The sequence below is a fragment of the Limosilactobacillus mucosae DSM 13345 genome, from assembly GCF_001436025.1.
Taxonomy (GTDB): domain Bacteria; phylum Bacillota; class Bacilli; order Lactobacillales; family Lactobacillaceae; genus Limosilactobacillus; species Limosilactobacillus mucosae.
In genome coordinates this window covers 1-57,671 of sequence record NZ_AZEQ01000008.1, presented here as the reverse complement: position 1 = coordinate 57,671, position 57,671 = coordinate 1, and the positions used below count along the sequence as shown (strand labels likewise).

At 46.3% G+C, this 57,671-nt stretch carries 45 protein-coding genes, 5 pseudogenes and 2 riboswitches (1 of these 52 running past the window's edge); of the genes and pseudogenes, 17 read left to right on the top strand and 33 right to left on the bottom strand.

Annotated features, from left to right (window positions below; genetic code table 11):
- On the bottom strand, positions 1-366 hold the 5' end (the start) of the coding sequence (gene scrK, locus FC47_RS04790) for a fructokinase ScrK (RefSeq protein WP_056968189.1). It extends 510 nt beyond the left edge of the window; only the first 366 of its 876 coding nucleotides appear in the window; the start codon lies at positions 364-366; its stop codon lies off the left edge, out of view.
- Between the two features lie 215 nt (positions 367-581).
- Between scrK and FC47_RS04785 the strand changes: the two genes are divergently transcribed.
- Entirely contained in the window at positions 582-1,568 is a 987-nt protein-coding gene (locus tag FC47_RS04785; RefSeq protein WP_033935429.1) for a LacI family DNA-binding transcriptional regulator, read from the top strand.
- Positions 1,569-1,691: 123 nt separating this feature from the next.
- Positions 1,692-3,206, top strand: coding sequence for a hypothetical protein (locus tag FC47_RS04780; RefSeq protein WP_033935428.1), 1,515 nt, complete (start codon positions 1,692-1,694; stop codon positions 3,204-3,206).
- Between the two features lie 57 nt (positions 3,207-3,263).
- Here FC47_RS04780 and FC47_RS04775 read toward each other — a convergent pair whose 3' ends face one another.
- On the bottom strand, positions 3,264-3,710 hold the full coding sequence (locus FC47_RS04775) for a shikimate kinase (RefSeq protein ID WP_056968186.1): 447 nt from the start codon (positions 3,708-3,710) through the stop codon (positions 3,264-3,266).
- Between the two features lie 414 nt (positions 3,711-4,124).
- Between FC47_RS04775 and FC47_RS04770 the strand changes: the two genes are divergently transcribed.
- Positions 4,125-5,123: a D-2-hydroxyacid dehydrogenase gene (locus tag FC47_RS04770; protein ID WP_039945705.1), complete on the top strand. Its 999-nt coding sequence runs from the start codon at positions 4,125-4,127 to the stop codon at positions 5,121-5,123.
- A 534-nt stretch (positions 5,124-5,657) separates the two neighbouring features.
- Here FC47_RS04770 and icd read toward each other — a convergent pair.
- From icd to FC47_RS04750, 4 genes and pseudogenes are all read right to left on the bottom strand, one after another.
- Positions 5,658-6,899, bottom strand: a pseudogene (gene icd, locus FC47_RS04765) (NADP-dependent isocitrate dehydrogenase).
- A gap of 490 nt (positions 6,900-7,389) precedes the next feature.
- On the bottom strand, positions 7,390-8,301 hold the full coding sequence (locus FC47_RS04760; protein ID WP_006499853.1) for an AEC family transporter: 912 nt from the start codon (positions 8,299-8,301) through the stop codon (positions 7,390-7,392).
- 327 nt (positions 8,302-8,628) lie between these two features.
- On the bottom strand, positions 8,629-11,199 hold the full coding sequence (locus tag FC47_RS04755; RefSeq protein ID WP_056968207.1) for an ABC transporter permease: 2,571 nt from the start codon (positions 11,197-11,199) through the stop codon (positions 8,629-8,631).
- A 9-nt stretch (positions 11,200-11,208) separates the two neighbouring features.
- Positions 11,209-11,910 (bottom strand): annotated as a pseudogene (locus FC47_RS04750) (ABC transporter ATP-binding protein).
- 121 nt (positions 11,911-12,031) lie between these two features.
- Between FC47_RS04750 and FC47_RS04745 the strand changes: the two are divergent.
- Positions 12,032-12,595, top strand: coding sequence for a TetR/AcrR family transcriptional regulator (locus FC47_RS04745; protein WP_006499860.1), 564 nt, complete (start codon positions 12,032-12,034; stop codon positions 12,593-12,595).
- Positions 12,596-12,669: 74 nt separating this feature from the next.
- Here FC47_RS04745 and FC47_RS04740 read toward each other — a convergent pair whose 3' ends face one another.
- From FC47_RS04740 to FC47_RS04730, 3 genes are all read right to left on the bottom strand, one after another.
- Positions 12,670-13,677 carry a LacI family DNA-binding transcriptional regulator gene (locus FC47_RS04740; RefSeq protein WP_056968184.1) on the bottom strand — a complete coding sequence of 336 codons (1,008 nt, stop codon included), beginning with the start codon at positions 13,675-13,677 and terminating at the stop codon, positions 12,670-12,672.
- A 140-nt stretch (positions 13,678-13,817) separates the two neighbouring features.
- Positions 13,818-15,158, bottom strand: coding sequence for a gluconate:H+ symporter (locus tag FC47_RS04735; protein WP_006499862.1), 1,341 nt, complete (start codon positions 15,156-15,158; stop codon positions 13,818-13,820).
- A gap of 17 nt (positions 15,159-15,175) precedes the next feature.
- Positions 15,176-16,699, bottom strand: coding sequence for a gluconokinase (locus tag FC47_RS04730; protein WP_006499863.1), 1,524 nt, complete (start codon positions 16,697-16,699; stop codon positions 15,176-15,178).
- A 231-nt stretch (positions 16,700-16,930) separates the two neighbouring features.
- Between FC47_RS04730 and FC47_RS04725 the strand changes: the two genes are divergently transcribed.
- The gene (locus FC47_RS04725) at positions 16,931-18,091 is read left to right on the top strand and encodes an ArgE/DapE family deacylase (protein WP_006499864.1); all 1,161 of its coding nucleotides are present in this window, start codon (positions 16,931-16,933) and stop codon (positions 18,089-18,091) included.
- Between the two features lie 203 nt (positions 18,092-18,294).
- Here FC47_RS04725 and FC47_RS04720 read toward each other — a convergent pair whose 3' ends face one another.
- Complete coding sequence (locus FC47_RS04720) at positions 18,295-19,395, bottom strand: iron-containing alcohol dehydrogenase family protein (RefSeq protein ID WP_006499865.1); 1,101 nt, start codon at positions 19,393-19,395, stop codon at positions 18,295-18,297.
- Between the two features lie 613 nt (positions 19,396-20,008).
- On the opposite strand from FC47_RS04720, the gene FC47_RS04715 reads away from it, so the two are divergent.
- Positions 20,009-21,055: a helix-turn-helix transcriptional regulator gene (locus FC47_RS04715; protein ID WP_056968182.1), complete on the top strand. Its 1,047-nt coding sequence runs from the start codon at positions 20,009-20,011 to the stop codon at positions 21,053-21,055.
- Positions 21,056-21,179: 124 nt separating this feature from the next.
- Here FC47_RS04715 and FC47_RS04710 read toward each other — a convergent pair whose 3' ends face one another.
- The 3 genes from FC47_RS04710 to FC47_RS04700 all read right to left on the bottom strand — a co-directional run bounded on the left by FC47_RS04710 (position 21,180) and on the right by FC47_RS04700 (position 24,260).
- Positions 21,180-21,830, bottom strand: coding sequence for a DUF7679 family protein (locus FC47_RS04710; RefSeq protein ID WP_006499867.1), 651 nt, complete (start codon positions 21,828-21,830; stop codon positions 21,180-21,182).
- 150 nt (positions 21,831-21,980) lie between these two features.
- Positions 21,981-22,889, bottom strand: coding sequence for an alpha/beta hydrolase (locus FC47_RS04705; protein WP_056968181.1), 909 nt, complete (start codon positions 22,887-22,889; stop codon positions 21,981-21,983).
- Positions 22,890-22,955: 66 nt separating this feature from the next.
- Positions 22,956-24,260: an APC family permease gene (locus tag FC47_RS04700; RefSeq protein ID WP_045025324.1), complete on the bottom strand. Its 1,305-nt coding sequence runs from the start codon at positions 24,258-24,260 to the stop codon at positions 22,956-22,958.
- A 188-nt stretch (positions 24,261-24,448) separates the two neighbouring features.
- Positions 24,449-24,557: riboswitch (TPP riboswitch) on the top strand.
- A 77-nt stretch (positions 24,558-24,634) separates the two neighbouring features.
- On the opposite strand from FC47_RS04700, the gene thiM reads away from it, so the two are divergent.
- The 4 genes from thiM to FC47_RS04680 are packed head-to-tail and all read left to right on the top strand — an operon-like array spanning position 24,635 to position 27,575.
- The gene (thiM, locus tag FC47_RS04695; protein ID WP_006499871.1) at positions 24,635-25,423 is read left to right on the top strand and encodes a hydroxyethylthiazole kinase; all 789 of its coding nucleotides are present in this window, start codon (positions 24,635-24,637) and stop codon (positions 25,421-25,423) included.
- Positions 25,424-25,425: 2 nt separating this feature from the next.
- Positions 25,426-26,223 carry a bifunctional hydroxymethylpyrimidine kinase/phosphomethylpyrimidine kinase gene (gene thiD / locus FC47_RS04690; RefSeq protein ID WP_006499872.1) on the top strand — a complete coding sequence of 266 codons (798 nt, stop codon included), beginning with the start codon at positions 25,426-25,428 and terminating at the stop codon, positions 26,221-26,223.
- Positions 26,224-26,232: 9 nt separating this feature from the next.
- Positions 26,233-26,874 carry a thiamine phosphate synthase gene (gene thiE, locus FC47_RS04685; RefSeq protein WP_039945725.1) on the top strand — a complete coding sequence of 214 codons (642 nt, stop codon included), beginning with the start codon at positions 26,233-26,235 and terminating at the stop codon, positions 26,872-26,874.
- 20 nt (positions 26,875-26,894) lie between these two features.
- The gene (locus tag FC47_RS04680; protein ID WP_056968178.1) at positions 26,895-27,575 is read left to right on the top strand and encodes a TenA family protein; all 681 of its coding nucleotides are present in this window, start codon (positions 26,895-26,897) and stop codon (positions 27,573-27,575) included.
- A 49-nt stretch (positions 27,576-27,624) separates the two neighbouring features.
- Here FC47_RS04680 and FC47_RS04675 read toward each other — a convergent pair whose 3' ends face one another.
- The 9 genes from FC47_RS04675 to FC47_RS04635 all read right to left on the bottom strand — a co-directional run bounded on the left by FC47_RS04675 (position 27,625) and on the right by FC47_RS04635 (position 37,785).
- A complete protein-coding gene (locus tag FC47_RS04675; protein ID WP_056968176.1) occupies positions 27,625-28,800 on the bottom strand; it encodes an MFS transporter in 1,176 nt (391 codons plus the stop codon).
- A 99-nt stretch (positions 28,801-28,899) separates the two neighbouring features.
- Positions 28,900-29,340: a hypothetical protein gene (locus tag FC47_RS04670; RefSeq protein ID WP_039945727.1), complete on the bottom strand. Its 441-nt coding sequence runs from the start codon at positions 29,338-29,340 to the stop codon at positions 28,900-28,902.
- 171 nt (positions 29,341-29,511) lie between these two features.
- Positions 29,512-30,747, bottom strand: coding sequence for an NRAMP family divalent metal transporter (locus FC47_RS04665; RefSeq protein WP_006499877.1), 1,236 nt, complete (start codon positions 30,745-30,747; stop codon positions 29,512-29,514).
- A 42-nt stretch (positions 30,748-30,789) separates the two neighbouring features.
- Complete coding sequence (locus tag FC47_RS04660) at positions 30,790-31,551, bottom strand: LamB/YcsF family protein (RefSeq protein WP_033935080.1); 762 nt, start codon at positions 31,549-31,551, stop codon at positions 30,790-30,792.
- Between the two features lie 28 nt (positions 31,552-31,579).
- Complete coding sequence (locus FC47_RS04655; protein WP_033935079.1) at positions 31,580-32,944, bottom strand: acetyl-CoA carboxylase biotin carboxylase subunit; 1,365 nt, start codon at positions 32,942-32,944, stop codon at positions 31,580-31,582.
- Complete coding sequence (locus FC47_RS04650; RefSeq protein WP_225364244.1) at positions 32,916-33,356, bottom strand: acetyl-CoA carboxylase biotin carboxyl carrier protein; 441 nt, start codon at positions 33,354-33,356, stop codon at positions 32,916-32,918. The genes FC47_RS04655 and FC47_RS04650 overlap by 29 nt, the downstream gene beginning before the upstream one ends.
- The gene (locus tag FC47_RS04645; RefSeq protein WP_033935078.1) at positions 33,353-34,369 is read right to left on the bottom strand and encodes a 5-oxoprolinase subunit C family protein; all 1,017 of its coding nucleotides are present in this window, start codon (positions 34,367-34,369) and stop codon (positions 33,353-33,355) included. The genes FC47_RS04650 and FC47_RS04645 overlap by 4 nt, the downstream gene beginning before the upstream one ends.
- Positions 34,356-35,087, bottom strand: coding sequence for a 5-oxoprolinase subunit PxpB (gene pxpB, locus FC47_RS04640; protein ID WP_006499883.1), 732 nt, complete (start codon positions 35,085-35,087; stop codon positions 34,356-34,358). Before pxpB ends, FC47_RS04645 begins: the two co-directional genes overlap by 14 nt.
- A 481-nt stretch (positions 35,088-35,568) precedes the next feature.
- Positions 35,569-37,785, bottom strand: a complete 2,217-nt coding sequence (locus tag FC47_RS04635) for a bifunctional metallophosphatase/5'-nucleotidase (RefSeq protein WP_056968174.1) — start codon at positions 37,783-37,785, stop codon at positions 35,569-35,571.
- 274 nt (positions 37,786-38,059) lie between these two features.
- Between FC47_RS04635 and FC47_RS04630 the strand changes: the two genes are divergently transcribed.
- Entirely contained in the window at positions 38,060-38,545 is a 486-nt protein-coding gene (locus tag FC47_RS04630; RefSeq protein WP_034539484.1) for a DUF7679 family protein, read from the top strand.
- Between the two features lie 524 nt (positions 38,546-39,069).
- On the opposite strand, the pseudogene FC47_RS04625 reads toward FC47_RS04630, so the two are convergent.
- Positions 39,070-39,991: pseudogene (locus FC47_RS04625) on the bottom strand (IS30 family transposase).
- A gap of 184 nt (positions 39,992-40,175) precedes the next feature.
- On the bottom strand, positions 40,176-41,348 hold the full coding sequence (locus tag FC47_RS04620) for an iron-containing alcohol dehydrogenase (RefSeq protein WP_039945284.1): 1,173 nt from the start codon (positions 41,346-41,348) through the stop codon (positions 40,176-40,178).
- 338 nt (positions 41,349-41,686) lie between these two features.
- Between FC47_RS04620 and FC47_RS11110 the strand changes: the two genes are divergently transcribed.
- Both FC47_RS11110 and FC47_RS04610 read left to right on the top strand, forming a co-directional pair.
- Positions 41,687-43,711 carry a mucin-binding protein gene (locus FC47_RS11110; RefSeq protein ID WP_420896567.1) on the top strand — a complete coding sequence of 675 codons (2,025 nt, stop codon included), beginning with the start codon at positions 41,687-41,689 and terminating at the stop codon, positions 43,709-43,711.
- 198 nt (positions 43,712-43,909) lie between these two features.
- On the top strand, positions 43,910-44,209 hold the full coding sequence (locus FC47_RS04610) for a hypothetical protein (RefSeq protein ID WP_155519139.1): 300 nt from the start codon (positions 43,910-43,912) through the stop codon (positions 44,207-44,209).
- Between the two features lie 239 nt (positions 44,210-44,448).
- On the opposite strand, the gene FC47_RS10570 is transcribed toward FC47_RS04610, so the two are convergent.
- The 4 genes and pseudogenes from FC47_RS10570 to FC47_RS04595 form a co-directional block, all read right to left on the bottom strand.
- Positions 44,449-44,622, bottom strand: a complete 174-nt coding sequence (locus FC47_RS10570) for a hypothetical protein (protein WP_155519138.1) — start codon at positions 44,620-44,622, stop codon at positions 44,449-44,451.
- Between the two features lie 294 nt (positions 44,623-44,916).
- Positions 44,917-46,000, bottom strand: a pseudogene (locus FC47_RS04600) (Y-family DNA polymerase); the annotation flags it as partial.
- A gap of 1 nt (position 46,001) precedes the next feature.
- Positions 46,002-46,285 (bottom strand): annotated as a pseudogene (locus FC47_RS10895) (Y-family DNA polymerase); the annotation flags it as partial.
- A 264-nt stretch (positions 46,286-46,549) separates the two neighbouring features.
- Positions 46,550-47,545, bottom strand: a complete 996-nt coding sequence (locus tag FC47_RS04595) for a hypothetical protein (protein WP_056968164.1) — start codon at positions 47,543-47,545, stop codon at positions 46,550-46,552.
- Positions 47,546-48,345: 800 nt separating this feature from the next.
- On the opposite strand from FC47_RS04595, the gene FC47_RS04590 reads away from it, so the two are divergent.
- The 4 genes from FC47_RS04590 (at position 48,346) to FC47_RS04570 (ending at position 53,441) form a co-directional block, all read left to right on the top strand.
- The gene (locus tag FC47_RS04590; protein ID WP_056968162.1) at positions 48,346-49,161 is read left to right on the top strand and encodes a DUF5067 domain-containing protein; all 816 of its coding nucleotides are present in this window, start codon (positions 48,346-48,348) and stop codon (positions 49,159-49,161) included.
- A gap of 21 nt (positions 49,162-49,182) precedes the next feature.
- Positions 49,183-49,614 (top strand): hypothetical protein, encoded by a 432-nt coding sequence (locus FC47_RS04585; protein WP_056968160.1) that lies wholly within the window; start codon positions 49,183-49,185, stop codon positions 49,612-49,614.
- A gap of 1,014 nt (positions 49,615-50,628) precedes the next feature.
- Positions 50,629-50,702: riboswitch (cyclic di-GMP riboswitch) on the top strand.
- Positions 50,703-50,737: 35 nt separating this feature from the next.
- Positions 50,738-52,156 carry a hypothetical protein gene (locus FC47_RS04580; protein WP_056968158.1) on the top strand — a complete coding sequence of 473 codons (1,419 nt, stop codon included), beginning with the start codon at positions 50,738-50,740 and terminating at the stop codon, positions 52,154-52,156.
- A gap of 256 nt (positions 52,157-52,412) precedes the next feature.
- Positions 52,413-53,441: a hypothetical protein gene (locus tag FC47_RS04570; RefSeq protein WP_056968156.1), complete on the top strand. Its 1,029-nt coding sequence runs from the start codon at positions 52,413-52,415 to the stop codon at positions 53,439-53,441.
- Positions 53,442-53,490: 49 nt separating this feature from the next.
- Here the strand turns inward: FC47_RS04570 and FC47_RS10565 are convergent, their stop codons facing one another.
- From FC47_RS10565 to FC47_RS04550, 5 genes are all read right to left on the bottom strand, one after another.
- Positions 53,491-53,658 carry a hypothetical protein gene (locus tag FC47_RS10565; RefSeq protein WP_191978673.1) on the bottom strand — a complete coding sequence of 56 codons (168 nt, stop codon included), beginning with the start codon at positions 53,656-53,658 and terminating at the stop codon, positions 53,491-53,493.
- Positions 53,659-53,792: 134 nt separating this feature from the next.
- Positions 53,793-54,107, bottom strand: a complete 315-nt coding sequence (locus FC47_RS04565; protein WP_056968154.1) for a type II toxin-antitoxin system Phd/YefM family antitoxin — start codon at positions 54,105-54,107, stop codon at positions 53,793-53,795.
- Between the two features lie 172 nt (positions 54,108-54,279).
- The gene (locus tag FC47_RS04560) at positions 54,280-56,466 is read right to left on the bottom strand and encodes a hypothetical protein (RefSeq protein ID WP_056968152.1); all 2,187 of its coding nucleotides are present in this window, start codon (positions 56,464-56,466) and stop codon (positions 54,280-54,282) included.
- A gap of 112 nt (positions 56,467-56,578) precedes the next feature.
- On the bottom strand, positions 56,579-57,172 hold the full coding sequence (locus FC47_RS04555; protein WP_056968150.1) for a site-specific integrase: 594 nt from the start codon (positions 57,170-57,172) through the stop codon (positions 56,579-56,581).
- Between the two features lie 4 nt (positions 57,173-57,176).
- A partial coding sequence (locus FC47_RS04550; protein WP_056968148.1) for an MmcQ/YjbR family DNA-binding protein occupies positions 57,177-57,671 on the bottom strand: 495 nt, incomplete at its 5' end.

The window sequence follows — 57,671 nt, the reverse complement described above, 5'->3', positions numbered from 1 at the left end:
CTGGTTGAACAGCGTTGATAAGACGTATTCGCCATATGCCGACCCGTTAACGTCAGTCGTCCAGGCAATCGGTACGTTAATGGCTTTTTTCAGTGTCCCGACAAAATCAGTATCAGCCCAGCCTGGTTTGGGCGTGTTGGTAATGTAGCCGTACTTTGGCGAGTTGCGCCGAATCTCGATTGGGCCAAACGAAGCAATCGAAATCGCCTGCAGATCGTTAAATTGCTTAAAGTAGTCAATGCATTTTTGCAAGGTTTCCGCGGGTGTCGTCGTTGGAAACTTGGTACTGTCCATGATGCGATAGTCTTCGTTCCCTACTGCACATACAAACTTTGTCCCACCGGCCTCAATGCTTCCTAACAACATAAATGTCACCTCTGAATCCTTATTTGAGCGTCATTTTAAAACGCTTTCATTTCTCTACAGCTATAATGTTAACGCTTACCAGTAGGACTGTCAACCGGTTGTCAGTAATTATTTCATCGGTCGACAGCAAATATCCGCTCCCGAATGGCTTTTATTCATGAAAACGTGTAACATGAAGATTAAGCAATTTTACGAATAATGGAGGAATGCCTAATATGGAAGCCAATCATCGGCCTAAATTAGAAGACGTAGCTGCCGCGGCCGGCGTTTCCAAGACCACTGTCTCGCGCGTCTTGAACCATCGCGGCTACCTAAGCGAAAAAACCATTGCCAAGGTCCAAAAAGCAATGCAGGAACTTGATTATCGCCCCAACATCATCGCTCGGCAGCTGTATAAGCAGCGGACGGATCTGGTCGGCATGATCTTTCCTACCGTTGATAATCCGTTTTTCAGTCAGCTGGAAGCCGAGATGGAACGTCAGCTTTATCGCAATGGCTATAAGGTTTTGATCGGCAACAGTCAAAACGATCCTGCCAAAGAAGAAAACTATCTCCAGCAGCTGTTAACGCACCAAGTCGATGGTTTGATCGTTGGAACTCAAAATCGTGGTCTGATCGGCTATCAGCATGCCAATCTGCCAGTCGTGGCCATTGATCAGGTTGTTGGTAAAAATATTCCGGTGGTTTCTTCAGACAACTACCAGGGTGGTCTGCTGGCAACCCAGCGCTTGTTGGATGACGGTTGTCGCCACATCATCCACACCAATGGCCCGCTTGGATTAGACACGCCAACGCAAAAACGGCGCGAGGCCTATGAGCATCTGATGACCAAAAACAATCTGCCGGCCATTACCTACCATTTGGACTTTAACATCAGTACCATTGATAAAGAGCGGGTTTTCCGCCGCATCTTTGAAGAACACCCCGAAGTCGATGGTATTTTTGCCGCTAACGATACGGATGCCAGCACGATCATCAATCTGGCCAGCGAATATGGCAAGCGAATCCCAGAAGACCTCAAGATTGTCGGCTATGACGGAAGCAACGTTACCCGCCTGCTTTTGCCGGGACTGACTACGATTCAGCAGCCCATTGATGAAATGGCTGATCTGGCAGTGCAGCTGCTGCAGGCACGCATCAACGGCCAAAATGTTAAATCCGTCGTTCTGCCCGTCACTATCTGGAATGGCAAGACGGCTTAGTTTTTTTGGTCATAACGGCAGCTGACCAGCTTCTTTAAAATAAAATGAGTAAATAATTAGACAAAATTGGTTTTTTCGTTATAATATCTCCGAACATCCATTTATCGATATGGGGGAAGCATTATGAGCAAGTTAAGTCAAATCATCGCCGAAAATGAGCTAAGCAGCCTATTGACAAAAAACTACATGGGACTAGAGCTTGAGGAACACCGCTTGCTAAAGGACGGTCGCATCAGCCGCTACCCATACCCAGCCGAATTTTTGTCACGCCGGCATAATCCGTATCTAAAAACCGATTTTGCCGACAACATGCTGGAGATTTCCGGTACGCCAACGCTGGGTACCGATGCCAATCTGGCCAATCTTGAAATGCTCCAACAGCTGGTGACCGATCATCTGCAGGCTGACGAGATCATCTGGCCGCTAAGCATCGCGCCTGCTTTTTCAAAAGATGATTTAGACTTTGCCGGTTCATTCAACACTCGCTTTTGGATGGCCGAATATCACGACTATCTGCAGCAAAAATATGGCACGGCTCGGGAGATCTTTACCGGCGTCCATGTCAACTACAGCATCAATCAAACCCTGGTGCAATCACTGTGGGACTTCGGTTTTAATGAGGACTTCGCCACGCTGGCCGACTTTAAGAATGCTTTAAACTTCAAGCTGGCCCAGAGTTTTGTATTGTGGCGCTGGCTGTTTACCTACTTTTTTGGGGCCAGTCCAATTGCCGGCAATCTGCCAAGCAATCTACCGCGTGATCTGCGTTTTCCGGTTCGCAGTCTTCGCAGCAGCTCATATGGCTATGCCAACCAAAAAGGCGAGGAGATTACCTATGACTCATTTGAAGAACAGCTTGCTCAGCTCAAGGAACGGATTGATCAGCATCAGTTCTTCTCGATGCACGAATTTTATGGTCCCGTTCGCTTAAAAGGTCGTGGCGACAGTCTGGCCGACCTGCAGAAAAACGGTACCGAACGGCTGGAATTTCGTTCGTTCGACCTGGATCCATTTGCGCCGGCACGGGTCAGCCCAGCCGCATTAAACTTCTTGGAATTATTCTTGATCAATGCTCTGCTGCAACCGCTTCCTGAAAAACCAGCGGAACAGCTAAAACTGGCTGTCCAACGCAATGAGCAGATTGCCCTGCAGCACCCGGCCGAAGTCTTTGCCTGGGTCAAGCCGCTTGCTGCCCCACTGATTAAACAGCTGCGCGCTACTGCTGCCCAGCTGGACTTGCCAGATAAATATGCCAAGAGCCTGGACCTGGCTGAACAGCGCTTGGAAAATCCCAAATTGACGCTGAGTGGCCAATTGCTCGATCACATCAGTCCTCAAGGCGATCTTTTGGAATTTGGGCTCACAACCGCTTTGGCAGATCGCAAGCGCATTGCTGAATATACCGAGCCATTAGCGGCGTTGAAAGGCAAATGCTCTGCCAGTCTGCAATCGCTCATTCGCCAAGCCGTGGAGCTGGGGATCAAGGTGCGGCTTGATCAGCGTCATTTGCATCTGCAGCTTAAAGAACATGAGGAGATTTTCCCAATCCACGTAACGTTTGACTACCAGATCGGGCCGCGCGAGTATCTGCTCTCGCTTTTTCCCGAAGTTTTAAAAATAAATAATGATCAACAATAACCAAAAAGACTGACCAGCATTTTGCCGATCAGTCTTTTTTGAAATCGAATTATCTGGCTAGGCAGCCTTTTGAGTACCCCAACAAGCAGCAACGCGTCGGGCGGCTTCTTTAGTTGAAAGCTCAGCCGCGTCAATCACGCGATCATGTCCAAAGCTTTCTTCCAGCATCGCCTCAAACGCTTTGTCCGCGGCTTTTTGATCTTTCAATACGACAACGAATGCTCCAGTTTCCTGCAGCATCTTCAGGTTTTCATAGCGAGTGAGAACATGGCTTGGCGCGGTTAAAACGACATTTCGTTCCGCCAGCTTGGCACCGAAAACGTCATGTTCGATTTGACGGAGGTTTTCTTCACCACGGCTCATCGTTAGTTCGTCCATCGTCTGCCCGCTTAGATTGACGATTTCCTGGTTCAGATCCGTAACGGGACGATGCAGAAACTCGCTAATCAGTCGGCTGACACCTGCTTGGTTATCTTCCATGAAATTTACAACGACTAAATCCATAATGAATGCCTCCATTCCTCTAATATTTTTCTAATTGAATTGCCATTATATTAATTTAGTCGCCTTAAAATGTCAATCATTTAAAACTAATATTTGTAAAATTAAACAAACAATAATTATTGAGCATCAGCCCTTGATCAACGATTAATAAAATTAAGCAGGGTGCTTTAGCCGACTCAAGCTGTTAATCCGCAATATGTTCCAGCCGATCGCTCGGACTTAATCTGCTTTGTTTTTTTCTTTGACAAATCGTTTATCAATTCGGCACACGACTTTAACATTAAAGATTATTAAGTAAAATCCCATTTGCAAATGTTTTCATCACATTTTTCAATTCGTTTTATTTATTCGATGCAACTCGTGATATGATAATATTAGTCGTTTTATAGATAAATTCAGGAGGGAATCGTTAAAATGAAAGTGCTAATGTATGGTACGCACCCATATGAAAAGCCCTACGCTGAAAAATGGGCCCAACAGACGCAAACCGAACTCAAGATGGTTGATGAGCCGCTCAATGACGAAACGGTTGATCTGGCAAAAGGCTTCGACGCCATCACGGTTCTGCAGACTGCTTCAATGGGCAGTACCGCGGTTTACGAAAAACTGGCCAGCTTCGGCATCAAGCAGATCAGCTGCCGCATGGTCGGCGTCGACATGGTGGATCTGGATGCCGCCAAGGCCAACCATCTGACCGTTACCAACGTTGCCAGCTATTCGCCACGTGCAATTGCCGAGATGGGAGTCGCCCAGGCAATGTATCTGCTGCGCCGCATTGGGATTTTTGATGCCCGCATGAATCAAAACCACGATTTCAGCTGGAACGAAACGCTCATCAGCAATGAAATCTACAACTGCACGGTCGGCTTGATTGGTGCCGGCCACATCGGTACGGCTACGGCGCAGATCTACAAAGCCTTAGGAGCCCGCGTTCTGGTCAATGACATCGCCTATGACCCTGCCCTGGAACCATTTGCCGAATACGTTGATCGGGAAACCATCTTCAAGGAAGCCGACATTATCTCCCTGCATACGCCACTATTGCCAAGCACGCGGGGTATGATTGGCGAAAAAGAACTAAAGAAGATGAAAAAGACTGCCTACCTGATCAACATGGCGCGGGGTGCTTTAATCGACACATCTGCTTTGATCAAGGCTCTAAAAGATGGCGAGATTGCCGGTGCCGGTCTGGATACGCTGGCTGACGAAACGACTTTCTTTGGTCAAACCAACGTGGCCGAAAAAGACGTTCCTGCCGACTACAAAGAGCTGGCAGCCATGCCAAACGTGGTCATTACTCCTCACGTCGCTTTCTTTACTCAGACCGCGGCTCGCAATATGGTGCAGATTGCCTCCAATGATGCCATTACAATTGCCAATGGCGGCCGCTCCCGCAACGAGATTCGCTACTAAAGGTCGTTAATTCAAAACGCTGCTTGTCAGAGACGTCTGGCAGGCAGCGTTTTATTATTGTAAATCGTCGGACGGCTACGTAAGAACTAGGCAGTGATTTAATCATTATGAAAACAAAAATGCCAGTGACTGAAAAGCCACTGGCGTTTTTTCGTACGCGATCTTAAAGATTATGCGCAGTTTTAATGAAGAATTAAAATCTGATAAGATGGACTCTTAATGCTTACAGGATTGCAGTTCTAAGCGAATCTTTTCCGTTAAGAATGCTTTGTTTCTTATCAACTTTTAATTTACGATTATTATAATAGTCCCTGTTCAAGATAATGTCAACCTTATTTTTTAAATTTGCGAATTTATTTTCAAATTTAAAATCAGTAAAATTATTACGTTATTTTTTAAATTTTTAAAAACATTTGATTTTAGCAAGAATAATCAACCTTAATCAAATCTAAATGTTCGGCTTTCGATTTACTGTTCGGTGTCTTGCTGACCGTCCCTTTCATCAAAAGCAACTTTTGCCAACTAGGCTTTTGATTAAGAATTGATGAGTTCAACCAAAAGCTGACCATACTGACTGGTGGAAAGCGCTGCAGGTGCCGGTACTAGATCCGATGTGGCCTTCTGCATGGCAATAGCCTGCGCGACCGCTTTTCTGATCATTTCGGCTGCTTTCCCCCATCCCAGATACTCCATCATCATGGCACCTGATAAGATCAGCGACGTTGGATTGGCGCAGTTTTTTCCGGCTAGCTGCGGTGCCGTACCATGTGTAGCCTCAAAAATCGCGCAGCCAGTCTGGAAGTTAATGTTGCTGCCCGGCGCAATTCCCAAGCCGCCCACTTGCGCCGCCAATGCATCAGATAGATAGTCGCCGTTGAGGTTCATCGTGGCAACAACATCAAAGTGCTCTGGAAATAACAATGCCTGCTGAAAGAAATTGTCGCAGATGATGTCATTGACGATCAGCATTCCTTGTGCCTGGGCTTGTTGGAGGACCTGTTGCGCCACCGCTTCTCCCTGCTCTTTTTTTATTTTCTCAAGTCGCGGCATCGGCAAGACTCGGTTGGCATATTTTTGCTCAATCAGCTGATATCCCCATTTTTTAAAGCCACCCTCTGTTTCTTTCATAATATTGCCTTTATGCACCAAGGTTAGATAATGACGATGATTTTTCAGCGCGTAGTCAACTGCTGATTAAATCAGCCGCTGTGAGCCTTCTTTTGAGATCGGCTTGATGCCAAACGCGGCCGTATCGGGAAAACGTACGCGCTGCAGCTGATCGGTTTCTTGCAGCCACTTTTTTAGAGACTGAGCGGCCTTGGAATCAGCTGATGCCTCAATCCCAGCGTAGATGTCTTCCGTATTTTCTCTAAACAGATCGATGCAAACGCGCTCCGGATGCCTAACTGGCGACGGCACCCCTGCAAAATAGCGAATTGGCCGCCAACAGGCATACAGATCAAGTGTTTGTCGCAGGGCAACGTTGATTGAGCGATGACCAGTACCAACCGGCGTCGTCATGGGGCCTTTAATTGCAACCAGATGCCGTTTTAATTCCATAATGGTTTGCTGCGGCAGCCATTCATCAACCAGCTCATGCGCTCGTTCGCCAGCTAAAAGCGGCAGCCAGTCAATCTTACGCCGTCCTTGATAGGCGCGTTTAACGGCTGCATCCAGCACTGGCTGCGTGGCCTGCCAAATTTCTGGACCAATTCCATCACCCTGCAGGTAGGGAATTTGCGGATTGTCAGGAACCTGCAGCTGCCCATTTTTCATTTCAATTAATTCACTCAAAGCAATCACTCCTTTTTGCTGATAAGCTATTTTATCAGAATCGGTCGTTAGCTATTTTAATTAAAATATACTGAGTTTCCATTCAAGCTTAACACAAAAAAGCACGCCGCTTCTTTGTGAAACAGGCGTGCTTAAGGTTAAGAGTATGGTACGTTTTGTCTAATTCTAGGAACTTTCTTGACTTGCCTCGGAAGCAGCAAAACGAGCAGATTTCAAATCGGTACCTTGCCAATTACAATCCAATTAAAGAGTCACCCCGACCCCTCAAGACGACTCAAAAATAGGCGAGGAATCACACGAAACGGATCTTAATTGACGCAATGGATCAATTTGAGGTGTTTTTCTGTTTCCATGGTTAAGACTAACGGATCATTGTAAAGAATTTATTGCAGCGCTGTTTCTCTATTGTAAATTTTTAAATTAATCATACTCAATTTGACTATTCGCTGATTTTAAAACGTCCAACCAAATGCTAGGCCAACGCCAGCACGAATGCCGACAGCGTAACCAAAGAAAATGCCGTACTCCAGAATTGAGTTGAGGCCAGCTCTTTTTCATTGACGCCAAAGCGGATGGCTAAAGTCGATGGCATCGTTGCTGTTGGGATCGCCAATGCAATCACGACCAGGCGTCTTAAAACGGCCGGCGTTCCCGCGATCCACATAATCAGCAAGACAATCAGCGGAAAGACGATATTTTTCAACAATACGGTTCCTAAAATCGTTTGATTGAACGATAGATGCCGCGTGCCTAAAACGATGCCAGCCGCAAAAATCGCGACCCCGCCTGCGCCTTTGCCAAGCAGATCAAACGTGCTGGTCAGCTGACTTGGCATCTGAGTTCCGCATAACGTCAAGAAGAATCCTAAAACAGCTGCGATCACCAACGGCTTTTTAAACGTAGCTGCCAGCCGTTTCCAGGGTGAGCGGTCACTGCTCAAGGCATCAAAGGCAATCGGCAGCATAATGATATTGACCGTCAATGAACAGATACCAATCGTAATCGCGCTGTTGCTGGTACTGAACAATAATGGCAAAACGGCCGAGCCAATAAATGGTACCGATGGATTGGCAACCGACATGGCTCTAAGCGTGGCCAGCTGCCTTGAATTATGCAGACCAAACCGATAGATCAGGATCATAATCAAATAGCAGCCAGTCATCGAAAGCATCAGCCAGCCCATCAGCGGCACGTTGGCAATCAAAATCTTGCGCGAGGTGCTCCATAGCCCGCCAAACACGTGCAGCGGCAGCATGAAGGTCAAAACCAGCTTAACGAATTTTTTGCTGTCCTGGTCATTAAAAATACCACGTCTGGCTGCCAGATAGCCCAGACCAATCGTAACGAAAATGGGAATCAAAGCAAAGATCAGCGTACTTAACATAATTATCAAACCCCCTCATCTTTAGTTGGTGCTGATAATCATAACGCAGATCAGCCGGTTTTTAATAATATTCTAAGAATTGCTTGATATCTTAATCAATAATGGTCTACACCATTAACTTTTATGTTTTTAGACCGCGCTGCTTTCTATAAATTAATCTGTAAAAGCATTTGCAAATTTAAAATTAGTATTTTGATAGGCCGTATTTACTTTAATAAGTGATTGACAGTTTGGCAATTCGTTTCAGCAGATAGTCGCCTATTTCCTGCTTTTCGCATTTTTCAATAAAAAAACAGCCCATAAAGAAACGGTTTTCGTTAATCACATCTAGTCAACTGAACTCAATGCGTCAAGCATGTCAACGCTTCTGATCTTGCGGTGCATGGCCATTGCCACCCCAGCTGTAATAACCGCCGGAATCAGTGCCGAAACGATAAAGTTGGTCAGCGTCATCGTTGGATCAAACATCGCGTTGGCAGGCGGCAGACTTAAGATGATAAAGCGATGCAGACCGATCCCGACCAGATAGCCCAGCAAGATGCCAATCACGGATAAAATGACCGTTTCGCGATAGATATAGAGTGTTACTTCTTGATCATAGAAGCCGAGCACCTTGATCGTGGACAGCTCGCGCATCCGTTCTTCAATATTGATATTGGACAGGTTGTAGATGACCACGAGTGCCAGCAGGGCTGCTAAACCGATCAAGATAATCATGACCCGGTTTAGACTGCCCATAATGTTGTCAATCGTCCGCTGATTATTAACGTTTTGATTGATTCCTTTCACGGCGCCGGTTGCCATTAGGCGTTGCGACTCCGGCTGCAGCTTAGCGCCTTTTTTAAGCGTTATTAATTGCGCATTGGTCTGGTATGACTGATGGAAAATCTTTTGGTATGCCTGTGGACTCATCAGGACATAGTGGCCGATATACATCTCCATGATACCGGCAACCTTCATCGTCCGCCATTTTCCACTCGCGTCCTTAAGCTTGATTGAGCTGCCCTTTTTGACGTTGAGCAGCCGCGCCAGCTTTTCGGAGATTATCACGCCATCTTGCGGCAGCTTAAGCGATTTTTTAGTCTGCCGGTTCTTGACCGCGAAATACTGCTTAAAGTTTTTTTCATTGTTCGGAACGATTAAAGAGATCGACTGTGTGGCATCATCATCACCGGCCTTCTTGGTCAGCTGCTCAAAATAGATACCGGTATGTCCCTTCACTGCTTTGCCGTTCAACTCATCTTTCAGTTGTCGCTGCTGTTTGGCAGAGCTGTTCGAATCTTGAACGGCGATCAGATCGTACTTGATGGTCCGGCTGTATTCAATGTTGCTGATGCCACTGAGCGAGTCGCGAATACCAAAGCCCATTACCAAAAGTCCCGTACAGCCCGCAACGCCAAAGATCGTCATCAGCGCCCGACTCTTATACCGAAAGAGATTGCGCATCGTTACCTTATAGTTGAAGCTGAGCCGATTCCACAGCCAATGCCAACGCTCCAATAAGATGCGTGATCCTCCCTTAGGCGGCTTAGGCAGCAGCAATGCGGCCGGTTTGGCTTGCAAGTCACGATGCAATGCCCACAGCGCGGCTCCCGTCGTACAGAGAATGGCAATCAGCCAGGTCGTTAAAAGCAGTGCCCAAGAGAAGTGGATCTGAAAGCCGCTGAGCGTAGAGTTGGCAGCATAGGCCTTAAAGATGATCTTTGGCAGTACCATAAAACCACCCCAAGCTCCCAGCGCCACCCCAGCTGAACTGGCCAGCAGACTAAACAGCGCAAACTTTTTGGCCACATCGGCATTTGAATATCCTAAGGCCTTGAGCGTGCCAATCTGGATCCGCTCTTCTTCCACAAACCGCGTCATCGTCGTCAGACTGACCAGGGCCGCGATTGCAAACAACAGCACCGGAAAGACGTTTGCCAGGATATCGACTCGTTCAGCGTTGGAACGGTAAATGGCATAGCCGGGATTTTCCGTTCGATCACTCAGCGTATAGGTTGGCGTGCCCAGCTGCTTGAGCTTGGCCTGCTGTTTTTTTAGAGCAGCAGCCTGCTGAATAAGAGCCGAATTGCCTGCTGCATTCGTCTGCTGAAATACAGCGGCCTGCTGCGTTGCCTGGGTAAGCTGCTGTTGAGCGGTCTTCAGCTGACGTTCCAGTTTTTGCTGCTTGGTTTTGCCATGCCAATTCAAGGCCTTCTTTAACTGCTGCTGCTGTTTTTCAACATAATTGGTATAGCGCGAGGAATAGGGATTCATTTTCGCCGTCTGGTTATACGTGACCCGTGCGATTGCATAGGCAGTACCGGTCTTGAAAGCTGATTTTTTAACGACGGCCACCCCGCTCAATTGGCCGGTACCTACCGTTGTCTGACCAATGTCGCTGCGATCCAGATACTCGCTGGAACGCGCAAAGCCGACGATCTTAAACTGACGATGCTTCAACGAGCCTGCTTGCTTGAGCGTGATCCACTGGCCAATATGATACTTGCCCTTCAGCAGGTAGCTGACGGCAATCTCATCATCATGATGCGGCAGATGTCCACTGACCGTCTGCCAGCTTGAGACGCCATTAGTTTGGGAAAAGATTCGCAGCGCTCGGTTCGTCTGATCAATCGTACTGTCCTGCAGATAGCCAAAATCAACCTGCTTGACGCTCTTTTGCTGTCGAATAATCTGACGGTCGCGGCTGTCCAGGCCATAGTTCGACGTAATCGTAGTATCGGCCAGATGATGCTGGGCAAAAAAGCTGGTTGCCGTCTGCCGCATATCCGGTCCCGTAATTTTTAAACCAATCAAGGCAAACGCGCTTACGGCCATTAAGAGAAAGATCGCGATAAATCGGCCCAGCGAGTGCGTAATGGCTTGCCAGGCATCTTTCCATAGTATTCGCTTGCTCAAGATGCTCACCTAACATTCAATCGTCTTGATGTCGGCTGGATGCTCATTACGTTCTTGATTTACCAGCTGACCATCGTGAATATGCAGCACCTGATCACCAATTGGAGCCAAAGCCGCGTTATGCGTAACGATGATGACCGTCGAACCATGCTTGCGACTCATATCTTGTAGAATCTAGAGCACCTGCTTGCCCGTTTCATAGTCCAGCGCACCAGTCGGCTCATCACACAAAAGCAGCTGTGGGTTCTTGGCAACGGCGCGTGCAATTGCCACTCGCTGCTGCTCACCACCGGAAAGCTGGGCAGGAAAGTTGTTGATGCGATTGGCCAGTCCCACCGCTTTCAGTGCTTCAACGGTATCCAGCGCCTGGGGAACGATTTCTGAAGCCAATTCAACGTTTTCCTTAGCTGTCAGGTTGGGAATCAGATTATAAAACTGAAAGACAAAGCCCACGCTCAGCCGGCGATAGGTCGTCAGCTCGCGACGATCATATTTGGCAATGTCTTGACCAGCAACGATAACCTCGCCACTCATATTCGTGTCCATCCCGCCCAAGATATTAAGCAGCGTTGACTTGCCAGCACCTGATGCACCCAAGATGATCACGAGCTCACCTTTTTCAATTGAAAAGCTGATGTCTTTGTTGGCATAAAGCTTTTCATCGCCGGTCTGGTATATTTTTGTATTGTTGCGTACCTCGATTAAGGCCATTATTTTCCCTTCTTTACTGTCAGCAGTTTGCTTTTTTGATTTCTTTACGCTACATTTTAATGGATTCAGACTATTTTGTGATGGCCAAAAATAAATAAGTTGTTGATTTAAGGAGAAAAAAATGGGAATGATCCGCAAAACAGCCTCGAAAGAAAAAATCAAGCAGGCGTTTATCGTGCTTCTAGAGACAGAAGGGTTTCAAAAAATGACAATTAGCAGTCTGGTCAAGCAGGCCGGTATCAATCGCGGAACCTTTTATTTGAACTATCTTGACAAAGACGATCTGGCCCAGCAGCTGGTCAACGATTTCTTCACTGACATTGCCGCGATCCTAAAACAGGACAACGGGGATCGCAACGACTGGTTTTCACCCGCTGCCATCAGTCAAATTATTGAATATGTGCAGAACAATTTTGCTTTTGCCCATGCCCTTTTAAACAGCGATCTAAAGGGACAAGTCAAAGAGCTGCTTTCCCAAATCCTGGCGCAGGCTTTTCTTCATCAGCATGCCAACCTGCAGCAGCCCAAGATCAAGCAGCCCTATGCATCCGAAATCGTTTTTGGCGGCATCGCCTCACTGTTTACGCTTTGGATTCAGCGCAACATGCAGGAGTCTCCCGCCGCGCTTTTACAGATCATCGAAGCCTATCGTGCTACGCCGCCCTATCAAATCTTAAGACCATAAGACAGATGACCAGCTTGGTGTCTGATAATATAAAACCCGATTGATCGCAGCCATTGATCAATCGGGTTTTTAGCTTAAATTGATGAATGGATCTCAACAGTAACTGGCAGAATTGACGTGTCACTGATCAGTGAGTGCCCCTCGATTTGCGTCAGCAGTTTTTGAGCTGCCAGATTGCCCATCAACTCCATGTCCTGCCGCAGCAAAAAGATACCGTCTTCGCCAACGTACTGCGACCAGCTCCAGTCATCAACGCTGATCAGGCCCAGATCCTTAGGAAACGTTACTTTTTCATGCTTAAAGATCTTAAGCAGCGTAAACAGGGTCGGTCCCATCAACGAGATCACGACCGTTCTGCCATCAAGCTGGCCCATTACGCGCGTCAGCTCTCTTGCCAGCCAGTCATCATCATGACCCTTAATCTCAATATTATGATAGGTCAGCCCCGTCTCGCTGGCTGCCAGCTGAAAGCCCTTGATCCGGGGATGCTGGCCAGAAGCTTCGGCAAATCGCGAGCTGACCGTGATCACATTGGCATAGCCCTTTTTGCCCAGCTGCCGTCCCAATCGATAGCTGGCATCGAAGTTGGCGCTGGTTACCTTGCCCACTGTCAGCGGCTGGTCATCGACTTCCCGGTCAACCAAAACCAGCGGCGTCTGATTGCGCAGAATTGATTGATACTGATCAAAGTGCCGCGAGTTTGGCTGCACGATAATGCCGTCAACGCGCTGCTGATATAGATCATCTAAGGCCTTTTTCTCCATTTCTTGCGAGTTGTTGGTGTTCATCAACAATACATCATAACCTGCTGGCTGCAAGATATCATAGATTCCCTTGCTGAGCAGTGATGAGAAATGGTTGGCAATATCCCCGACCAATACCCCCACTAAATGGCTCTGCGTCTGGCGCAGTCGTCTAGCCGAAGCAGCCGGCACGTAATGCAGTTGATTGATCGTGGCGTCAATACGCTCTTTGGTCTGCGCGCTCATTTTTTGATAATGGCCGTTGAGATAGCGCGAGATGGTCGTTACCGAAACCCCCGCCGCTTTGGCAACGTCGCTGATTGTTACATGCTGTGACATAATCCTCTTCCTTTAGCCTGTTTGCTTAGTAAGACTTATTTTATCATAACCGGGCACTAATTAAAAAAGTGCGTAACCACAACTGGGTCCACGCACTTTTATAGGTATTTTAAGAGTGAATCTTTAGCTAAGAAAATCAGTTAGGCAATGATCAACGACAGGACCCAAACGCTTGCCAGACCAGCCAGCGACAATACTGAGGTCAGCGTCGACCAGGAAAGCAGCGTTTCTTTAAGTGACAGACCGAAGTATTCCTTGATCATCCAGAAACCGGCATCGTTGACATGGTCACAGAAGACGGAACCGGCACCGATCGAAAGTACCATCAAAGCACTCATCGTTGGCGACATGTGAGCAGTCATTGGCGCAATCAAGCCAGCTGCCGTCATTGAAGAAACGGTCGAGGAGCCAAGCGAAACCCGCAGCAGTGCCGTGATCAGCCAGGCAGCCAGGATTGGTGAGATGCTGGTACCAGAGAACAGCGTGGAGACGTACTTGGAGATGCCGCCTTCTACCAGCACTTCCTTAAAGGCACCGCCACCACCGATAATCAGCAGCATCATGGCAATCTGTTTAACAGAAGTCGTCATTGACTTGGAGATCTCGCTCATCTTTTCGCTGCGGGCCAGGCCCATCGTCCAGATCGCAAACAGCAGCGACAGTAGCATGGCCGCATCCGGAGCACCGACGAATTGAATGAACTGGTTGACTGGGTTGGTCTTGGAGAGTACAAATGAGCAGATCGTAGCAACGGCAATCAGGATAACCGGCATCATGGCCGTCAACACGGAGATGCCAAAGCCAGGCGTTTCTTCCAGCTTGAATTCCTTGTATTCGCCAAGAACGGAGATATCAACGTCTTTACGGTAAACAGAAGGGTAGATTTTGTGCAGGAAGTAGTTGAAAACTGGACCAGAAATAATGATCGTTGGAATTGCGACGATGATCCCCAAAAGCAGCACGTGACCCAAAGTAGCACCAAGAATGTCGGTAATGGCGGTTGGTGCCGGGTGTGGCGGCAAGAAGGCGTGGCAGACGTTCAAAGTAGCTGCCATCGGAATCCCCAGGTACATCAGCGGCATGTCCAGCTCACGAGCGATGATGAAGATGATTGGCAAAACGACAACCAGACCAACTTCAAAGAACAGTGCCAGACCAATGATAAACGATGCCAGAATTACGGCAACCTGAATCCAGCGCCGCCCGAACTTATTAATCAAAGTCGTGGCAATCCGGTAGCCGCCACCAGCATCAGAAACCAGTTGCCCCAGCATGGACCCAAATCCGAAAATAATTGCTAAGTGGCCCAGCTGACCGCCAATCCCAGTTTCAATCGCGGTTGGTATCTTGGCAACCGGAATCTGCAGACAAAGCGCAATGATAAATGAAGTAACGACCAATGAAACGAACGTGTTGAGCTTCAACTTAACGATCAAGAAGATCAGAATCAAAACCCCTAATAAAACAATGAGCAGTGGCATAATGTTTCCCCCTCAATTTAATTTTCCTGCTGCAGCCGCGCAATCGTTGAATAGGCCGGCTTGAGCAATCCTTCAACCTGTTTGAACAATGGCAGGTACTTTTGATAGACCCGCACTGTAGCCTGCTCCGGCTGATAAGCGCCAACGCTGCCGATCAAGTCTTGTACCGCGTCCAGATCATCAATCATTCCCAGACTCTTCATCGCCATCGTAACCGCACCCAGACATCCTGATTCATAGGATTCCGGAATGTTGACCGCGACGTCCAAGACATCCGCCAGCATCTGCTTCCAGACCTCAGAACGGGCAAATCCACCTGTTGCCGTTACGCTGGCAGGCTTACCAACCAGATCGCATACCGCATCATAGACCGTGGCAATGTTCATGCAGATGCCTTCCATTACTGCCCGCAGCATGTCGGCTCGGGTATGCAGCGGATTCAGGCCGAAGAAGCTGCCGCGCGCGTTGGCATCCCAAAGCGGCGCCCGCTCACCACCCAGAAACGGATGGAACAACAAGCCATGGGCACCGGCTGGAACGCTGGCAATTACTTCATTGGCAACGTCATAAACCGATTTGTCCTCACTCTTGGCAGCCGAACTGTCGACCAGATGATTGGCCGCCCATTGAAAAACATCACCGCCGTTGTTCAAAGGACCGCCGACCACCCAGCGCTGCCGATCAATTGAGTAGCAGAACAGGCGCTGTTCGGGATCGACCACTGGATGATCAGTAGCTACGCGCACTGCCGCTGAAGTCCCAATCGTAATGGCAACCGTATCCTGCCGCGTGGCCCCAACGCCAAGATTGGAAAGCGCGCCGTCAAACGCACCATAGACAAACGGCGTCTCATCATCAAGTCCCGTTGCCTGCTTGGCTGCCGGCGTCAATCCAGTTTCTTTGGTCGTACCGTCAACGATCTCTGGCAGCTGTGAGCGCGTAATGCCAGTCAGCTTCAGAATCTCATCATCCCAATCCTGCGTGTGCATATTGAAAAATCCAGTGCAGCTGGCCGTTGAGATGTCGACTCTAAACTTGCCAAACAGCTTCCAGAACAAATACGACTTAATGTCGGCAACATATGCGGCAGCTGCCATTTTTTCAGGCTGCGTCTGTTTTAGCCACATCAGTTTGGTCAATGGCGACATTGGATGAATCGGCGTCCCGGTTTGCGCGTAGATGTCGGCTCCATCCGGGGTGGCCTTCAGCTTAGCCGCAACCTCACGTGCCCGCGTATCAGCCCAAGTCATCGCCCGCGTCAGCCGCTGATGATTCTTATCCAGTAAGATCACGCTCTGGTTGGCATTGGAAAACGAGACTGCCAATACCTGGCCGCCTAATGACTTGGCCCGCTCAGCCGCATCATGAATCACTTTTTCAACGGCCGCGGTCAGGTCATCCGGATTCTGCTCCGCCATCCCATTACCGTCACGATAAAGCTGATACAGTTCTTTATAAGAATCCAGTACCTGAGCTTTCTCATCGAACAGGACCGCTTTTGTGCTGGTCGTGCCGACATCCACACCAATTAGATAGTTCATCTTCAACTCTCCCCTATCTTCAACAATTCTTGAAAACGCTTTAGGTTATCGATACACCTAGTATAATAAATGCGCTTTCACGTTTTGTCAACGCTTCCAGTTAAATTTGGGAAATCGATAAACCGAAACACGTTGGCGCTGTTGCCTTTTGCTTTTTTAAAAAATTTTTTAGACAGCTGGTGATCAGCGCGCTATGATGGTGTTTAAAAATGATTTAAAGGAGTCTTTTCCATGGATAACCAGGCACGTATCGACTTTTTAAAACAGCTGATTGAAATCGACACGGCTGGCGGTTTTGAGGATCGCTTAGCCGTTGTTCTGCAGTCATTCATGCAGGAACATGGCGTCAACTGCCGGCTATTGCCAGTCATGAAAGGCCGCAGCAATTTCTATGCTGAGCTGGGTGATGGAAACAATAACAAGGTCTTGGCGTTCTGCGGTCATCAAGACGTGGTAAAGACTGAGGATCCCGCCAAATGGCAGTTTCCGCCATTCAGTGCTCATATTGAAAACAATCGCATGTATGGACGCGGGACGGCTGATATGAAAGGCGGTCTGGCGGCGATGGCGATTGCAATGGCCGAATTAAAAGATGAAAGCGCGGGTTTAAACGGTAAGCTGGAACTACTGGGTACCGTAGCCGAAGAAAGCTCCAAGATCAATCACATGCAAGGGGCACAGCGGTTTGCAAAAGACGGCTATGTTGACGATCTGACCGCCGCAATCTTTGCCGAACCGACTAATGCCGACATTGCCTACGCGCATAAAGGATCAATCACCTACCGCATCGACTCGATTGGCAAAGCCGCGCACAGCTCACGGCCGGATCTGGGCTTTAACGCCATTACGCCCTTGATTCATTTTTACCAGGAACAGGAACGATATTTTGGCGAACTGGTTGCTAAATACGAAAATCCAGTCTTAGGACGCGCCGTGCCGGTAGTTACCAAGATTGATGGCGGTGAGCAGCTGAATGCCGTGCCTGATCATGCGGAACTTTTCGTCAAGCTTAGAACCATCCCCGAAACGGACAATGACGAAATCATCGCTCATTTAAGCCGCATCATCGCCAATATCAATGATCAGGATCACGCGCAGCTTTCCATCGAGGTCCTCGGCAGCAAAATCGCCGTCACGACTGAGCGTAATGCCGAAATCGTCGCCATTGCGCAAAAAGCTGCCACCGATCATTTGGGACACAGCTTTAACGTCCGGGGCATTGCTTTTGGCACGGATGCTTCGGAAATGACCAAAGCCAACCGCCACATGGACGTTTTGGTGTTTGGTCCCGGCAACGCCACGGCCCATAAGATCGATGAGTATATCGACTTAGATCAGTATCTCAGCATGATTGACATCTACAAGCAGATTGCCCGCGACTATCTTAAATAAGCTCCAAAAATCCATAATCGGTTCCTTACCAATATGCCCACCGAGAATCCAGGCGAATCAAAAAAATCATCTGGTTATTCGATGGGCTTTTTCTAATTTCAAGATTTAGATGAAAAACGGCCTGACTACGGAAAATCCGCAATCAAGCCGCATCATCTCATTTATTTTTCAGCCGGTGTTGTACCGCCAGCCGATCCTTTATTTTAAGCAACCGTTTCGCCAGCCGTGATTTCTTCAACGCGGGTAATCGCCCGTGCAACAGCCTGTTCACCCGTATCGATTGGCAGAAAATGAATCTGCGTACCGTCTGCGGAAGTGTCGTGGGCAATCTGCGCCACCACGTCTTGATCTGAGCCATCAAGATTCAGATCAGCAAGGCATACCGGCAGACCCATGCTACGGTAAAGCGGCAAGAGCTCAGCCATTTCATCCTCACGCTTTTCAAGAGCCAAAAGTACCAGAATCCCATAAGCAACCCGTTCGCCATGCAGCGAATCACTGGTTGCTGGAAAGACGGTCAAAGCATCATGAACTGAATGAGCACCGGTTGCCCGTGCAAAGTAGTCGCCCCAGCCGCCAACCAGGCCAGAAGTTACGATCACCGTCTCAACTACCTTACGAAAGACCGGCGTCACCTCACCCTTCTTCATGTCAGCAATTGCCTGTTCCGAGTTTTCCAGCAGGTCGTCGCGGCAGGCCTGAGCCATTGCCCGCGAGATCGTCAGCTGCGTGTTGAACTGTTCTGGCTGCATGTTTTCAAAAATCATCTCGGATTCGTAGTACTTGGCCAGCGTGTCGCCAATTCCCGCAACGAAATAGTTGATTGGCGAGTTGACGATTACTTGAGGGTTAAGCAGCATAATGTCGGCCGTTTCATGATAGATCTCGTGATTGATATGCTCGCCGTTTTCATGGTAGTGCACGCTTAAAGCCGACCATGGCGCGCAGTTGCTGGCCAAGGTTGGAATCAGGCCTAGTTTAAAATTGGTTCCCTGCGTAACGCTTTTGACGGTATCCAGGCACTTGCCGCCGCCCAGACCGATCACCATATCAACCTGATTTTGCGTTGCAATCTCTTTGACGCGTGCGATTTCTTCATAGGAGCACTCGCCATTGAAGGGCACGTCAATGATTGCTACGCTGGCTGGCATCTCTGGCATGTAAGGCTTAGCCGCGGCCCATGACTTTTCACCATGCAGGAACAGCACCTTCTTGATGCCGCCTTCCTCGAAATAAGTTGGCAGGTAGTCATAGGCATCATTGGCAGAAATAAAACGTTGTGGTCCACATTGTGAAAACATCATGGTAGATTCCCTCTTTCATGTATCTTATGTCGAATCGTTTAGCAAACCTATGACCGGCAAAATAAAAGCTCCCATTCGCTTTGAATGAGAGCTTCATTTGAGGCCCCCAGCCAAGCTAAAGAAGGGCCAAATTATTTTCAGTCAGCACTGAATAATAATCGGGTCCTTGATTGACAGCATCAGCAGGGCTTGTTTTTGGAGAGCCGTTTGTTGATTAAATTGAACTTTTAATTGAAATTCCATTTTAAACGGCTCCTTTCTGTTTTAAGCCTGGTCAAGATTTAATGGTGTTAGTTTATGATAATTAAATTAGAATGTCAATATATTTTTTAATTTAAATCAAAATAAACGTTTTTGATTTACTAAATTAAATTGTACTGTCATGTGCGGAAATCATATCCGCAAACATTTTAGATATCGGAAATGCTGCTTTTGCCAGTCAAACAGTCGCTAATGAACCGCTAAGCTGCTTAGATCGAACAAGTGATAGCTGGTTTAAAACGACTATTAGTACTTGTTAATATGATTTTAATCAGTTTCCATATCCATGATCAGTCGACTAACCATTGAAATTTTATTTGGTATAATCATATTTTAAAAAGGGGAGTTTTCAATGGCCGACACTAAGGGACAAGCTGCACACTTCATGCTGATCAAGCTGCTGACGGAAGGGATGGTAACCAGCAGCGAGATCGAAGCCGTGGCCAATGTCAAATCAGATGCCATCAACAAGAACTTCAATAAAATCAAGCAATGGCTGGCACCAATGGAGATCACCGTCCAGTCGTTCAATGATCATGATCGGATTTTTCGATTAAACACGGCACCCAAAACGATTGATTTTCGCCGCACTTTGATTATCGCCAAAATCATCATTGCCAGCCGTGCCTTCAGCAAAGCCGATCTTTCCGCGGTTATCAAGGGATTGATGGCTCCATTTAAGGTTGTCAATAAAGATGAGCTTTTCAAGGTACTTTTAAAGCCCAGTCGTGATGAGTATCAGCCCGTTCAATCGCTGGTTGACGTCAATACCTTTGAAACGATCTGCCATGCCCTGTCGGATCAGCACGTCTTAAAAATCACCTACCAAGACGCGCATGGTCAGATTGCCCAGCGCGAACTGGATCCGTTAAGCATTGATTTTAACGATCATTACTTTTATCTGCGCGCAATTTTATACAACGTGCCGGAAAAAGCTAACAACATTCGCAACTACCGGATCGACCGCATTCAACAGGCCAGTCTGACCAGTCTACCGATTGATTGTGATCCCGATGCTATTGAAACCAGCCGCAGCGCCAACATCAACAGTCTGGCCAACATGTTCGGCAGCATCAACGGGACGGTCGAAAAAATCGTGTTCCGCTGTGCGCGCCGCATCATTGAGCCATCACTCGACAAATTTCCCTATGCAGCCAAGGTCTATCATGAATATGACCTAACTACGCCGATCTATGACGCCAGAAAACAAGAGTCGTTCGACTTTGATCAGCTGGCTGCCGATGAGGAAAACGTCGTCATCGAAACCCACGTGGCCAATATTCAAGGCGCCTTGATCTGGCTGCTCAGTGCCGGTTCACAGGTTAAGATCCTGGAACCAGCTGCCCTGGTTGACCAGATTAAAGCCGAGCTGCAAAACGCGCTGAATAACTATAAATAGTCTCAAAATCAAGATTCAATCTTAAAAAATGACGCTGGGTCAAGCCTTGATCCAGCGTCATTTGCTATTCTAAACGATTCTAATGAGCATGGTAACAAGCAATCTCCTGCTTTTTGGCAGTCAGCTAAGCGGCTGGTCTGAGATACCAGTCCAGCCAAAGCGAAAAGATCAGCCCAATCAGTCCACCAACCAACAGCAGCCCGCGCACGATCGACCAGCTGCACAGCATCACCAGGCAGCTGACTGCCAGACTGTACTTGAGCATCAAGCGGCAAGGAGCCTGCCAGCGTGCTCTTTGCCAGTTGCGATTGATGATTTTGACATCACGTTTGATTTGTTCACGATTACCTTGATTATGATCATGCTGCAGATAGACGATCATTTCTTTTTGATTGCTGATGCCCCACCAGCTGTAGCGTGGCTGGACAAATTGACTGCGTGAGATCTGAGCTGGATCAGACGTATGCTGATGGCGACGCTCGGCTCGACGAATCACGCCAGTTTTCAGCGCAACATTGCCCTGTTCATCATATGCTGAAACCGGCACGTTGATCAAAGCGCCTTTAATGATCAAAAACCAGTCTTGACGATGCTTTTTTTCGTGCTGCCGCATTGCATACTGAACGTCTTTGGGTAATTGATACCAGTGTTTTTTTCCGTCTGGCAGCTCAACTTGCACCCAAAAGCTGTACCATTTTTTGCGCTTGGCCTGCTGAATCTCAGCTAACGCCCGCTTGGCAAACGACCAGTCCCGCATGTCTGGCTGATGATCCATTCTCATTCCCCCATTGATAGACTATTTTTCATTATAGGTTAATTAGCCACTGGCAGCAAACATCAAAAAATCCCCGACCCAATTTTTGAGCCGAAGATTTTATTTCAACATTAGGCATTTCTTCACTGATTTTTAAGCGAATATTCGCCACTAATCGATAAAGCGTCGCAAGAAATCGATCTCATCCGCATTGCAGCGGGCCGCGATTTCGGGATCCTTTTGGTTGACATGGAAAACATGACCGCGGGGGTGTTGTGAATCGCCATAGCTTCTAAACTCATGCGGAATTTTACGATCAAGCAGATACTGATCAAAGCGGACAGCCGTATCATGCAGAAAGTCTTGGTTGGCAGTCATAACAAAGACCGGCAAAAAGTCCTTGGTAATATAGTCTTCTACTTTCAGATCGTGTGGATGCAGCGAACGGGCATGTCCAGTAAAATAGGCATCCAGAACGCTTGGCTGAGCCAGCTGCCGTTCCAAAAAGTAACAGCCGCAGTTGAGCAGGCCGGCTTTCAATTTTAAATCCGGCATCTGCATTTCCAGCAGCTGCGCATATTCTGGATTGGTATACATGACCAGATACTGTTCTGCCATCTGCGCGCCGGCACTGTCGCCAGCAATAAAGACGTTGTTGAGATCCAGATCATACTTGTCGGCGTGCTGTACCAGCCAGTGAAAGACTCGGTTAGTTTCCCGCAGCTCGCTTGGGTATTCAACTTCTGGTGCCTTGCGATAGTTAAAGTTGATAAAGGCAAAACCCATCCGTGCCATCGCCAGTCCATAGAATTGATAGGTTTCTTTGGTACCATAAACGTAGCCGCCGCCATGCACGTGCACGATCACCGGCAGTTTTCCTTGATAGCGATGCGGCCGATACAAATCGAGCAGGTTGTCATCACCATGATCACCATAGCGAATGTTGTCAAAGCGATCAACGTTTTCTGGGTACGGATTCAGCCCGGCATCACGCGCGTCATCATTTTCTTTGGCTTCATGGCGAAACTTTTCAATGACCGACAGCCATTTTAAATCGACGTATGAATTGATTTCCGTCATTAAAAATCCCTCCGCTTCTAAATCATCTAATCCGATTATAACGCGGATGGAAAGCGCTGTCTTTGGCTAATTTTCAGCTGGCGGCCGCCTAATCAGCTGTCCCAGATAGCTGACCACCCCGACCAATGCGATGCCAGCCGTGATCTCGATTGCCAAAGGGGTTACAAAACGGGCCAAAAATAAACAGCACAGTAATGCTATCACGGCCAGCACCATTTCATAAATATCAATATGGTCAATCTTGCCTTGTGCATGCCGCCGCTTTAAATCCGCAAATTCAAGCTTGATGGTTGCCATCGCCACGAATGCGTACTGAACGACGGCAATCATGATGCTGCAGGGAATCAGCGCCAGATAATCTCCTGTCATTACCAAAATCAAAACGATACCGGCCGTTAAAAGCGTAGCCACGTATGGAACGCCATTTTTAGTCTTAATGCCGATAAACTTAGGCAGCAGCGCCTTTTCATTTGCCAGCGATGAGACCACGTATGGCGTACTGTAAAACATTGAGATCGCCACGCCGGCAATCGATCCTAACATGCCGATCATAATAACGGCCTCGCCCAGCTTGCCAAACTGCTGACCAAACGCCCAGGCCAGTGGTGCGTCCACGTTGTCGATTCGATTGCCAAGCATCCCGATCGCCACGCCCATGGTAATCACATAGATGACTGCAACGCTAATGACCACGCCAATCAAAAGCTTTGGCAGGTTCTTTTTGGAATTGTGAATGGACGATGCCTGTACCGGCAGAAACGAAAATCCTGGAAACATAAAGAAGATCAGCATAAATGCATGATCAAAGTCACTAAGCGAATTATGGACCGAAGCATTAAAGTTGCCCGGCTTGACGTAAAAAATCCCCAGCACGACAAACAATCCCAAAACTGCCAGCTTCAAGACCGTTGAAAAGTTATTGGCCCAGGTTGACGCCTTTTTACCCAGTAACCGGATCGTCAGTAAAATCAGAATCATTCCCAATCCGGCCCAGCGATAGACCGTAATCTCACTTAATCTTGGTAGCCATGGTCGCAGCCCGCGTAAAAAAGCCGCGATCTCGGTAGCAATCGCCGCGGCGCCCTGCAGCCAGGTAAACAGCCCGATCTCAAAGCCCCAAAATCGGCCAAACTCTTTGTAGGTATAATACCAGCCCGCGCCATTCCCCGAAAAGTGATGCGCCATCTCGGCATAACAATAGGCCATTGCCAAGACTGCCAATGCCGCCAACAGAATCAAGGTCAGGCTCCAGTTGCCGGCATCTTGAAACAGCACGCCAGGCAATAAAAAGATGCCGGACCCGACCATGCTGTTGATGCCAAACAAAAACACCGAGGCAAAGCTGATTTTACCTGCTTGATGATTTGGCATATCCATCCCCCCTTTTTAATATAATTATAATTAATCTATCACTGAATTGACTGCTTGATAAGTTTTCAAAAACAGAATTGCATAGCAAATGACTTTATTGATTGAAATTGAGCATCTCAGCCTAATTGAACGAATTAAGTCTTTTTAAATTTGAATTTTCTGCTATACTAAAAACTAAGTTGAATATTTTTCCGCACTAGGGGAGTCCATGTTCTGGACTGAGACGCGCGCAGTGACGCGTAAACTCTTTGAACCTGTTAAGTCGATGCTTGCGAAGGAAAGTGCTTCTTTTTTGAATTGGAATCAACCAGATCCGCGAGCGTTTTAACGAGTTCGCGGATTTTTTATTTCAGCCAATCAAAGGAGGAATTCATATGAGTCTGATTGCACAGCTGCGCAAACAAAATCCGGTCGTCTTAACGGTTGCTAATATGGTTACGCCCGCTGATGTTGCCAATGGCTTAAACGTTTTAGGCGCTTCGCCAATCATGTCCAAAGCGCCCGAAGAAGCCGAAGACATGGTTAAGATTGCCCAGGCCGTCACGATTAATCTGGGAACCGTTGAAGCCGCACAAAGAAAAGAGATGCTGGCGGTTATGGATGCCGCGCAGTTTTTAGAGGTCCCAGCCGTTTTTGACCCGGTTGCCTGTGCCGGCAGCGCCTATCGTACTCAGGTTGCCAACGAACTTTTGAGCAAGTATCACTTTGCCTGCATCCGCGGAAATGCCGGCGAGATTGCTGCGTTAGCTGGGATTGACTGGCAAAGCCATGGCATCGACGCGGGATCTGGGGATGGTGATCTGACCGCCATCGCGCAGAAATGTGCTCAAAAATATCAAACCGTCGTTGCGATGACTGGAGCCGTAGATATCATTACTGATGGTCAAAAAGTCATCAAGGTTCCATTTGGCTCGCCGCTGTTTGCCGTTCATGTGGGAACTGGCGACATGCTTTCCAGTATTATCGCGGCCTTTATCGGTTTGGGCGGCAGTGTCTTGGAAGCGGCCGCCACGGCTTGCGAGGTCTTTGCCTTAGCCGGCCAGGCCGCTGCTAACAATACCCAGATGCCAAGCCGCTGGTATGACATGTTTTTGGACAATCTTTACCAAGCCGATGATCAATTGATTGCAGCCTGGCAAACCGAATTACAGAAAGAGGACTAAAGATGATTAATGAATTTCCACAAGCCCTTTCGATTGCTGGCTCTGATTCAGGTGGCGGCGCAGGCATGCAGGCAGATCTAAAAACCATGCAGATGCGGCATGTTTTTGCCACGACTGTTTTAGTCGCCATTACGGCACAAAACACGCTGGGCGTTCAAGACGCCATGCCGCTGCCTAAAAAAATCATTGATGAACAGTTCTCTTCATTAAGCGCCGATTTAAAAATTCGCGCCTGCAAAACGGGCATGCTGGCTGATACTGAAACCGTTGAAACCGTCGTCGCCAATCTTAGACAATCCGATTTTGGACCACTGGTAGTTGATCCAGTCATGATTGCAAAAGGCGGCGCGCATCTGTTGACCGATGAGGCGATCAGCACGGTCAGGACCAAGCTGCTTCCCCTCGCCGATCTAGTAACGCCCAACCTGCCGGAAGCAGAGGCACTGGCTGAAATGACGATCAAAAACAACGCCGATATGAAAAAAGCTGGGCAGCGGCTGCAGGCTTTAGGCGCCAAGAATGTCTTGGTTAAGGGCGGTCATTTTAATGATCAAAAACAGGCCAGTGACTTTGTATTGCTGGCTGATGGATCCAGCTTTTGGATGATCTCTCCTCGGATCGACACCAAACGCACGCATGGGACTGGTGATACGATCTCTGCCTGCATTACCGCCGAGCTGGCTAAGGGCGTATCAATGGAAAACGCGATTCGCATCGGCAAGGCCTACGTGGAAGCCACGATTCGCGACGGCATCCAGGTTGGTCACGGGCATGGTCCTTTGAATCACTGGGCAGTCTAGGAGGGCAGTATGCAATTTAGAGAAGAAATGCTTCACTGCTATCTGGTTGGCGGCACCCAAGACGTCAATCATGATCCAAAACGGTTTCTAAATGACGTATCAATCGCAATGGACAGCGGCATTACCGCCTTTCAGTATCGCGAAAAAGGCACCAGCCAACTCAACCAAGAACAGCGCGTGCAGCTGGGATTGAAACTGCGCAGGCTGGCCGATCAGCACCATATTCCGCTGATCGTTGATGATGACGTTGAATTGGCCCAGGCAATCAACGCTGACGGCATCCACGTTGGTCAAAAGGATCAGCGTGTCGAACAGGTCTTAGCCGCGGTTGGCAACACTATGTTTGTCGGCTATTCATGCAATCAGCCAGCACAGATCAAGCACGCTAATCAGCTGCCGGTAGCCTATGTTGGCAGCGGACCGATTTTTCCAACCAGCTCCAAAAATGATGCTGATCCAGCTATGGGACTTGAAAAACTGCATGGGTTGGTCACGATAAGCACCCATCCAATCGTGGCCATTGGCGGCATTACCGAAGCCAACATGATCCAGACGCTTGCTGCCGGAGTCGCTGGCCTTTCAATGATCTCAATGATTCTGCAAAGCGCTGACATTCAAAAAACCGTTCAGCATATCAATTCTTTATACTAAATCAACCAGGTGAAATTTTTATGAACGACTCAAAAACCACTAAATTTTCTGAAAAACTGCATCAAGCAGCTGCACCACTCTGGCAAAAAAGCATTCACCATCCATTTATCACTGAACTGGCCAGCGGTAAACTGCCATTGGCAACCTTTCGCTATTATCTGACGCAGGATACCAAATACCTGACCGCGTTTGAAAAGCTGCACGAAAAAACTGCCGCCCTGCTTTCTCAATCACAGGGCGCGCTGCTCTTAAAGCTGGCTAACGGTTCCGGAGAAGACGTTCAGCGCAGTCCAATGCTGCAACAGCTCAAGCTCAGTCCAGCAGAGATTCAGCAAGCTCCCATCGCTCCTAACAACTACGCTTACATTACCCATATGGAGCATCAGCTGAGCGTTGATCCCGCTGCTGCCGTGACCGCTCTTTTACCCTGCTACTGGCTTTATGATGAGATTGCCGACTACTGGAAAGATCAGACCAGTCCCGTTCCCGTCTACCAAGCATTTTTTGACAGCTATCAGACAGTCGGCTTTGATACCAGTACTCAACAGCTGATCGGCTTGGTCAACGAACTGGCTGCCAACAGTAGTGAAACCGTCAAACAACAGATGATGACGGCCTTTTTGCGCAACAGCAGCTATGAGCTGGGCTTTTGGCAAATGGCTTATACTCACCAGACCTGGGCTGACCTGGCTGATAATTAAGCAACAGATATGTAAAACGCTGGATTGCATCTGACAACCCAGCGTTTTTTTAATGTTTTGCAACCGCGCCGTTTAACTCTTTGCGGTCTCCTAAATAGATCAAGAAAATGATTGGCACGATAATCAACATGACCGGGTAAAAAGCTTTAAGCGGCAGATACTGGTCAATCAAGCCCCCTAAAACCGGTCCCAGCGTCATCCCAATGTCAACGCCCAGGAAAAACGTTGAACTGGCCAGTCCCTGTTCTCCTTGTGGCGCCAGCATCAGAGCCGTTGACTGACAGACTGAGTAGATGATGCCATATCCCATTGCCATGCCAGCGGCCGCCAAAGCCATTTCCCAATTGGTTTTCATAATTGACAGCATGATCAAATAAAAAACATTGGCCAACAAACTGACGATCAGCCATTTACCGAAACGAACCGTGTCGAATTTAGTGCGCAGACAAAGCCGAATCACCAATAAAACTGCTGCATAGATCATAAAGTACGCGCCCACGGCAACCGTTAAGTGACGCTGCTCAACATAGGTCACGATATCAGCCTGTGTAGCAAAGTAAGGAATCGCAAACAGAGCCGTCATGGCCGCAACTGGCAGCGCGCTTTTTTGAATGATCTTGATTCGGCCAGACCCATTTGAGCGTAATTTCTTTACCGGTACGGAACGATCACTCACAAACTGAACGATTACCGCAACCAAAAGCGCCGCCGCGGCCGAGACGATAATGGCAGGCCGGTAGCCGATTACATGATACAGATTAATGGAGACTGCCGGTGCAAACGCCATTGCCAGTGCATTCATGATTCCATACAGTCCCATCGCCTCCCCAACATGCGACAATGGGACCAAGCTGGCCAGCCAAGTCGTCATGCAGACGGTACACAAAACGTACCCCGTCCCGTTGATCAAGCGAAACAACATCAGCAGGCCACTGTTGGATACAAAAATATAGCCAGTCACACCAATAAAACTCAGCAGGCCGCCCCAAGAAGCCAGCCGATACTTTGAGATTCGATCTGTCAGATTACCAGCAATCGGTCTGAGAAACATTGCCACCAGACTCATCATCCCCGCGATCACGCCGGCAAACGTGCTGCTGGCTCCCAGCTTTTGCGCATAGCCATTAATCAGCGGATTACAGTACATGTTGCTGAACATAAAGCAAAAAGACGCAATCATGACTAAAATCACGTCTTTGGTATAGATTGATTCTCGCTTTGCCAAAATGCCACTCCCTATAAATTGATAACATTTTCTCATTATACTCTAATAATCAACGTAATAAAAGAGCACCGCCGCTTTTTGCGACCGTGCTCGGTTTTTTTAATATTTAGCCAGGTATTCATCGACCGCTTCGTGAAAATCATTTTCCAGCTCTTCAAAATCGCGACCTTCATATAATACCAGGTGACGAACGCCAACAATATGACCAAAGAGTCCCTGCTTGCCGCTCATTTGCTCAACCGTGCCTTGTTGACCGCGATAGTTAAGCAGCAGCTGGTTTGATTGGCCTGATTTGGCATTTTGACGACTCTTCTCGTCGGTTTTCTTGCCAAAATAGAATGCACCTGGCAAAGCAACCACCAACGCTCCTAAAACGGCCCAGCCATCATCAACGGCCGTCGCGACTGGCAGACTGGCTAAAGAGGATAACGCTGAAGCAGTGCTTTCCGTAGCATCGATGCTGGCTGCCTTCGCGGGTACCGCCACCAGCAGCAGACCAAACAGTACCAGACTAAACATCATCATGCGAGTTTTCTTCATTGTTATCCCCTCCTTGAAAATAAACCATCTGATATCTTACCATACCATCATAACATGTTTCGTAACGTTTTAGCAATCGTTTCCAAGCCCGTGTTTAAAAGATGTATAACGTTGTACTTTTTTGACATAAAAAGACTGATGCACGGTTAAGCACATCAGTCATAAATTATCTTAAAGTAGCTTCATAACCGCGGCAATGCTGGAGTAGGCCATGAAGGCAACCACGATCCAGCCCGTCCAAGTCAGCCAAGCCGGATGATGATAATCGCTCCCCATGATCTTGGACTTGTGCGCGGCAACCAGCAGAATACCCAAGGCGATTGGCAGGATAAAGCCGTTCAGCGCGCCAACCACAACCAGGACCTTGGCTGGCTGACCGATGAAATAGAAGATCGCCGTGGCAAAAACGATAAATCCGATCGTAATCCAGCTGCGGAACTGATCAAACTTGGCATTGCCCTTCTTGCTGACGGCATAGTCCAGAAATGAGACCGAGGTAAACGTTGAGCCTAAAACGGAAGACAGTCCGGCCGCGATCAACACCAGCCCAAAGAACTTGTAGCCAAAATTACCGGCCGCGGATTTAAAAATCGAAGCCGCGGGATTGGCCGGATCGAGCTTGTAGCCAGCCGTAACCACTGCCAGACCAGCTAAGAAGAGCATTACCCGCACGATTGATGCCAGCCCGATCCCCGTCAAGGCACCTTCATTAACGTACTTGATATCTTTTTGACCACTGGCACCGCCCGCCAACAGACGATGACCACCGGCAAACGAGATGTAGCCCCCAACGGTTCCGCCAACGATCGTCAAAATCGAGTAAAAGTCAATGTGGGTTGGCTTAAACGTATGAACGACCGCGGTTTGGTAAGGCACCTTCATAACGCACAGAATGTAGATCAAAACCAGAACAATGATGGCCGCCAATACCTGAACAGTCCGATCAACGGCTTTAAGAGCATCTTTAATTACCAAGACAATAATTGAAAAAATGCCGATCAACACCGCCCCGGCTTGCGGCGAGATGCCAAACAAAACATTAAGCCCTAAGCCAGCCCCGCCGACGTTCCCGATGTTGAAAAACAAACCGCCAATTGCCACCAATGCACTCAGCAGATAGCCCAGACCAGGAAAAACGTCATTGGCAACAACCTGGGCCCGTTTGCCGGCAACGACGATAATCCGCCAAATATTCAGCTGTACGACAATATCGACTAAAATACAAATTAAAATAGCAAAACCAAAGTCTGCTCCTAATTGTCCCGTAAAAGTGGCCGTTTGCGTTAAAAAGCCAGGGCCAACCGCGGACATTGCCATTAAAAACGCGCCACCAATCGCAGCCGAACGTAATTTCTTATCATGAGTTGCCGGCAGCTCAGATACGCCATTTTTGGAGTGCTTTTGCATAGACATCTTCCTCCCTTATGTAATCTGTCGTTAGTTACAAAATCAAGCATGGTGGGGATCAAAAGGTGCGATTTCAATTGCTGCATCTTTAAGTGCTGAGCGCAGCGCCCGTACGATTGCCAACGCTTCTTCATTGTCACCATGCACGCAAATCGTATCGACTTGCAGCTCAACGTGCTCACCAGTAATTGCAGTAACAGCCTGATCTTGAATCATATGGACCGCACGTTTGGCAACTTCTTGCGGATCATGCAGCACTGCATGCGGCTTGACCCGAGGCACCAGCGTCCCATCAGCCTGATAAGCCCGATCAGCAAACACCTCGCTGGCATAAGGCAAACCAATTTCACGAGCTGCCGTAATCAATTGACTGCCAGCCAGCCCATAAATTGGCAATTCAGGATCAACGCGCTTAATCCCGCGACAAATTGCCAGTGCCAATGGCAGACTCTTAGCCGCTGCATTGTAAAGCGCGCCATGCGGTTTCACATGATGCAGCCGATGTCCTTTGACAAAGCCTTGCAGTGCCGCCACTTGGTAGGTAATCATATTTTCAACGTTTTCCGGCTGCATGTCCATGTGCCGACGACCAAAGCCAATCCGGTCTGGATAACTGGGATGGGCACCGATAGCTACGCCATTTTTTTCAGCAATTGCTACCGTTTGAGCCATAACGTTGGGATCACCAGCATGAAACCCACAGGCAACGTTGGCCGCAGTAATCAGCGGCAGAATCTGTTCGTCATTTCCCAAAACATAATGACCAAAGCTTTCACCCAGATCACTGTTCAAATCAACTTTCATTTTGCAGTCCCTTTCTTAAATACCTTAGCTAATGTTTCTGCTTCTGCAAGTCATCCAACCAGTTGACCGTAGCTGTTAAGCGTTGGAATGATGGCTCTTTTAAAATCTGAGCCAATAATCCAAGATTGGTCTGAATTCCAGTAATCACCGTTTCATCAATGATGGCCTGCATTTGTTGGAGAACCCGCTGACGTCGATCACCATAAACAATAATTTTAGCGATCATTCCATCATAGCTGTTGGGTACGACATAGCCTTGATAGATCGCTGTATCCACACGGACGCCCTGGCCGCCTGGCAAATGCAGACCAGTAATCTTACCAGGGGTCATGGCATTGATGCGACATTCTAAAGCAAAACCGTGCGTGACAACCAACTGCGGCTCTAATTCCGCACCAGCCGCCAGTCGCAGCTGTAGCTCAACCAAATCCACATTGGTAATCATCTCGGTAATCGGATGCTCGACTTGGATCCGGGTATTCATCTCCATGAAGTAATAAGAGCCATCATGGTTATACAAAAACTCAATCGTCCCGACGCCCTCGTAATTCAATTGGGCAACCGCATCTGCTGAGCGCCGCAGCATCTCATCACGAATTCGCGCGGGCACTACCACAGCCGGTGCTTCTTCCATAACTTTTTGATGGCGTGCTTGAATCGTACAGTCCCGTTCACCCAACGCAATCGCATTGCCATAACGATCGGCAGCAATCTGCACCTCAATATGCCGCGGATTGGCCAGATACTGTTCCAGATACATCTGACCGCTGCCAAACGCGGCTTTGGCTTCATCTTGGGCAACCGTAAACTTAGCCGCCATTTCTTTAGGTGAATTGACGATCCGCATGCCTTTTCCGCCGCCACCTGCACTAGCTTTAACCATAATTGGGTAACCGATCTCTTGAGCCTGGTCCAAAGCATCAGCCAAATTGTCAATCGTTGTACTGCTACCTTTGACGACCGGCAGACCAGCTTTAGCCACCGTCATACGCGCCTGTTCCTTATCGCCTAGCAGTCGCATTACATCACCACTTGGGCCAATCAATTTAATCCCGTTTTCCAGACAGGCATCCGCAAATTCAGGACTTTCTGACAAAAAGCCATAACCAGGATGAATGGCATCAGCGCCAGTAAGCTGGGCCGCTGAGATGATGGCTGCAATGTTGAGGTAACTGGCATTAACGTTGTCGGGACCAATGCAGACTGCCTGATCTGCAAGCTGAACGGCCAGTGATTTGGCATCGGTTTCGGAATAAACGGCCACCGTCGCCAGCCCCAATACTCGGCAGGTACGAATGATCCGAACCGCAATTTCACCGCGATTGGCTACCAGCACCTTATGAAAGGGCCATTTACTAACGGAATTATTTAATTTGAATAAGCGGCTGGTCATATTCAACCCCCTCTTCATTATTTACCAAAACCTTTTCAACGATGCCGTCACGATCAGCAACCACATTGGTAAAGACCTTCATGGCTTCAATCACCCCAACGACATCGCCTTGCTTAATATGGTCGCCTGGCTTGACGTATGGAGGATCCTGTGGTGATTTAGCCGTATAAAACACACCGATCGTTGGCGCGTTGATCGTATTGCTACTGGTAACGACTTCTTTCGGGGCCATGATGTGATGGCTGGGATTGCTATGCTGTGGATTGACACTGACCGGCTGCGCATACGATTCGCTATTGGCACGTTTAATGCGGATATGCTCGTCATCTTTTTCATATTCCAGTTCAGTTAGATCGTTTTCCTTGAGCAGATTGATCAATTCTTCAATATTTTTGGTATCCAAATCTATCACTCCTTAAAAAGTCGTTGAATGCGCTGGCTGGCCTCTCGCGTAATTCCATATGGCATTTGATAGCGTGCCATTTTGATGCGATGACGCAGCTCTTTTAAATTTTGCTGCTGCTGTTTTAACAGTTCCTGGGCTGCATTCAGCTCGATCAGTTCGAATTTAATCTGCTGTTTTGGACGGCACTGCACCAGTTTAGACAAGTCCGCTGTCGCCACGACTGCCAATAGTGGATAGCCACCAGTCGTTTGTCGATCAGCCATTAAAACAATTGGTTCACCATTGGCTGGCACCTGTAAACCACCCATTACCGTGGCTGCCGATAACATGCTTTCCTGTTTGGTCTGCATGGCATCGCCTTTTAACCGGTAACCCATTCGATCAGATTGATTCGTCACCGTATACGTTCCAGACAAAAATCGCTCATGATCTTTTTCATCAAACTTTTCCCACTGTGGTCCTTTTAAGACGCTAATCTTAACTGGTGTTTTCAAATCAGGCAATTCCGGCATTGGTGCGTGTCGATGATAATAACTGACTAAAGTAGGCTTAGCTTCGATTGGCAAGCGATCGCCACTGACTAACGCTCGTCCATCCATACCGCCCAGTTTTAAACGCAGCGTGGTTGAACGACTGTCAAGTACTAATGGCAAATGCAGACCGCCCGCCACTGCCAGATAGCCAATCCGTCCTCTGATTGCGGGTCCGATTTTCAATATATCGCCAGTATGCACTTGCAGGCAGCGATATCCTTTGACTGGCTGACCATTAAGCTGAGCATTAAATTCAGCTCCGGTTAAGGCAATGAACGTCGTCGCCATAAAACGCAATGTCGGCCCAGTCAGTGAAAACTCTAAAGCAGCGGCATACGGCGAGTTGCCTACCAACAAATTAGCAACCTGCAAAGCGGTCTGATCCATTGCCCCAGAAGCCGGAAAACCATTAATCTGATGCATTGGCCGTCCCAGATCCTGTACAGTGGTCTGCAGTCCTGGTTCAATTACATTAATCATCGGCATCTGATGTCACCGCCTTCACTTGATACTTGCCAAGCCGATCAGCCAGCTGGATCTTTTGAAACTCCTCTTCGTCAACGGCAAAGAACTTAACACTGTCACCAGCATGATAAAAACTAGCGGGATTTTTTTCGTCATAAAGCTTGAGCGGCGTCTGCCCAATAATGCGCCAGCCGCCTGGTGAAGCGACTGGATAAAACCCGGTCTGCTCACCAGCAATCCCAACGCTGCCCGCCGGAATCTCCAAGCGTGGCTGTTCTAGCCGGGGCATGGCAATCTTTTGGTCGACGCTGCCCATGTAGGCAAAACCGGGTAAAAAGCCCAAAAAGTAGATCAGATAAGACTGGGCGGTATGCTCTTTAATGACCTCCGCCGTGCTTAGCCCAGCAAAACGCGCAACATCCTCCAAATCAGGACCATACTTGCCGCCATAGCAGACTGGGATCAGCCAGGTCTTGGATGGCGGCAGTGGTGCGTTCATCGATTTTTCAATTAACGGCTCAAGCTGATCTTTTAGTTCTTCAAAGCTGGTCTGGCCACCATCAAAGGTTACGGTCAGCGTCCGATAGGCTGGAATAATCGTTTTGACTGCCGATAAATGCTGCTTTAAGATATAACGCCCAATCTGTTGCAAGTGCCGATTGACAACTGGATCGATCCGATTGGCAAACTCAATCGCCAGTGCTTGATCGCCAACTGAGATAATCTGATAGCTGGTCACTGAACATCCCCCCTTTAGCCAGTGACTTAAATTTTTAAATTGACCATTATAAAATGATTAGAGTAACTTTCATGCTATTGGAATTGACTGGACTTGTCAACCGTCCTTATGTTCACAGTTTATCAACAAATTTATTTTGCTTTTTCAACCGTGGCCATTTATTTAATTTTTTCTTAATAAAATAAATAAAACAAGCTAATAAGTTAAGAAAATTAAGAATTTGCATATTCAAAAAATTCTAGCATTTTAAAAAAATAGCGTTATGCAAAACCGTTAAAAGCTCTGTATAACGCTATCTAATATTTTTTAGTTTGAAAAGCAATTGGTTCACTAAACCTAGGACCGACATACTGATCAAGCCATTCACATCATCATTTTATTATGTCTAGGCGAAAATCTCGTGACTTTAGTCGATGATGGTTGACGAACCGCTTTGAATCTTTCCGCTATTCGATCCTAAATTCATATCCGCTTGACCAGGCTATTTTTGCCGCCGTGGCCGACGACGAATTACAAACATGCCTGACAACCCGATCAGCGCCGTCCCAAGCAAGGCCAAGGCAGATTTTTCGTCATTACCAGTTTGTGGCAGCGCGGTCTGGCTGGCTTTTGGTTCGGTTGACTTAACCGCGATCGCAACTGGAGCTGTCTGGTCCTGACCATTAACGATCTTTAATTGCAGCGCTGCCGAATTGTCGACCGTAATTTCCTGGCTCTGCTTTGCATCAGCCGCTGAACCATTAGTATTACCATTATTTTCGGTATTAGTCTGACCAGTTTCGCTGTTCGCTGGCGTATCCGGCACAACAGGATGCAGCAAGGCTTCAGCTTCTGCCGGCGTCAGATAGTTTTTGCGATCAGTAACTGGCGCCTTGATCAAATTACCAGCATTGGTTTGATCAGCAATGTAGCTCATAAAGACTTCCGTATCCGCGCCAATCACTGCAATCTGATTGGTACCCTTAAAGGCCGTAAAGCCGTCACCACCGCCAGCTAAAAAGTCGTTGATAACCACGCGATAAGTTTTGTTCATGTCTAACGGCTGCCCGTTTTCATCATAAGCGGCCACTACGCGATATGGCTGGTTAGGGTCGTCACTGTCAGTGTAGTAGTACTTGAGACCAGCAATCTGCAGATAATACTTTTGATCTTCGTCATACTGCTGGTTTAAGGCATCAATTACCTGCTGGCCAGTCATCTCAACTACCCGCAGAATGTTGCCAAATGGCTGAACTGCCTGGGCAGCCCCCCAAGTAATCGTGCGGTCTGGTTCAACTACCAGATCAGCCCGCACCCCGCCAGTATTGGTCATTGCAAAGTCAGCATTGACGCCCAGTTTTCTGGCTTCGGCCAACTGTCCATCAACTACCAGCTCACCAGCCTGGTTTTCTCGAGTTGGCGTATTATGCAGACGACCGGTGATGGTTTCTGGCGTTGCTGCCTCCCCAATTTTTTGGTTGATGACTGGCGCCACTCGCTTGGTGGCATCCTCAACGATTCCCGCAACGGTTGGGTCGCTGACGGCAGCCGGATTGTCTTTTTCTGAAAGGACCGGGAAGACATGTGAGACGAGGCTGTCAGGCGCAAAATCGTTAGTCGCCGGATTGATATAACCAATGATGTCATCATAAGCCTTGCCGGTGTAGATGGCCTGCACCAGTTTGACTGAGCCAACCGTGGCATTGGCATACTGATGAGAGTGCCCAGCCAGGTAGATGTCGACAGAATTGTCAGGATCGATCTGGTAGAGCTTTTGGATAATATCAACCGCCGTGCCCTTGGTTTCGCCATTCTTGGTCTCTACCCCGGTATGTGCCAAGACGACGATCGCATTGACGCCTTGATTGCGCAGAATTTTTTCATAATGAGCAATGGTTTCGGCTTCATCAAGAATCTCATAATCCTTATAGTTGTCATAGAGCGTCAGAATCGGCAAATCGGTCGTCTCAATGCCGATAAAGCCGATTTTAACAACCTTGTTATCACTGGTATGAATTTCCTTGATGATGTAAGGCTGAAAACCATATGGAATCTCGCCATAGTTATCATCAGTCTTGGTGCCCTTGAGAATCACGTTGGCTGTAATAATGTTGATGTCTGAGGCTTCATGCGGGTAGGCCATTTCAGCATCGTTATACTGCTTGGTTGGCTGGCCACCGGTTACGATTCGGTTAAATTCGCCCAGTCCCTCGTCAAACTCATGATTCCCCAGCGTGCCATACTCAATGTGCATTGCCTTGAGTGCATGCATGGTGGATTCATCCTGCAAAAGTGCCGAGTTGGCTGGTGAGGCGCCGACCATGTCACCAGCTTCAACACGAATCGTTGTCCCATCCGGATTGGCCGCCTTAAAGTCATTCTCTGCTTGATTCAAAGAGCCAGCCAGTCGTTCTGCCGTCCCCGTATTTTGATAGGTCTGATCACCAATCTGAGCGGTACCGGTATTGGAAAGCCCACCATGAAAGTCATTGATCCCCAAAATTTGAACCGGTACGTATCCTTGATATTTGGCAGGATCCGACCAATCAGTAGCCTGTCCCGGCTGACTGGCCGGATCAGGATTGGTAACCACCTGAACGGAACTGGCTTGACTAACAGGCGCTGTCGCAGCTGCATCATCAGCACTGACCGGCATTGCCGACATCGTTAATCCTAAAATTGCCGAACCAAACAAATAAATGTAGTTTCTTTTTCGCATATCTTAAATTCCCCCAATAGTTAAATCTAAGCGCTTTCAATCTAACATAAATCATTAACTCCCGCACTTGATTTAAGTAAGTTGTTGGTTAAAAATTCGCAGTTTATAGCGGAAATCGGCATTTAAAATTTATTTTTTTATTTTATTATATTAAAAAATAAAGTTAAACCTTTAATCTACATTTGAGATCAAAGGTTACTTTTAGGGGCTTTCATAAATTTAAATTCGCGTTATAATTATTGTGAATATGTAAACAATCAGAAGGTGAACGATTATGTCCGAAAAAGTTTTTGTTGCTCATGTCACGCTCAGCTGGGGTGAAAAGCGCGACTATCTAATTGCTAATGATGTTGAACCCGGTCTGCAGCATCGCTTGGATACTTATGGCAACAGTTGGAATGAAGTAATGCAAAATGCCTTGATGAACGTGCCAGTAGCACCATATCTGCCAAGCAACTCGGTTCAGCCGCCAATTGCTACGGCCAAGGTCAGCGATGTCGAAGCTCGTGATTTCGGTCCAACTGAAGAAAAACTGCAACGGACGCGCAGCCAGTTTATCATGGCCGCAATGTGGGAAAAACAGTCTGCCGAGACCACTGCCAACTTTTTGCACCATGACTATGATCAAGCCAGTCAAGCCGAAATATTTGCTGATGTCGACTATTGGGTTAATGGTACCAAGCACCCTGATGTCTGGGCCCATACCAAGCAGCTGATTAGAGACCAGGAAAAGCGTTTAAGCGAAGAAACTGCTAATTAAAAGGCATAAATACGAAATCATCCCGATCACGGTTAAAAGCTGTGACCGGGATTTTTTGAGAATGATATTTTAGGCTTTTAGTATTCAGAACTGTTTCGATTAGCTGCGATTCCCCGACCGGCATGCGTCAACGATATTTCGGTTAATTGATTCCGTAGCTGATGTGGAGCAATGATGTTTCAGTTAGCCGTTTCTGCAGTCGCCGCAACTCAATGATAGACAGATTCCCGCTCTAATTAACCTCCACTCCGCCACTGATAAGACGTCAACCGCAGCTTTACCTACTATTTTGAATTTTTTGGCAAATCGTAGGTAACTGTATAAGCAATTTTTTGAAATTTACCTACTTTGCAGATTTTTTGCCTCAATAGTAGGTAATTTTGTATATTTTTGGTTCGAATGGCCTAAGCCAAAACTGTGCAAAACTTTATTTTACCTACTATTTTTATTTTTCTTCAATTTATAGGTAAAGTTAGGGATACCAAACTCAATTTGGCAGATTGCAAGAAATAACTTGAACAAATTTAGTAACGCAGATTACGCAAAAAGATCTCAATCGGTGTTCGCCAATTTAAACATTTAAGTGGTAAGTGGTCGGGAATTCAAATACCAGTTAATTTGAATCAATTCATCATCGGTAATCTCATCAATCGGTTGACCTTTGGGAATGAAGCGGCGTAGTACTCGGTTGCGATTTTCATTACTGCCTCGTTCATGTGGCGAATAAGCGTGCGTAAAGTACAGCGGAACACCGGTCTGTTCTTCAATCAAATTGTAGTTGGCGAATTCTTTCCCATAGTCAACAGTAAGGGTCTTGAGATTATCTCCTAACTGGTTAGCCAATTCTAAAATAATTGAAATACTATCTCGTCCATTAAGCCGTTTAACGATGGTAAGCCGACTCTTACGCTCGACAAACGTAGCTACTGCTTGACCTTTACGTTTTCCAGATAAAACTGTATCAGCTTCGAAGTGACCTGAAGTATTATGATCAGAAATTTCAGCTGGACAATCTTCGATGGAACGTCCATGACTAAAACTACCACGGGTTTCTTTAGATCGTTTGCGATGAATACCATGGTCAGGTAAGTCAGTCACATTAATATCCAGTAGTCCCTGATCAATCCAGTTATAGATGGTTTTGTAGGTAATTCTAACTACATGAGCCACTTGTTCAATTGACCATTTTTGAATCTTGATTTTTTCTTCAATCAATCGCTTTAGGTTAGTCGTTAAGATGGTTTTACGACCACGATGACTAAGTTTAACTTCATGGTCAGTTTGAGCCTTAACTGCGTGATACTCACCAGCTAAGCGATGAACCTCATTAAAGATAGTGGTTTTACTAAAGCCTAAATAATCGGCAATATATTGAAGTGAGTGCTTTTCATGATGAAGTGTTTCGATGACAACGCGGTCTTCAAATGACAAAATAGTGGTGCCCATAAAGGTCCTTCTTTCTAATGGAATGTTGTGGTGACACCATTAAAGACCTTTATGGGTTTTTCTATCCACTAATATGTTCAACTTAAATTTTACAATCTACCGAATACTAAAAAGTCACCCGCAGATGAGGTTTTCGCCTGCGGGTGACTTTTTCGTTGCTAATTAAATGTATCCACACCGTTAATTAGTAAATACCATCGTATGCCTTTTGGTAAAGGTCAATGATGTCTTGCTTCGTACCCTTACGTGGGTTGGAGAATGCGTTCCCATCCTTCAGGGCATTTTCAGCCATCAATGGGAAGTCTTCTGGCTTAGCACCGATTGCCTTGATGGATGATGGAATGCCAACTGCCTTGCACATCTCACGCATCCCGTCAATGGACTTTTGAGCGGCTTGCATGGTGGTCAGGCCGGTGGTGTCGTAACCCATGATCCGGGCCAGTTCGGCGAACCGATCTGGGCAAGCAATCAGGTTGTACTCTTCAACCGTGGTCAGCAGCAATGCACAGCAAACACCGTGTGGGGCATCGTATTGACCACCGAGTTGGTGAGCCATGGCATGAACGTAACCCAGGTTGGCGTTGTTGAAGGCCATCCCGGCCAGCATTTCAGCTTCAACCATCTTGGTCCGTGCTTCAACATTTTGACCATTGGCAACAGCTTCTGGCAATGCTTCTTGGATCAGTTGGATAGCTTCTTTACATTGACTGTCCGTGATTGGGTTGTGGTCAACAGAAACGTATGGTTCGATTGCTTGAACAAAGGCGTCACAACCGGTAGCAGCAGTAACTGATTGTGGAACGCCGAGCATCAGCATTGGGTCGTTGAAGGATACCAATGGAATGTTACGCCAGGAAACAACAACGAACTTCAGGTGGTCTTCTTCGTTCGTGATAACCGCGTGCCGGGTCAATTCTGAACCAGTCCCGGCGGTGGTGTTAACAGCCATCAGAGGTGGCAGTGGGTTGTCCAGCGTTTCAATTCCGGCCAACTTGGTGATGTCATCACCGTTAGTCAGGATAATACCGATTCCCTTACCACAGTCGTGAGCAGAGCCCCCACCAACAGTGATGATGGAGTCACACTTCTCTTCTTCGTACATCTTCTTACCAGCTTTGATGTTACGAATCTTTGGGTTAGGTTCAACACCGTTGAAGATGGCATAGTTCACGCCAGCCTTCTTCAATGATTCAATCGTTTGAACAACGGGGCCGTTTTCGATCTTTTCCAAGCTCTCTTGGGTAACGACCAGTGGCTTGTGCATGTTAAGCATCTTAGCACGGTCACCAATCTTGGCGATAACACCAGGACCAAAGAAGTTAACACTTGGCATTAAGAAATCAAATTGTCTATTCATAAATAGAAGCCTCCTCATGACATTTGAATACGTTTCCATAATCACATAGCTTTTCAACAAATTCAAGGAAAAACGGCTATTTTTGCTCGTAATTGAACAATCTTTAATGATTGTTTCATTTATTTAATTTTACCATAAAGAAATCGATTCCAATCTTTGACCGTGTCATAGGTAATCTCGCCAATGAAGCGTGGATCATGCTTGGCATAGACGTCCAACGCAATCTTGGCCTGCAGCGGATTTTCGCCCACACCGNCTACGCGGATATTGCAAGCGTTGATGGTGCTGAGGTAACCCCTAATAATCCAAATTCAACGATAACAGTTACCTATAAGCCAATGGGCAAGATCGTTCCGATTGACTCAGCCGGTAATCCAATTCCTGGCGCGGAAACTCCAACGTATAAGAATGATTCAAATGACCCAACCAAGGCGACGACAACCGAAACTCCGAATATTAAAGGCTATAATAAGTCAGAAAGCAGCGTAACGCCTACTACTCCTGACGGGGATACTCCGGTTGTTTACACACCAATTATCTCGACTAACAAGGTTCCAAGTAGCCAAATCATCAACTACGTGGGTGCTGGCGATCAGACACCTAACCCGAGCGTCCAGAATGACTTTACGTTTACTAGTGATACCAACGAGACAACCGGCCAAACGACTTGGAATGCGGAAGAACATACGTATAAGTCAGTTAAAACACCGGTTGTTCAGGGCTACTATGCGGATATCGCAAGCGTTGATGGCGCTAAGGTAACTCCTGATAACCCAACATCAATAACAACGGTGATCTATCATCGATTAGGACAGATTATTCCGGTTGATCCAGAAGGCAACACGATTCCAAACGCGCCAACGCCAACGTACAACAACGATCAAAAAGACCCAAGCAAGGGCACGACGACACCGGTTCCGAAAGTTCCTGGGTACACGACGACGATTACTGAGGTAACGCCGGATGACCCTGGTGCCAACACTCAGATCACCTACACGCCAATCATTAAGGATGCCACGGTACCAACAAGCCAAACGGTTAAATATGAAGGTGCCGGAGACTTGACGCCTAAGGACAATGTCCAAAATGATTATACGTTCACTGGCAAGAGCAATGAGACAACTAATGTAACGACTTGGGATGAGGCAACCCACGCCTACAAACCAGTTGAAACGCCGGTTATCCCTGGCTACTATGCGGATGTCGCAAGCGTTGACAACATCGTTTTGACGCCAGAACACCCAACCGAGGAAGTTACAGTTAAGTATCGTGCTTTAGGTCGCATCGTACCGGTTGACCCTGAAGGCAACGTAGTTCCAAACGCGCCAATGCCAACCTACAGCAACGATCCAAGTGATCCAACCAAGACCACAACGACGCCAGTCCCAGACATCCCTGGGTACACGACGACGATCACTGAGGTAACGCCGGATGACCCTGGTGCCAACACTCAGATCACCTACACGCCAATCATAACGAAGGTTTCTCAGCCTGCTAGCCAGGTTGTTAAATATGAGGGTGCCGGCGACCTGACGCCAGTAGAAAGCATTCAAAACGACTACACGTTTACTGGTGAAAAGAATGAAGCAACTGGTGAGGTAACTTGGACTGAGCAGAACCACAGCTATCAAGGAGTCCCAACACCAGTCATCCCTGGCTACTATGCGGACATTGAACATGTAGCAGGCGCCGAGGTTACGCCGGACAATCCGGTTTCAACGACCATCGTTACCTATCACAAATTGGGAAGCCTTATTCCAGTAGACTCGAATGGCAACCCAATTCCAAACGCGCCAACGCCAACGTATAACAATGATCCAAACAATCCAACTCAAGGATTTGCTACGCCGGTTCCTGATATTCCAGGTTACAAGAAGACGGTTGAAAGCATCACGCCTAATGACCTCGGCTCTGATACCAAGGTTGTCTATGTTCCGATTAAGTCTGACGACAATGGCACAGTGCCATCGAATCCAGGCAGCAACACGCCAACCGGTCCTGAACAGCCATCCAGTGAGAATGGCAATGGAACGGTGACTAACGAGCACCAGACCGATAATCAGTCCACGACGAGTTCTACAACAGAAAACGATAGCCAGAACCAGTCGAACCAGACTAATAATCAATCCCCGACGAGTTCTGCAATGGAAAACAATGGCCAGAACCAGTCGAACCAGACTAATAATCAATCCCCGACGAGTTCTGCAATGGAAAACAATGGCCAGAACCAGTCGACTCAAGCACAATCGCTGCCACAAACCGGTAATGATCAGCAAGAGACAAAGGGCTTGATTTCGCTTGGCATTGCCAGCTTCTTAGGCATGCTGGGATTAATGGGATACAAGAAGAAGCAGGAGCATTAAGACTCTGAAGAACAATAAAGGACAGATTGGATAAGTTCCAACCTGCCCTTTTATTTTTGTGATAGGCTTGATTAATTACTCTAAAATAAAAAATGGGAAGTGTCATTTATACCGAGTTTATTGAAAATCTCTTTACTGCTTGGTGAACTAGCTTTAATCATAATTCCAGCTAAACGTATGTTTGTTCAAGAGCGGCTGATGAGCGAACTGTATTCGATTAACCAAGCTACGTATAACATGGCAGCTGATATACGTGAAAAATATAAGCCGATTGCTACTACGTTGATTTTGACCATGCTGCTAATTTTCTGGCTAAGTATCATTGTTGCAAATAAGTACGGAAACACGTGGCCATTATTAATCGGAATCAGTATTAATTTCTTGCATTTCTGGATTGTCCGCTTTGTCCTCAATCATATGGTAAACGCAATACCAATCCTTAGTAGTATTCATATTGAGTTTTCAGATGATGACGATGAATCAGATGACGAAATTTGATTACATAGCTTGTCGTGAATAGTTCAATGCTATCATGAAACCAAAACCCTAACGTACTATACGCTAGGGCTTTTTTGGTAGCTTGACTTTGCTCGGTTCGTCAATGCTTCCAGTTATCAAGCCAATGTAAAATGATTTCGTTCAGCACAAAAAACGGCCCACATCGAAATGACATGGACCGTAAATTAATATAGATATGCAGCACAGACGTTATTATAGCGGAACTTTAACGCGTTTCCCTATTTTTGAGGGTTATCATTGTGCTCCTTATCGATTTCCTTATTTAATGCGGCAGTATGTTCTGAAAGCAGGAAGCCGCTCCACTTCATCTTGCCGCGATCATGATAGTAGTACTTGAAAAACTGCGTGGCCACCTTGTCAGCTTCTTGACCATTGTAAAAATGCATTTTCATCGAAATTTCCTCCTCATTTCGCGGACCTGGTCATCAGTGAAGTTTAGGTAGTTCAAGGTGAACCGATACGTCTGGCGAACCTTAGTTATAATATCAAGCAACTCAGAATACTCGCAATCCGCCAACCGAGCAATCGAGACTGATCGGCTATAGGTATTGCGAGGCTGAATGTTAAAAAACAGGTTATAGCCATGCTCCGGTTCATAGTAGACCACGGAGACCCAATACCTGGTGCGCCAGCGATTGGTAAAGTTTCGCTTGATTCGCTCGCAGATTTTATCGCTTTCGGTTTCTTTATTCCAAGCTTTGTCCACCGGCGTGACCTCCTACCAACTGACTTCTTTTAATAAATGTACCGCCCTTCTCCAAGCTGGCTGCCCGCATGATCGACGTCTTACCGAACCGTTTGCGGATGGCGTCAACGGTGTCTTCCAGTTTGACCATATCGTACTTGGGCTGCTTGAACAGATCGAGCTGCTCGCCATAACGGTCGGCTAAGCGGGTTGCGGCTACACTGACGCGGCAGACCGGCGATACCCCATCCCAGTATGTATAGAACAGATACATCAGCTGCTCGTTGATGAGATTTGAGTCGACCGTGGAATCGGAAAGCTTCAGCGAGTGAGCAAAGCCGGTTTCTTCCGTTGGCGTGCTTAAGGAATAGCCGATTGAAAGGTAGACGCCCCCTGCCTGCTTGTCATGCGCGCGGAGCCGGGAAGCGACCTGCGAACCAATCTCACGGATGACGACCTCGATTTCTTCCGCCCTTGTATAGTCACGCGGCAAGACCTGCGAGTTGCCCAGGCTCTTGTCTTTAGGCAGGACTTCCTCGGCCAGGTCGGTGCGGTCGATGCCCCAAGCGGACGCGTACAGCTGCGTTCCCATCACGCCCATCTCTTCCTTGAGAATGAACGGATCGGCATGGGCCAACTCAGCCATGGAATGAATCCCAAGTCTGGCAAGGCGTTTGGCGGTCCGCTCGTTAATGCCCCAGACATCAGTAATCTCAGGGATGGACCAGATTTTCTCCTTGACCGTGTCATAGGTGATCTCGCCAATGAAATGCGGATCATGCTTAGCGTAGACGTCCAACGCGATCTTGGCCTGCAGCGGGTTCTCACCCACGCCTACCGTGGTAACCAGCTTCAGGCGGTCATGAACGGTCTTTTGAATCTTCTGCACGACTTCGATCGGATCATCCCCAAACAGCTTCCAGGAATGGGTAATGTCCAGAATCGACTCGTCAATCGAATATGGCAACAGATCCTCATCAGCTACAAACTCGCGATAGATGTTGTTAACCTCAATATTCTTTTCGATATACGTGTTCATGTGCGGCGGCACCACAATCAGATGGTTGTCGCGCGGCAAATCTCGCNTTCTTTTCGATATACGTGTTCATGCGCGGCGGCACCACGATCAGATGGTTGTCGCGCGGCAGACCACGTTGGCGGTTGACGTTGGAGATGCCGTAAAGCTTTTTGGCCATTGGAGATGACGCCAACACCAGCCCGCCATTGGTATTCTCGGCTTCCGACATGACTACGAGCGGCGTGGTGAGCGGATCCAGCCCGCGCATCGTGCACTCAACCGTGGCATAGAATGACTTGTTGTCGATCACGAGAAAGATTCCCCGCGGCTCTGCTGAAGTGTCCATTTTGATCATCCCTTTTCTGAACATCTGTTTGCCTTTTATTATAATATGCGAATGGGTGTTCGTAAAGGAGAGAAATTAAATTAAGGACGTGGATCAGTTTTATAGAGTATGAAAGTCATTCTTCTCTGGGACACAAGTGATTAATCACAAATCACATGTTACTAATCACTTGTGGCATTGGATCATAAGTGCAGAGTTATGACACATAAATGGTTAGAACCAACACTAAAATAAGCGACCACTGGATTCAGCGATCGCTTATTTTTTGTCTCAGTTATTTGCCGATAGAGATATCACTGGCTTGTGCGAATGCTGCAGCTTTTTGAGCTTAATCGTAAACTGATCTTCCCGCAATTGATGGTAGGATTTTGCATCCCCCACGAAGATTCCAAAGTCGGCTTGACTCGGTTTCGTGCATTGAACCATACGATGATTTGCACCCATCTCAACGAGCCACATATTCAATTGTTTGGTTTGATTTTTGGTCATTTGATGGTTGCGAGCGGTACAGATAATATAGCGAATTGTTCTTGGCAGTTGAACGCTTGGTAAGGTCCTGCCATCCATCATTTTTAGATCGAAAGGGATGACTTTTTGAGCGATTGATGCCGATGATTTTGCCAACGTCTCTCCTTTATTTATCGTTATGGCTGATGCTTGTTGCGACAGCTGTTTGATGGTTGTATTAATCTCATCGTGGTTGAAGTAATATGCAAATACCTCCGCCGTCATTTCGACATCGGTAATGGCTTTGTCCTTGGTTGTTGCTAAAGGTAAATGCAGTTTGCGGACCGTTTCGCGAAGACCAGGCAGAGTTGGCAGATTTTGCAAATGCATTATGTACTGGTCGATGGAAAAGGATTGGATCACTTGATTATGAAGACAGAATCTTGAATCAAGACAGGCAAGAAGATGATGCAGATCGGTCTTAACATTCCATCCCACGAATGGCAAAGGCTGCTTGATAAATGCGTTCAATTCTTCAACGATATTTGCTACCTGCCCCTTTTTCAGATACTCATCAAAGCTGTAGCTGCTGTGTTTGATTCCTCGCTTTAAATCGCGGGCAAGCATGTTTGGCCAGTACAGATACTCAGCCAAATAGCCCAGGCATTTCCCATTCAGATAATGGCCGATTGCAATCTCTAGAGGAACGTCGCGGGTCGTTTTGGATTGATAATTTAGCTCGGTCGCAAACTCGCAGTCCAACAAATAATACTCGGTTGGCGGCTCTTCAATGGTTTGAATATTTGGCTGTGTGACCATCGCTATCAGCTCCTTAAACGAGATTTATTTTGGCTGTGGCAGTTAAAAAATGTACAGAAATGGCAGAGCAAAATTGTACAAAAGTGGCGATCTAAAATTGTACAATTCTGGGTATTTTGAAAGTAAGGAGGCTTTAAAATCGCACCGATATTTAGCGCTTTAATCTTAATTTGATTCTAGCATGTACCTCATTCTTTAAAGGCAGACTAGGGAGTTTTAACTAGGAAAATTTTTAATGCTCAGCATGATTTTTGGATTCAATCTTTATCCGAATGGCGGCTTGAAATTGTACAAAAGTGGCAGTCTAAAATTGCACAACATCATGTCGTATTTTGACTCAGCTTTTGATCAAAAACGTAGCGAATTCTCAAGCCAAAAATGGACGCGTTGCAGACTCGTTTTGGGTAGGCAAAAGTACTCATTGAGGGGTCATTATAGGCGCAGACGAGAAAATTTGATGCTACCCCCGAATCCCCGTCACTGACGGGCTGCTGACGTGTCAGTAGTAGATTCCCCTTATGCTCTTTACGACTAAAAAATCGAAAAAAGGAGATTATTTTAAGCCGTACCAAAAAATTCGATTGGTGTGGCTGTTATCAGTCATTGTTTTTGAAATTTTATAACGTGTATCTAACTTGCACTAACAGTTCTTTTGATGATGCGAAATATCCATTTAAGTTGCGTTATCCTTATTAACATAAGTAATTCTATTTGAAGCATTTGTTAGTATTTTGAATCAGTATATAGAGATTATAGGTACTATATTTGGGGGCTTCATATGATTGGGAGAGATTTAACTAATGAAGAAAGTAGTTACAATTAGTGCAACGATTTTGGCGGGGATAACGCTTGCTGCATGTGGCCATGATTCGCATAGCTCGAGTACCTCATCATCATCTGAAACAAGTCATCAAACACACAGTAAATACTATTTCAACGGTACAACTGCAAACGTTGATAACGCTAAAATTAAGATCACTGGAGTTCACTTTTATAACGCTGCTTCAAGCCTTGGATATGACAAACAAGAAGTTGTTTTTGACTATCAGATTACTAATAAATCGGACCATGAGATTAATGCAAACAATGGCTGGTTGGCGGCTTTTAAAGTCTATCAAGATGGTAAAGAACTGAGCATTGGAAATCTACCAACAGATACCAGTCAGACAATCTTGGACAATCAAACTGAGACGATTAAGAGGGGCGAGACGGTGAAATGTCGTGTCGCTTATGAGTTGAATAACAGCAAGTCTGTCGTTGTAAAAGCAATGAATCATGGTAAGTCGGTTGGCCAAAAATCTTTTAAGCCGAGTGACTTTAAAGATCAAGTTGAGACTAGCTCAGAATCAACCAGCAGCCAGACTAGTTCGAGCGATTCTACCTCTCAAACAGCTCAAAGTAGTGCTAATAGTTCAAGCACTTCTTCAGCATCTTCCGTTGTAATTGCAGGTCACTCCTTCCATCATGAAGACTTCTATGGGACTGATATTTTGGTTGGTGACAATGGCGAAGGTGAGGCAGGCGAATGGGCTGTTAACAGTCCGGAAGTCTACGGAGATAAAAGTACTCAAGAAAGCGTAAGGAACCAATTACACGATTTATACAATAATAATTAATCAGATTTAAGAGGCGATACAATGAGTATTGTAATTAGAATCATAGGGATAGCAATGCTGCTGATAATTCTGATGGAAACTCTTTTGCTGATGCTCAATATCAGATTCGCATCCATCATCCCCCAAGGCAATCCGCAGCTCATATTAATGAAGCAGCAACAAGAGAGAGTGAACCGACAAAAAACGATCGTGCTGGTTCTGATGCTGCTGATTTTCGCGGTTGGTTTTATCGGCATGCGCGTCTTTCAAAACGAGCTTTTCTTGGTAGCTGGCAGCTTTGTCAGTTGGATTCTTTATATGGCATCTGCGGCTTCTCTTCGCAGAAAATCACGCAGAACCAAGGTGATTCATGTTAAAGATCCAGTAGCGCGCAAGTTCATCCACGACCTAATTAGCGATGGCCTCGTGGACGATCTTAAAGAGGCCGATGACAAGTCCAAGAAGAAGAAATAAATCGGCTTTCCTCGAGTGATTTGTCATAAGTAGATTCGGGATGTATTAGCCAAGTTCAAACGAAAAGAAAGCAGCTCCAAAACTGGGGTTGCTTTCTTACTTTGACGTTATATACTAGGATTGTTTCCCCGCTTTATGCGGGTGTGATCCTGATGTTAATGTGATGAATGGATCAAAGATATATGTTTTCCCCATTGCATGTGGGGGTGAAGGCGTCTCCGATATGGGGATGCCTTTTTGAGTTTTATCGCCTACATTTTGCCAGTCTTTTCTGATACGTTTTGACAGCACATATTGGTGGTCGTACAACGCCGATGAGATCAGGAATTCTCGCTATCTCGAGAAAGTTTTCAAGTACATTTTGACGGCTTTAAGCCTACATTTTGCTAAAGTTGATATTGGTTTTTGTGCTGTGACAGCGAGTGAATCTAAGCCAGTTATTCCCAACCATCATCTTCATCAATGGACCAGCTCTTGTAAGGCTTTTTCACCTCGAACTTCATAATCGCTGACTAATTCTGGAGCAGCGTTGCTAAGGCGAATCGCAGCTTTTAAATTGAGGGTAGTTTCATAGTCCGTAGGTAAAGTTACCTCTAGCCACAGTATAGTCCCATCTTCCTGGCTTAGTCAGATAACGTCGTTCAGGAATCTCTATGAGCTGAATACCGGCATCCAGTAATCCTTCCTTAATATCGTCGTCTAGCGTAGCGTATGCGACGTATTTATGGTAGAGAAGGTAAGATATCGCTAGTTAACAGATAGAATTTTCGCCAAGTTGCGACCTGATATTGGACTTTTAAGCACATTAAAGCCAGCAGCGAAGCATCGGAGAGCCTAGTGTTTTCAACATTTCGGCGTTCCAGATACTTTCTAGGAGCATAGCACTTGATTAAGCGGTTCAACATAGCCAGGACTCCTTTTAGGTTTAATCTAACTATGTTGGGCCTTTTTTGTTAAATATTACGAACTAGCAATCCGCGTGTAAATAAATATAAAATCGTGCTAGACTAAAAATGAATATTGTGGCAAAGTTATCGATAGATAACGACGCAAAGCTATAGGGGCTTAAATGACAGCCAGTTGTGATTATTTTTGAGGACATTGCCACGAAGGGTGCCCTTTTTTGTTAGCTGGCGTGGGAATTTCTTGGTTTAATGACAGTTGCATTGGAGCTGGAGTCAAGAGACCAGACACTATTTCTCTAGTTTCCAATAATAAAGGTGACGCAATGTATAGCAACGCTGAATATTTTAAACAAAATAAAAGAGAGAAGCAGGAACTCCTTATCAAACAGGACAAATGTGATAAGTACGATTACTTAATTGCAGCTGGTTGTGGAGCATTGGGTGGTGTAATCGATATCTTTTTTGTAGGAGCACCAGGTGAATCTAAGTTAGGAAATTTGACAGACGCACTGGCAGATAAGGTTGTAATGCTTTTTGCAAAAAAAGTCGGGTGGTCTCCACGTGCAGGAAAGGAAAATAGTGTAGCTAGCGCAATTGGATTCTTGGAGAAGAAATATCGCGTAAATTATGACCAAGCCACAACTAAAGCTGCTGGTGGTGCTGTCGACATGTGGACAAAAGACCATCATATGAAGTCTCTAGCCCATTCCTCGGATATTATCGGTTTATTCTTTTCTATCTTAAATCAGTTCACAAGCTCATCAACTTTCATATCAAATGGAAAATTGATAACTATCAATTCTGATACATATGAGCTTCAGGGTGGAAATTTTATATCTAAAATTTTTTGTGGAACTGTAAATTGGTTTGGACATCTTATGTCTGATTTTGCAGGATCTTCAGGAAGTAGGGGCAATGCAAAGCGTGGAATGGGTATAGTAATGCCATTCTATGAGCTGTTAGGCCTTTGTGAATTTGGAAAATTCTCTGATGGAAACGGGAATAAGCAAGTATTGGCAATGATAGCTACCAGAGCTTTCACCGAAGGTTATGATGCTCGTTTTGGGTTAGCTATGGCAATTCCTGTTGTCATAACTAATTTGATGATCAGGCTTATGTGGGGAGTGCGTCGTTTCTTCCAGTACAAGAAACCTCTTAAAGAGTGTATACCTACAAATTCTCATCCAGATTTGAGAGTGATGCTGATTATTGGTAATGGAACACTATGTGTAATGGATGGAATAGATGCCGGCATTAAATCAGGAGGAAATTACCTTGATTTCTTTATACGCTTAAATATCATAGCATGGTTCCGCTTTGTGACGCTTGTTGTAAAAGAAGTTTGTATTAGGGTAGGAATACAGGCAGATATACAACTTACAATTAATGCTTTCCAGAGAGTTAATGAAGCTCTAGTAGAGTATATGGAAAAGCTCAAACAAATTGATATTGAGGCTTATAGAAGAGAAACGGAACGATATAAAGAGTTTGTATCTCATCTTGCATATATTGCAGATGAATCTGAGTTAAATCGTTATCTTCTCGAAAGTTATGAAAAACTAGGGATACCTAAGCCATGGGCTGGAAATTTTGATGACTTCATGGGCAAGAAGTCGAATCACTTAGTATTTGAGTAATGTTCAGATGTGATAAGTGCGTTGAGTGCTGCAGAACTCTCGACAAGAGCAGGCTGTATGAGAAATTGGATAGAGGTGATGGAGTGCGCAAATACCTTCGGGGGAATTTGTGCTCGATATATGAAAAAAAGTCCTTTATTGTGCAGAGTCGATGAGTCCTACGATCCTTATTTTAAGGACAAATATTTAAAGGAAGAATATTACAGGCTTAATTGTCAAGTTTGTGAGCAGTTGAAAAGTCAAAGGAGGAATTAATATGCCGATACCTTTTATAATTGGTGGAATTGCAGCGATTGCTGGAGCTTTAGGTGTTGGTTCAGGAATTCATGGTGGAATGAAAATGAAAGAAGCAAATGATACCATGCGATGGGCCAAGGAAAAGCAGGAAAAAGCGATATCTAAGTTTAAGTCAAAGAATGCATCTACAACAAAACTCATGGATGATATTGGCAAGCAGGAATTACAGATTCTTGATAACTTCAAAAAATTTTCGGATTTAATTGAAAGAATTCAAGGCCGTCCGGATTTTAAATCTTATTCAAGGGCTGGTGTAGAACTCCCGAAGTTTGAAGCAGAAGATTTAAAAGAAGTTGCGGTAGGCGCTGGTGTTCTTCTTGGTGCGCTTGGAGGAGCAGCCGTAGGAACCGCAGGCGGTTTTGCTGGTGCGGGTGCTGCAACAGCGGCCGTGATGGCAGTGGGGACTGCATCTACAGGAACTGCTCTTTCAAGCCTTAGCGGTGCAGCTTTAACTAACGCTACACTTGCAGCACTTGGTGGCGGTTCGCTTGCAGCAGGAGGTGGCGGCATGGCATTAGGAACCGCAATATTAGGAGGAGCTACATTAGGCGTAGGGTTGCTGGTTGGCGGAATAATATTTAATGCAACTGGATCCCACCTTTCTGACAAGGCGGATGAAGCTTATAAGCAAGCGCAAGAGACAGAGAGAAAAGTGAATAAAATAGTAAAGTACCTTAATGAATTGAGCTCCGCTGCGCAGCCATTTAAAGACAGCCTCACACGAGTCGAAGGTGAATATAAAAAGCGTTATTCGTCTCTTTATAACACTGTAGAATACAGAAAAAAAACAAATTGGTCGGATTTTACTGACGAAGAAAAGTTGACCACAGAGAATTTAGTTCTCCTTGTAGGTTTGCTGTATAAGATGTGTAGGGTGAACCTTGTAATAAAGAGCACCAGCAATAAAGAAACCAATAAGGTAAATCACGAAGATATTAATTCTGCTGTTCATGACGCATCAGTAATCCTAGACGATATTGCAGCATAAGGGGCACTATGCCCTGTCAAGGTAACACACGAAAAAATAAAAATTTAGTTTAGGCAACCTCATTGCGGTAATCTTCCGCGGTGAGGTTGTTGCATTTGCTTGAGATTTCAACCGTATTGAAGTACTCAACGCCACGTTTAACCAGATCTTCTAGTTCCGAAAGCGTCTTTGGATATGGCTGATGCGCTAGCCAAGTGTACTTGAAGTCATTTTGCATGTGGGGGTGAAGGCGTCTCCGATATGGGGATGCCTTTTTTAGTTTTATCGCCTGCATTTTGACAGTTTTTCGCCTACATTTTGCCAATACAAATATTGGTTATTGCGCAATGACAGTGAGTGAATCTAAGCCAGTTATTCCCAGCCATCATTCTCATCAATAACCGGCTCTTGCAAGGCTATTTCGCCTCGAACTTGATAGTCGCTGACTAATTCTGGAGCAGCGTTGCTAAGGCGAATCATAGCCTTTAATTCAGTAATCTCATCAAGCATCCGCTCATTTTCATCAACCATTTTTTCGTAGTCATTAACTGACATGACCACGCCGCTCGGTACATTATGATCCAAAATATATACGCCAGTTTGCGCTTTGGCAGCTTGTTCAAAGACTGATGATGTTGAGTCTTTCAAGACGTTAATGTCGCTGGTTGGTACATCATTTTTCAGCATATTTATCACGGTCCTTTCTTTGACTAGGCTTGGGATTCTTTCTGCATCGAGAGCGTTTAAGCCTACATTTTGCCAAAGGTGATTTACGTATAATGCAGTTCGCATCTATTAATAACTCTAATACAACAGCAGGCCCGTGGGAATTCCCATGAGCCTGTTTTGATGCTACATATTAATTGGCTGCCATTTCAAAGTTACCGAATTCATCACGTACTGCTTCAATGATTTCATCATCAAAAGATTCACGAGCCTTAAACTTAGAAACAACCAGATTTTCAAGGGTTTCATCGATGTATTTACGTGATTTTTCGATACCTTCGCGATCACGTCCCCCATTTTGGAACATCAATTTAAACAGCTTAGGCGCTTCTTTGGGATCGAAAACCGTTTGAGCAATATCATTAAATTCTTCTTTGGTCAAAGGCATAAACATTACGACTTCAATAAACTCTTGCTTTGCAATTCGTGCCATAATGACGCTATCATCCTCAGAGAAATGATCCAATACTTTCTTGGCAACAAAGCCTCCAAGCATGCTTCCAGCAAGAGTACCCACAACAGGAACCGGAATAGCAGTACCTAGAGCACCACCAACAGCCATACCTGCGCCGGTAACAGCGGTGTTCTTAACTAATTGTTGAAAGGAAATCTTACCAACCAGACAGTTTACTGCATCAGGTCCAACCGCAACGACAACGGTTAATGCACCCATAGTCCTCTTGGCGATAACATCACGGCTAGCCTTTTCAATTCCAAATTTTGCGGCAGTTTTCATTGCTAATTCGCTCCCAGCAAACTGGCTGGCAACAGTATACATCAGACCACCAATCAGCATTGGCTTAGCGAATCCAATCATTGCATTCTTGGTGGCAGTAGTACGATCAACTCCTTGCCAACGGTTATTTGCATAGATCCAGACAAAGTTGACAACTGACATTGGTGCCGCAGCCGCTGCGCCAGTCAAGAAATCAGTACCAGCTGAGACAACAAGCTTTTCAGCAAATGGAACTTGAACCTCTTTACCTTGAATCTTAATCGTTGAATCACGATCAAAAATGGAGAGAGTTGCTACCTTAGACTGACGGTAGGTTAAGGCACCTTTTTTGACGTAATTGGCTGCATTCTTTGGATTCGTTTCGTTTGGTACTTGTCCTAGTTCAATCTTTTTTCGCATTATCCCAATGGCTTCCTTGTATTGATCCTTTGGCACCTCTAACGTCATTAGCTTGCCATTGCCATTAACATAACCTTTTTTAAGGAAGTTATTAACACCACTTCTTGCTGAAGCATAGTATTTAGTTTGGATCATCTCGCCTGATATCTGACGAATACGATCGGCACCAGATTTAACATTCGAATGTCCCTCAGCTGATGGATTAAATCCCTTAAAGTAATCACTAGCCCAATTTGCCTGCTCGGCAGCAACACCATGTCCTTGACTCGCACCAAAACGGGCATTAAGCTGTTGCGTCTTAAATTGCTGATTGAGTGTATTTATGTGACTTGAAGAAAGCATTGCTGACTTGGTGTTTAAGCGGTTGGCTTCTTGAATTTTGGCACTTTTTTCAGCCTTTTTAACTACCTTGTCAATGTTCTTAAGCGATTCTTCTTGAACAGCCCAAGTCTTTTTAAGAATACGATCGGCGTTACGAGTCCACCCATTATTGATTGCGGTAGTAAATGCTTTGTAAAGAAGCTTACCATTTCCACATTCGCTTAATTGCTTAGTGTGTCGGTTAGCGTAGTAAACCGTCAATACATCATTCTCTTCATCAAAAGTTACTTTGTAGGCATTGGAGAATGGCAGTACCGTAGTTTCAGCTATGTATGATTTCGTCTTCGAATCTTTAGTCTCAGGATCCTCTACCTGTTTTTTGTAAAGGACGCCCTTAGTTGTAATCAAAGTACCAAATTCGCGAAAAGCCATTTCGTTATCGGCAGGTTTGGCATCGTAATAAATGGGAATAACGCCATCATTCTCAGTCAGTATGTCATTGTTATCATTAAAAGCAGAGACTCGGTTATAAGGAATATCGGGTTCAGCATCATCTGATTCATAGATTGCCTCGGTTAGGTCAGATGAAATCTTATAAGGGCTTGTCTCGGGATATTTTGCCCGTCGCCAAGCTCTAATCTCCTTACTTACCGCAAAATAGTTATGTGTCCAACGAATGATAAGCGAAGTAAAGATAACGAAAAGAACAACCTCAATTAAAAATAAGCTGCTTGCGAAAAGGCCAGCCAATACAAGGATTGCAAGGCCAACCCCGATCCATCCAGCAGCTTTGCTATTTCCAAAAATCTTTTTCCCGGCATAGTAACCACCAATTAAAATGGCGATTAGTATTAACTCATCCATAATAATTTCCCCCAAAATTAAATAACTGATAATGACATTATATTATTAGCTATTGTCTTTAAGGATCATAATGAATGAATTGAATCATTGAATCTACTTTATATATCATATGTTACCCGAAATCAATCTTATCCAGCATATGCTCCCGACTGACCTGATCCAGTCCCAGGTATGCCAAGGTCATGGCTTCGCTGGAATGATTCAGCAGCTTCATGACCAAGCCAATATTGTAGTTGGACTGTACATAAACGCGGTAGGCCCCCGTTTTGCGCATCGTATGCGTGCCAAGGTAGTTGATTCCCAGCAGGTCCCCCACTTTGGCCATCACGTTGTAGAACTGGCGCTCATCGATATGCTTTTGCGGGCGCGTCGTGGAAGGGAAAAGCCACTCGGTCGTCCCCTCGTAGCCGTTACGCTTGAGCCATTGCTGATACATCACCAAATCCATCATGACCGGCTTTAAGTAGAGCGTGTTCTGCTTGCCGGTCTTTTTGTCTTTGATGAATGCGTGCTGCTTGATGGCCCCATAGTCGTCAAAGACATCGGACTGCTTGAGCCGCAAAACGTCACTTACCCGCAGCAGCGTTGCCTTGCCAACTTGAAAGATGGTGTAGTTGCGTCGGCCAGACTTGAAGTTGTTCAGTAGTGTGTCTTGGACTTGTTTGAGTATCTCATCATCCTTGATTGGCAGTACGATCTGTCGCATTTAATCACCCCTGCTTTCCCGTCAAACGGAAGCTTTCATCAATCAATCTCATTACGTTATCGTCGCTCAGCTGATCATCAAGTACGACTGAAATCCAGTACTTATGATTCATATGGTAAGCCGGAAAAACGGACTGACCGTCAACTGGCAGCGTGTCGCTTTTCAGATTGATGATATCAACTTTTTGTTCATCATCATCTTTAGTAACAAGTCCCCGTCGGCCATTCATGATTAAACCAAACCACTTGCCTGAATCCAGATGCCGAAAAACACCATTATCCTTATTGTTCTTGGACTTCCAAGGAAAATCCGGCGCGACGTGATACTGATCGTAAATCCTGACCGCGATTCGATTAGCTTGTGGGGATGCGAATGGCATGGTCAGGCAACAGTGATCGACAATCTGCCCTAAGATATCCAGATAACCGGCTCGGACGGAACTGACGAACTTGCCTTGCATTGCCGGCACGTCAATTTGGTAATATTCATCCCCAGTTGA

Coding starts and splice junctions, on each gene's coding strand:
- FC47_RS04715 (WP_056968182.1), top strand. CDS start 20,009: ATGGCCGACACTAAGGGACAAGCTGCACACTTCATGCTGATCAAGCTG.
- FC47_RS04710 (WP_006499867.1), bottom strand. CDS start 21,830: ATGGATCATCAGCCAGACATGCGGGACTGGTCGTTTGCCAAGCGGGCG.
- FC47_RS10570 (WP_155519138.1), bottom strand. CDS start 44,622: ATGAAAATGCATTTTTACAATGGTCAAGAAGCTGACAAGGTGGCCACG.
- FC47_RS04785 (WP_033935429.1), top strand. CDS start 582: ATGGAAGCCAATCATCGGCCTAAATTAGAAGACGTAGCTGCCGCGGCC.
- FC47_RS04725 (WP_006499864.1), top strand. CDS start 16,931: ATGGATAACCAGGCACGTATCGACTTTTTAAAACAGCTGATTGAAATC.
- FC47_RS04665 (WP_006499877.1), bottom strand. CDS start 30,747: ATGCAAAAGCACTCCAAAAATGGCGTATCTGAGCTGCCGGCAACTCAT.
- thiM (WP_006499871.1), top strand. CDS start 24,635: ATGAGTCTGATTGCACAGCTGCGCAAACAAAATCCGGTCGTCTTAACG.
- FC47_RS04705 (WP_056968181.1), bottom strand. CDS start 22,889: ATGACGGAAATCAATTCATACGTCGATTTAAAATGGCTGTCGGTCATT.
- FC47_RS04610 (WP_155519139.1), top strand. CDS start 43,910: ATGAGCGAACTGTATTCGATTAACCAAGCTACGTATAACATGGCAGCT.
- FC47_RS04630 (WP_034539484.1), top strand. CDS start 38,060: ATGTCCGAAAAAGTTTTTGTTGCTCATGTCACGCTCAGCTGGGGTGAA.
- FC47_RS04555 (WP_056968150.1), bottom strand. CDS start 57,172: ATGCGACAGATCGTACTGCCAATCAAGGATGATGAGATACTCAAACAA.
- FC47_RS04660 (WP_033935080.1), bottom strand. CDS start 31,551: ATGAAAGTTGATTTGAACAGTGATCTGGGTGAAAGCTTTGGTCATTAT.
- FC47_RS04585 (WP_056968160.1), top strand. CDS start 49,183: ATGAGTATTGTAATTAGAATCATAGGGATAGCAATGCTGCTGATAATT.
- FC47_RS04570 (WP_056968156.1), top strand. CDS start 52,413: ATGCCGATACCTTTTATAATTGGTGGAATTGCAGCGATTGCTGGAGCT.
- FC47_RS04700 (WP_045025324.1), bottom strand. CDS start 24,260: ATGCCAAATCATCAAGCAGGTAAAATCAGCTTTGCCTCGGTGTTTTTG.
- FC47_RS11110 (WP_420896567.1), top strand. CDS start 41,687: ATGGGCAAGATCGTTCCGATTGACTCAGCCGGTAATCCAATTCCTGGC.
- FC47_RS04740 (WP_056968184.1), bottom strand. CDS start 13,677: ATGTCACAGCATGTAACAATCAGCGACGTTGCCAAAGCGGCGGGGGTT.
- FC47_RS04780 (WP_033935428.1), top strand. CDS start 1,692: ATGAGCAAGTTAAGTCAAATCATCGCCGAAAATGAGCTAAGCAGCCTA.
- FC47_RS04760 (WP_006499853.1), bottom strand. CDS start 8,301: ATGTTAAGTACGCTGATCTTTGCTTTGATTCCCATTTTCGTTACGATT.
- FC47_RS04620 (WP_039945284.1), bottom strand. CDS start 41,348: ATGAATAGACAATTTGATTTCTTAATGCCAAGTGTTAACTTCTTTGGT.
- FC47_RS04645 (WP_033935078.1), bottom strand. CDS start 34,369: ATGCCGATGATTAATGTAATTGAACCAGGACTGCAGACCACTGTACAG.
- FC47_RS04770 (WP_039945705.1), top strand. CDS start 4,125: ATGAAAGTGCTAATGTATGGTACGCACCCATATGAAAAGCCCTACGCT.
- FC47_RS04560 (WP_056968152.1), bottom strand. CDS start 56,466: ATGGATGAGTTAATACTAATCGCCATTTTAATTGGTGGTTACTATGCC.
- FC47_RS10565 (WP_191978673.1), bottom strand. CDS start 53,658: ATGCAAAATGACTTCAAGTACACTTGGCTAGCGCATCAGCCATATCCA.
- thiD (WP_006499872.1), top strand. CDS start 25,426: ATGATTAATGAATTTCCACAAGCCCTTTCGATTGCTGGCTCTGATTCA.
- FC47_RS04680 (WP_056968178.1), top strand. CDS start 26,895: ATGAACGACTCAAAAACCACTAAATTTTCTGAAAAACTGCATCAAGCA.
- FC47_RS04745 (WP_006499860.1), top strand. CDS start 12,032: ATGGGAATGATCCGCAAAACAGCCTCGAAAGAAAAAATCAAGCAGGCG.
- thiE (WP_039945725.1), top strand. CDS start 26,233: ATGCAATTTAGAGAAGAAATGCTTCACTGCTATCTGGTTGGCGGCACC.
- FC47_RS04635 (WP_056968174.1), bottom strand. CDS start 37,785: ATGCGAAAAAGAAACTACATTTATTTGTTTGGTTCGGCAATTTTAGGA.
- FC47_RS04735 (WP_006499862.1), bottom strand. CDS start 15,158: ATGCCACTGCTCATTGTTTTATTAGGGGTTTTGATTCTGATCTTCTTG.
- FC47_RS04655 (WP_033935079.1), bottom strand. CDS start 32,944: ATGACCAGCCGCTTATTCAAATTAAATAATTCCGTTAGTAAATGGCCC.
- FC47_RS04565 (WP_056968154.1), bottom strand. CDS start 54,107: ATGCTGAAAAATGATGTACCAACCAGCGACATTAACGTCTTGAAAGAC.
- FC47_RS04730 (WP_006499863.1), bottom strand. CDS start 16,699: ATGAACTATCTAATTGGTGTGGATGTCGGCACGACCAGCACAAAAGCG.
- FC47_RS04595 (WP_056968164.1), bottom strand. CDS start 47,545: ATGGTCACACAGCCAAATATTCAAACCATTGAAGAGCCGCCAACCGAG.
- FC47_RS04775 (WP_056968186.1), bottom strand. CDS start 3,710: ATGGATTTAGTCGTTGTAAATTTCATGGAAGATAACCAAGCAGGTGTC.
- FC47_RS04590 (WP_056968162.1), top strand. CDS start 48,346: ATGAAGAAAGTAGTTACAATTAGTGCAACGATTTTGGCGGGGATAACG.
- FC47_RS04670 (WP_039945727.1), bottom strand. CDS start 29,340: ATGAAGAAAACTCGCATGATGATGTTTAGTCTGGTACTGTTTGGTCTG.
- FC47_RS04720 (WP_006499865.1), bottom strand. CDS start 19,395: ATGATGTTTTCACAATGTGGACCACAACGTTTTATTTCTGCCAATGAT.